General features: G+C 73.0%; 50 protein-coding genes, 1 tRNA gene and 1 pseudogene. 27 read left to right on the top strand and 25 right to left on the bottom strand.

Annotated features, from left to right (window positions below; genetic code table 11):
- The first annotated feature begins 1,029 nt into the window (after positions 1-1,029).
- The 6 genes from ACFWP3_RS24860 to ACFWP3_RS24835 all read left to right on the top strand — a co-directional run bounded on the left by ACFWP3_RS24860 (position 1,030) and on the right by ACFWP3_RS24835 (position 9,856).
- On the top strand, positions 1,030-2,406 hold the full coding sequence (locus ACFWP3_RS24860) for a hypothetical protein (protein ID WP_384224906.1): 1,377 nt from the start codon (positions 1,030-1,032) through the stop codon (positions 2,404-2,406).
- Between the two features lie 34 nt (positions 2,407-2,440).
- Entirely contained in the window at positions 2,441-3,061 is a 621-nt protein-coding gene (locus ACFWP3_RS24855; protein ID WP_384224912.1) for a TetR/AcrR family transcriptional regulator, read from the top strand.
- Positions 3,062-3,217: 156 nt separating this feature from the next.
- Positions 3,218-5,554, top strand: coding sequence for a molybdopterin oxidoreductase family protein (locus ACFWP3_RS24850; RefSeq protein WP_384224903.1), 2,337 nt, complete (start codon positions 3,218-3,220; stop codon positions 5,552-5,554).
- Positions 5,555-5,627: 73 nt separating this feature from the next.
- The gene (locus ACFWP3_RS24845) at positions 5,628-7,172 is read left to right on the top strand and encodes a CitMHS family transporter (RefSeq protein WP_384224900.1); all 1,545 of its coding nucleotides are present in this window, start codon (positions 5,628-5,630) and stop codon (positions 7,170-7,172) included.
- 98 nt (positions 7,173-7,270) lie between these two features.
- A complete protein-coding gene (locus ACFWP3_RS24840) occupies positions 7,271-8,683 on the top strand; it encodes an aldehyde dehydrogenase family protein (RefSeq protein ID WP_384224899.1) in 1,413 nt (470 codons plus the stop codon).
- Positions 8,684-8,776: 93 nt separating this feature from the next.
- Positions 8,777-9,856, top strand: coding sequence for a Zn-dependent alcohol dehydrogenase (locus ACFWP3_RS24835; protein ID WP_384224896.1), 1,080 nt, complete (start codon positions 8,777-8,779; stop codon positions 9,854-9,856).
- A 244-nt stretch (positions 9,857-10,100) separates the two neighbouring features.
- Here the strand turns inward: ACFWP3_RS24835 and ACFWP3_RS24830 are convergent, their stop codons facing one another.
- Complete coding sequence (locus ACFWP3_RS24830) at positions 10,101-10,748, bottom strand: TetR/AcrR family transcriptional regulator (protein WP_384224893.1); 648 nt, start codon at positions 10,746-10,748, stop codon at positions 10,101-10,103.
- Positions 10,749-10,826: 78 nt separating this feature from the next.
- Between ACFWP3_RS24830 and ACFWP3_RS24825 the strand changes: the two genes are divergently transcribed.
- Positions 10,827-11,978, top strand: coding sequence for an acyl-CoA dehydrogenase family protein (locus ACFWP3_RS24825; RefSeq protein WP_384224891.1), 1,152 nt, complete (start codon positions 10,827-10,829; stop codon positions 11,976-11,978).
- A gap of 87 nt (positions 11,979-12,065) precedes the next feature.
- Positions 12,066-12,695, top strand: a complete 630-nt coding sequence (locus tag ACFWP3_RS24820; RefSeq protein WP_384224889.1) for a TetR/AcrR family transcriptional regulator — start codon at positions 12,066-12,068, stop codon at positions 12,693-12,695.
- 61 nt (positions 12,696-12,756) lie between these two features.
- Here the strand turns inward: ACFWP3_RS24820 and ACFWP3_RS24815 are convergent, their stop codons facing one another.
- Entirely contained in the window at positions 12,757-13,218 is a 462-nt protein-coding gene (locus tag ACFWP3_RS24815) for a MaoC family dehydratase (protein ID WP_362306513.1), read from the bottom strand.
- Positions 13,219-13,326: 108 nt separating this feature from the next.
- Here ACFWP3_RS24815 and soxR point away from each other — a divergent pair, with 108 nt between their 5' ends.
- Complete coding sequence (gene soxR / locus ACFWP3_RS24810) at positions 13,327-13,770, top strand: redox-sensitive transcriptional activator SoxR (RefSeq protein ID WP_384224885.1); 444 nt, start codon at positions 13,327-13,329, stop codon at positions 13,768-13,770.
- Here the strand turns inward: soxR and ACFWP3_RS24805 are convergent.
- From ACFWP3_RS24805 to ACFWP3_RS24790, 4 genes are all read right to left on the bottom strand, one after another.
- Entirely contained in the window at positions 13,751-14,518 is a 768-nt protein-coding gene (locus ACFWP3_RS24805) for a 3-keto-5-aminohexanoate cleavage protein (RefSeq protein WP_384224883.1), read from the bottom strand. The two genes, soxR and ACFWP3_RS24805, sit on opposite strands and share 20 nt — an antisense overlap.
- A complete protein-coding gene (locus tag ACFWP3_RS24800) occupies positions 14,515-15,096 on the bottom strand; it encodes a hypothetical protein (RefSeq protein ID WP_384224882.1) in 582 nt (193 codons plus the stop codon). The genes ACFWP3_RS24805 and ACFWP3_RS24800 overlap by 4 nt, the downstream gene beginning before the upstream one ends.
- Positions 15,097-15,191: 95 nt before the next feature.
- Positions 15,192-16,637 carry a serine-threonine protein kinase gene (locus ACFWP3_RS24795; protein ID WP_384224880.1) on the bottom strand — a complete coding sequence of 482 codons (1,446 nt, stop codon included), beginning with the start codon at positions 16,635-16,637 and terminating at the stop codon, positions 15,192-15,194.
- An 85-nt stretch (positions 16,638-16,722) separates the two neighbouring features.
- Positions 16,723-18,078, bottom strand: coding sequence for an exo-beta-N-acetylmuramidase NamZ domain-containing protein (locus ACFWP3_RS24790; RefSeq protein WP_384224877.1), 1,356 nt, complete (start codon positions 18,076-18,078; stop codon positions 16,723-16,725).
- A gap of 159 nt (positions 18,079-18,237) precedes the next feature.
- Here ACFWP3_RS24790 and ACFWP3_RS24785 point away from each other — a divergent pair, with 159 nt between their 5' ends.
- The 3 genes from ACFWP3_RS24785 to ACFWP3_RS24775 are packed head-to-tail and all read left to right on the top strand — an operon-like array spanning position 18,238 to position 21,402.
- Positions 18,238-19,008 carry an SDR family oxidoreductase gene (locus tag ACFWP3_RS24785; protein WP_384224874.1) on the top strand — a complete coding sequence of 257 codons (771 nt, stop codon included), beginning with the start codon at positions 18,238-18,240 and terminating at the stop codon, positions 19,006-19,008.
- A complete protein-coding gene (locus tag ACFWP3_RS24780; RefSeq protein ID WP_384224868.1) occupies positions 19,005-20,747 on the top strand; it encodes a class I adenylate-forming enzyme family protein in 1,743 nt (580 codons plus the stop codon). Before ACFWP3_RS24785 ends, ACFWP3_RS24780 begins: the two co-directional genes overlap by 4 nt.
- A gap of 49 nt (positions 20,748-20,796) precedes the next feature.
- Positions 20,797-21,402: a TetR/AcrR family transcriptional regulator gene (locus ACFWP3_RS24775; RefSeq protein WP_384224864.1), complete on the top strand. Its 606-nt coding sequence runs from the start codon at positions 20,797-20,799 to the stop codon at positions 21,400-21,402.
- 2 nt (positions 21,403-21,404) lie between these two features.
- On the opposite strand, the gene ACFWP3_RS24770 is transcribed toward ACFWP3_RS24775, so the two are convergent.
- The 8 genes from ACFWP3_RS24770 to ACFWP3_RS24735 all read right to left on the bottom strand — a co-directional run bounded on the left by ACFWP3_RS24770 (position 21,405) and on the right by ACFWP3_RS24735 (position 27,357).
- Positions 21,405-22,040: an acetate uptake transporter gene (locus tag ACFWP3_RS24770; protein WP_384224861.1), complete on the bottom strand. Its 636-nt coding sequence runs from the start codon at positions 22,038-22,040 to the stop codon at positions 21,405-21,407.
- A 130-nt stretch (positions 22,041-22,170) separates the two neighbouring features.
- Positions 22,171-23,385, bottom strand: a complete 1,215-nt coding sequence (locus ACFWP3_RS24765; RefSeq protein ID WP_384224859.1) for an acyl-CoA dehydrogenase family protein — start codon at positions 23,383-23,385, stop codon at positions 22,171-22,173.
- Between the two features lie 12 nt (positions 23,386-23,397).
- On the bottom strand, positions 23,398-24,456 hold the full coding sequence (locus ACFWP3_RS24760; RefSeq protein WP_384224856.1) for a phosphotransferase family protein: 1,059 nt from the start codon (positions 24,454-24,456) through the stop codon (positions 23,398-23,400).
- Positions 24,457-24,605: 149 nt separating this feature from the next.
- Positions 24,606-25,523: an MBL fold metallo-hydrolase gene (locus ACFWP3_RS24755; RefSeq protein ID WP_384224854.1), complete on the bottom strand. Its 918-nt coding sequence runs from the start codon at positions 25,521-25,523 to the stop codon at positions 24,606-24,608.
- A gap of 204 nt (positions 25,524-25,727) precedes the next feature.
- Positions 25,728-26,024: a hypothetical protein gene (locus tag ACFWP3_RS24750; protein ID WP_384224851.1), complete on the bottom strand. Its 297-nt coding sequence runs from the start codon at positions 26,022-26,024 to the stop codon at positions 25,728-25,730.
- 93 nt (positions 26,025-26,117) lie between these two features.
- Positions 26,118-26,441 (bottom strand): DUF202 domain-containing protein, encoded by a 324-nt coding sequence (locus tag ACFWP3_RS24745; protein WP_384224849.1) that lies wholly within the window; start codon positions 26,439-26,441, stop codon positions 26,118-26,120.
- Positions 26,438-26,836 carry a YidH family protein gene (locus ACFWP3_RS24740; protein WP_384224847.1) on the bottom strand — a complete coding sequence of 133 codons (399 nt, stop codon included), beginning with the start codon at positions 26,834-26,836 and terminating at the stop codon, positions 26,438-26,440. The genes ACFWP3_RS24745 and ACFWP3_RS24740 overlap by 4 nt, the downstream gene beginning before the upstream one ends.
- A complete protein-coding gene (locus tag ACFWP3_RS24735) occupies positions 26,833-27,357 on the bottom strand; it encodes an NUDIX hydrolase (protein WP_384224844.1) in 525 nt (174 codons plus the stop codon). Before ACFWP3_RS24735 ends, ACFWP3_RS24740 begins: the two co-directional genes overlap by 4 nt.
- An 84-nt stretch (positions 27,358-27,441) precedes the next feature.
- Here ACFWP3_RS24735 and ACFWP3_RS24730 point away from each other — a divergent pair, with 84 nt between their 5' ends.
- The gene (locus tag ACFWP3_RS24730) at positions 27,442-29,097 is read left to right on the top strand and encodes an FAD-binding dehydrogenase (protein WP_384224842.1); all 1,656 of its coding nucleotides are present in this window, start codon (positions 27,442-27,444) and stop codon (positions 29,095-29,097) included.
- Between the two features lie 197 nt (positions 29,098-29,294).
- Here the strand turns inward: ACFWP3_RS24730 and ACFWP3_RS24725 are convergent, their stop codons facing one another.
- On the bottom strand, positions 29,295-29,720 hold the full coding sequence (locus ACFWP3_RS24725) for an ASCH domain-containing protein (RefSeq protein WP_384224840.1): 426 nt from the start codon (positions 29,718-29,720) through the stop codon (positions 29,295-29,297).
- Between the two features lie 298 nt (positions 29,721-30,018).
- Between ACFWP3_RS24725 and ACFWP3_RS24720 the strand changes: the two genes are divergently transcribed.
- The 3 genes from ACFWP3_RS24720 to ACFWP3_RS24710 all read left to right on the top strand — a co-directional run bounded on the left by ACFWP3_RS24720 (position 30,019) and on the right by ACFWP3_RS24710 (position 34,256).
- A complete protein-coding gene (locus tag ACFWP3_RS24720; RefSeq protein ID WP_384224838.1) occupies positions 30,019-30,966 on the top strand; it encodes a hypothetical protein in 948 nt (315 codons plus the stop codon).
- 87 nt (positions 30,967-31,053) lie between these two features.
- A complete protein-coding gene (locus ACFWP3_RS24715) occupies positions 31,054-32,598 on the top strand; it encodes an APC family permease (RefSeq protein ID WP_384224835.1) in 1,545 nt (514 codons plus the stop codon).
- A gap of 218 nt (positions 32,599-32,816) precedes the next feature.
- Entirely contained in the window at positions 32,817-34,256 is a 1,440-nt protein-coding gene (locus tag ACFWP3_RS24710) for an amino acid permease (protein ID WP_384224833.1), read from the top strand.
- Positions 34,257-34,371: 115 nt separating this feature from the next.
- Here the strand turns inward: ACFWP3_RS24710 and ACFWP3_RS24705 are convergent.
- Positions 34,372-34,456, bottom strand: a tRNA-Leu gene (locus tag ACFWP3_RS24705).
- 168 nt (positions 34,457-34,624) lie between these two features.
- On the opposite strand from ACFWP3_RS24705, the gene ACFWP3_RS24700 reads away from it, so the two are divergent.
- From ACFWP3_RS24700 to ACFWP3_RS24690, 3 genes are all read left to right on the top strand, one after another.
- Entirely contained in the window at positions 34,625-35,950 is a 1,326-nt protein-coding gene (locus ACFWP3_RS24700) for a M20/M25/M40 family metallo-hydrolase (RefSeq protein ID WP_361762124.1), read from the top strand.
- A gap of 130 nt (positions 35,951-36,080) precedes the next feature.
- Positions 36,081-36,314: a chaplin ChpH gene (gene chpH / locus ACFWP3_RS24695; protein WP_069919593.1), complete on the top strand. Its 234-nt coding sequence runs from the start codon at positions 36,081-36,083 to the stop codon at positions 36,312-36,314.
- A 172-nt stretch (positions 36,315-36,486) separates the two neighbouring features.
- Positions 36,487-37,323, top strand: a complete 837-nt coding sequence (locus ACFWP3_RS24690; protein ID WP_384224830.1) for a chaplin — start codon at positions 36,487-36,489, stop codon at positions 37,321-37,323.
- 42 nt (positions 37,324-37,365) lie between these two features.
- Here ACFWP3_RS24690 and ACFWP3_RS24685 read toward each other — a convergent pair.
- Positions 37,366-37,551 (bottom strand): annotated as a pseudogene (locus ACFWP3_RS24685) (DUF5703 family protein); the annotation flags it as partial.
- A 47-nt stretch (positions 37,552-37,598) separates the two neighbouring features.
- Between ACFWP3_RS24685 and ACFWP3_RS24680 the strand changes: the two are divergent.
- A complete protein-coding gene (locus ACFWP3_RS24680; RefSeq protein WP_384224827.1) occupies positions 37,599-38,291 on the top strand; it encodes a hypothetical protein in 693 nt (230 codons plus the stop codon).
- A gap of 66 nt (positions 38,292-38,357) precedes the next feature.
- Here ACFWP3_RS24680 and ACFWP3_RS24675 read toward each other — a convergent pair whose 3' ends face one another.
- Entirely contained in the window at positions 38,358-40,739 is a 2,382-nt protein-coding gene (locus tag ACFWP3_RS24675) for an ATP-binding domain-containing protein (RefSeq protein ID WP_384224825.1), read from the bottom strand.
- A complete protein-coding gene (locus ACFWP3_RS24670; protein WP_384224822.1) occupies positions 40,736-41,719 on the bottom strand; it encodes an aldo/keto reductase in 984 nt (327 codons plus the stop codon). Before ACFWP3_RS24670 ends, ACFWP3_RS24675 begins: the two co-directional genes overlap by 4 nt.
- Positions 41,720-41,820: 101 nt before the next feature.
- Here ACFWP3_RS24670 and ACFWP3_RS24665 point away from each other — a divergent pair, with 101 nt between their 5' ends.
- Positions 41,821-42,870 carry an LLM class F420-dependent oxidoreductase gene (locus tag ACFWP3_RS24665; RefSeq protein WP_384224820.1) on the top strand — a complete coding sequence of 350 codons (1,050 nt, stop codon included), beginning with the start codon at positions 41,821-41,823 and terminating at the stop codon, positions 42,868-42,870.
- A 237-nt stretch (positions 42,871-43,107) separates the two neighbouring features.
- On the top strand, positions 43,108-43,896 hold the full coding sequence (locus ACFWP3_RS24660) for a ferritin-like domain-containing protein (RefSeq protein WP_384224817.1): 789 nt from the start codon (positions 43,108-43,110) through the stop codon (positions 43,894-43,896).
- A gap of 9 nt (positions 43,897-43,905) precedes the next feature.
- Here ACFWP3_RS24660 and corA read toward each other — a convergent pair whose 3' ends face one another.
- Entirely contained in the window at positions 43,906-44,889 is a 984-nt protein-coding gene (corA, locus tag ACFWP3_RS24655) for a magnesium/cobalt transporter CorA (protein ID WP_384224815.1), read from the bottom strand.
- A 61-nt stretch (positions 44,890-44,950) separates the two neighbouring features.
- Between corA and ACFWP3_RS24650 the strand changes: the two genes are divergently transcribed.
- The 4 genes from ACFWP3_RS24650 (at position 44,951) to mshC (ending at position 48,467) form a co-directional block, all read left to right on the top strand.
- Positions 44,951-45,655, top strand: coding sequence for a histidine phosphatase family protein (locus tag ACFWP3_RS24650; RefSeq protein WP_384224814.1), 705 nt, complete (start codon positions 44,951-44,953; stop codon positions 45,653-45,655).
- A 66-nt stretch (positions 45,656-45,721) separates the two neighbouring features.
- On the top strand, positions 45,722-46,312 hold the full coding sequence (locus tag ACFWP3_RS24645; protein ID WP_150256714.1) for a DUF3090 domain-containing protein: 591 nt from the start codon (positions 45,722-45,724) through the stop codon (positions 46,310-46,312).
- Positions 46,276-47,127 (top strand): SCO1664 family protein, encoded by an 852-nt coding sequence (locus ACFWP3_RS24640; protein WP_384224909.1) that lies wholly within the window; start codon positions 46,276-46,278, stop codon positions 47,125-47,127. Before ACFWP3_RS24645 ends, ACFWP3_RS24640 begins: the two co-directional genes overlap by 37 nt.
- 110 nt (positions 47,128-47,237) lie before the next feature.
- Complete coding sequence (gene mshC, locus ACFWP3_RS24635; RefSeq protein WP_384224811.1) at positions 47,238-48,467, top strand: cysteine--1-D-myo-inosityl 2-amino-2-deoxy-alpha-D-glucopyranoside ligase; 1,230 nt, start codon at positions 47,238-47,240, stop codon at positions 48,465-48,467.
- Positions 48,468-48,645: 178 nt separating this feature from the next.
- Here the strand turns inward: mshC and ACFWP3_RS24630 are convergent, their stop codons facing one another.
- The 5 genes from ACFWP3_RS24630 to ACFWP3_RS24610 all read right to left on the bottom strand — a co-directional run bounded on the left by ACFWP3_RS24630 (position 48,646) and on the right by ACFWP3_RS24610 (position 54,859).
- Entirely contained in the window at positions 48,646-49,632 is a 987-nt protein-coding gene (locus ACFWP3_RS24630) for a PAC2 family protein (protein WP_384224809.1), read from the bottom strand.
- Between the two features lie 138 nt (positions 49,633-49,770).
- Positions 49,771-51,378, bottom strand: a complete 1,608-nt coding sequence (locus tag ACFWP3_RS24625; RefSeq protein WP_384224806.1) for an FAD-dependent oxidoreductase — start codon at positions 51,376-51,378, stop codon at positions 49,771-49,773.
- A 40-nt stretch (positions 51,379-51,418) separates the two neighbouring features.
- Complete coding sequence (gene glpK / locus ACFWP3_RS24620) at positions 51,419-52,945, bottom strand: glycerol kinase GlpK (RefSeq protein ID WP_384224803.1); 1,527 nt, start codon at positions 52,943-52,945, stop codon at positions 51,419-51,421.
- Positions 52,946-52,981: 36 nt separating this feature from the next.
- Entirely contained in the window at positions 52,982-53,770 is a 789-nt protein-coding gene (locus tag ACFWP3_RS24615; protein ID WP_384224801.1) for an MIP/aquaporin family protein, read from the bottom strand.
- Positions 53,771-54,091: 321 nt separating this feature from the next.
- The gene (locus tag ACFWP3_RS24610; protein ID WP_384224798.1) at positions 54,092-54,859 is read right to left on the bottom strand and encodes an IclR family transcriptional regulator; all 768 of its coding nucleotides are present in this window, start codon (positions 54,857-54,859) and stop codon (positions 54,092-54,094) included.
- Positions 54,860-55,124: 265 nt separating this feature from the next.
- Between ACFWP3_RS24610 and ACFWP3_RS24605 the strand changes: the two genes are divergently transcribed.
- The coding region (locus tag ACFWP3_RS24605) for a homocysteine S-methyltransferase family protein (RefSeq protein ID WP_384224796.1) at positions 55,125-56,365 on the top strand (1,241 nt) is incomplete at its 3' end.

The raw sequence follows: 56,365 nt of genomic DNA, 5'->3' as shown, positions 1-56,365 counted from the left end.
GGGCGTGAACCCACCTCCCGCACGCCCCCAGCACCCGCTCACTGGAGCCAAAAGAACTCGGAACTCTGGTCCCAAAAGAAGTGCTTACAAACATCCTGACCCAACTCCTCGTCCGATGACCCCGCCGATGCCGATGCCGATGCCGATGCCGATGCCGACGGCGCAAGCCGTGCCCTCCCCGGCGGCCCGAACCGCCCCCGGCGGGGGAGCGGCCCGCGGCGCCGGGGCACGCCGGGGCTGCGTCCGGCCACCCGGATGCGAGCCCGGCGTGCCTGGCCGGAGCACCGGCCAGGTCGGGCTCAGGCCGGGCCCCCGGACCAGCCCTCCGGCGAGGCTCCGACCAGCGCCCCAGCCGGGGCTCCGCCCGATGCTCCGGCCAGAGTTCCAGTCCGGGCCTTGGCCGAGGCCGCAGCCAAGACTCGGGCCAGTGCCCCAGCCATTGTTCCGGTCAGGGCTCCAGTCGGGGCGCCGGCTGAGGCCCGGGCCAGGCCCCCAGCCAGGGCTCCGGCCGAGGTTCGGGCCACTGCCCCAGCCGATGCCCAGGCCACGGCTCCGGCTGAGCTGCGGGCCGCTGCCCCAGTCGATGCCCGGGCCAGGGCCCCAGCTAGGGCTTCGGCTGAGCTGCGGGCCGCTGCCCCAGTCGATACCCGGGCCAGTGTTTCAGTCAGGGCTCGGGCCACCGCGTCAGCCATTGCTCGGGCCAGGGCTTCAGTCAAGGCTCCGGCCGCTGCCCCGGCCGTTGTTCGGGCCAGGGCCGCGGCAAGGGCCTCGACTGAGGTGCGGGCCGCTGCCTCAGTCGATACCCGGGCCAGGGTCCCAGCCAGTGCCTCAACCAAGGCTCGGGCCAGGGCCCCAGCCAGGGCTTGGGCCACTGCCCCAGCCAAGGCTCCGGCCGCTGCCTCAGCCGATGTCCGGGCCAAGGCTCCGGGTGGGGCGATGGTGACCCCCGGTGGTCCGGGGCCGGGGTTCGGGCCCGGGGCTGGGCTGGGGGCTGTCCCGGGCGCCGGCGGTGGCGGGGTCGGTTCGGGCGTGGTCCCGTACCGGGCCGACGACCCGCTCACCGCACTCGCGCACGGGATCGGGTCCCAGCACGATCTGCCGATCTCTCCCTTCTATGCCTTCGCCGGAGCCTTCGCCGCGCTCTTCGTCTCCTTCCTCGCGTTGGGCCTGCTCTGGTCCACCTCCCGATTCCGCGGCGACAGCTCGGGTCGCCCCCTGCCCGCCGCCCTCCAGCGGGCCGCAGACGCACCCGCCACCCGCACCGCGCTGCGCGGACTCGGCCTCGCCGCCGCCCTCGCCGTCCTCCTCCACCTCCTCCTCGGTCCCGACGACCCCGCACGCAACCCCGCTCCCGGCGCCGTCTACGTCCTCTTCTGGGTCGGACTCGTCCCCGCCTCCCTCCTCCTCGGCCCCGTCTGGCGCCTGCTCAACCCGCTCCGCACCCTGCACCGCCTGCTCACCCGGGCCCGCCACCATCGCCGCGACGCTCACCGCCGCGATGCCAACCATCGCGACACCCGCCGCCACGACCCCGACCGCCCCCTTCCCGATCACCCCCTCCCCGCTCTCCCCGCCAGGCTCGGCCAATGGCCAGCCGCCGCCGGGCTGTTCGCCTTCACCTGGCTCGAGCTCGTCTCGCCCGATCCCGCATCGACCACCACCCTCCTCATCGCCCTCGCCGCCTACGCCACCGCCCACCTGCTGCTCGCCGCCCGCTACGGCGAGCGCTGGTTCGACCAGGCGGACCCCTTCGAGGTGTACTCCGCCCTCCTCGCCCGGCTCTCCCCCCTCGGCCGTCGCAGCGACGGCCGGCTGGTTCTCCGAAACCCCTTCCACGGACTCGACGCGACGCCCGAGCGGCCCGGACTCGTCGCCACCGTCTGCGTCCTGCTCGGCTCCACCGCCTACGACGGCTTCTCCGACAACCCCTCCTGGATCAACGCCCTCCAGACCTCCCCCCTCGGCCGCACCCCCACGGCCACGCTCGGACTGCTCGCTTCCGTCGCCCTCGTCGCCACCCTGTACTGCCTGTGCGCGGCGGCCACCCGCCTGGTCAGCGGCCCGCACCCCGGCCCGCTCACCGCCTTCGCGCACTCACTCGTGCCGATCGCGCTCGGCTATCTCGTCGCCCATTACTTCTCCCTTCTCGTCACCGAAGGACCACGCACAGTGAGCATGGCACTCGGCACTGACAACGCCCCCGAACCGTCCTCACCCCTGGACCCCGGGGGCCTCGCCGCCCTCCAGGTCATCGCCGTGGTCACCGGCCACGTGCTCGGCGTCGTCGCAGCTCACGACCGGTCCGTACGGCTCTTCCCGCCCGCGAAAGCCGTGGCCGGACAGCTGCCGCTGCTCGCGCTGATGATCACGTACACCATCGGCGGGCTGAGCCTCCTGCTGAACTGAGCCCCCGCTCGACACCGAAGCGAGGACCGGCATGATGGACCCCGTGCCTCCCGCCCACTCCCTGCGCCGCACCCCGATCCAGCAGCGCAGCGCCGACCGGCTCGCCCGGATCCTCGACGCCTGCGCCGAGCTGCTCGACGAGACCGGGTACGAGAACCTCAGCACCCGCGCCGTCGCCCTGCGCGCCGGCGTGCCGATCGGCTCGGTCTACCGCTTCTTCGGCAACAAGCGGGCCATGGCCATCGCCCTCGCCCACCGCAACCTCGACCGCTACGCCGACGGCATCGCGGACCGGCTCACCGGCCTCCCCACCGCCCAGTGGCGGCCCGTGGTCGACGCGATCCTGGACGAGTACCTGGTCATGAAGCGGAGCGTTCCCGGCTTCGCCCTCGTCGACTTCGGCGTGCCCGCGCCGCCGTCCGAGGGCCCGGAGGCCGACCCCAACGACCTGGTCGCCGCCCGCCTCACCGAACTGCTCTGCGCACACCTCGGCCTGACCCCCGACGCCACGCTGCGACGGGCCGTCCTCGTCGCCGTCGAGGCCACGGACGCGCTGATCCAGCTGGCCTTCCGCGCCGACCCGGCCGGCGATCCCGGCATCGTCGCCGAGACCCGCGCGATGATGCACGCCTATCTGGCCCGGGTACTGGACTGATTCGCCCGGCCGGCCGCCTGGCCCGCGCCCGCGCCCGAGCCCGCGCCCGAGAGCACGCCGACCGGCCCCCGCAGACCCCTCCCGCCCGTCCCAACCGGTCGGTATGCTCGGTGCGCCCGCGTGCCCGTGCCGCAGCCTGCCGCCCCTGGAGGGCCCATGCCCCGCACCGCCCTGCGCATCTGCCCCCTGTGCGAAGCCACCTGCGGCCTCACCCTCACCATCGAGGGCACCGCGGTCACCGGCGCCCGCGGTGACCGCGAGGACGTCTTCAGCCGCGGCTTCATCTGCCCCAAGGGCGCCGCCTTCGGAGCGCTCGATTCCGACCCCGACCGGCTGCACGCCCCGCTGGTCCGGCGCGACGGCCGGCTCCAGGAGGCCACCTGGGAGGAGGCCTTCGACGCCATCGCCGCCGCGGTCCCCGCCCTGGTCCGGGAGTACGGGCCCCAGGCGGTCGGTGTCGTCCTCGGCAACCCGAACGTCCACACCATGGCGGGCGCCCTTTACCCGCCGCTGCTCCTCAAGGCCCTCGGGACCCGCAACCTCTTCACCGCCAGCACGCTCGACCAGATGCCCAAGCACGTCTCCAGCGGACTGCTCTTCGGCGACCCCTTCGCCATCCCGGTCCCCGACCTCGACCGCACCGACTTCCTGCTGCTCCTCGGCGCCAACCCGGTCGAGTCCAACGGTTCGCTGTGCACCGCCCCCGACTTCCCCGGCCGGCTCAAGGCCCTGCGCGCCCGCGGCGGCACCCTCGTCGTCGTCGACCCGCGCCGCACCCGTACGGCCAGGCTCGCCGACCGCCACCTCGCCCCGCGGCCCGGCAGCGACGCACTGCTGCTCGCCGCCCTCGCGCACACGCTGATCGAGGAGAAGCTCGCGGCCCCCGGCGCGCTCGAGGAACTCACCGAGGGAATCGGGGAACTCGCCGCCGCACTCGGGAGTTTCACTCCTGAGGCCGTAGCACCCGCCTGCGACCTCATGGCCGCCGAGATCCGCGTCCTCGCCCGCGAGCTCGCGGCCGCGCCCACCGCTGCCGTCTACGCACGGATCGGCAGCTGCACCGTCGAGTACGGCACGCTCGCCAGCTGGCTGGTCGACGTACTGAACATCCTCACCGGCAACCTCGACCGGCCGGGCGGAGCCCTCTTCCCGCTCTCCGCGACGGCCCCCGCACCGAGGCCCGCCGGCCCCGGCAAGGGGTTCGCCCTCGGGCGCTGGGCGAGCAGGGTCAGCGGTCACCCCGAGGCCAAGGGCGAACTCCCCACCGCCGCGCTCGCGGAGGAGATCGAGACCCCGGGGGACGGGCAGATCCGGGTGCTGCTCGCCATCGCCGCCAACCCCGTCCTGTCCGCACCCGACGGCGACCGGCTCGACCGGGCGCTGGCCGGGCTCGACTTCATGGTCTCCGTCGACCCCTACCTGAACGAGACCTCGCGCCACGCCCACGTCGTGCTGCCCCCGCCGCCGCCCTCCCAGAGCGTGCACTTCGACTTCGCCTTCAACGGGTTCGCCGTACGCAACCAGGCCCGCTTCTCCCCCGCCGCCGTGCCGCTGGAGGAGGGGCGGATGGACGAGTGCGAGATCCACGCGCGCCTGATCCTCGCCGTCTCCGGCCTGCACGGCACCGCCGACCCGGCGGGCGTCGACGAGCTGGCCATCCAGTCCGCCCTGGCCAGGGAGACCGCCGCTCCGCACTCCCCGCTGCACGGGCAGGACCCGGCCCATCTCGCAGGCCTGCTCACGGGAGGGAGCGGCCCCGAGCGGCGGCTCGACCTGATGCTCCGACTCGGGCCGTACGGAGACCGGTTCGGCGCCGCCGACACCGCTGCCGCCGACGCCGCTGCCGCCGACGCCGCTGCCGCCGACGCCGCTGCCGCCGGCCGTGCTGCGGCAGGTCCGGCCGCAGGCCCGGGCGCCGGCCCGGCCGCGCACGGGCTCAGTCTGGAGCGGCTGCTCGCGTACCCGCACGGGATCGACCTGGGGCCGCTGGGGCCCCGGCTCCCGGGCGTGCTGAAGACCCGCAGCGGCAGGATCGAGCTGCTCCCGGACCCGATCGCGGCCGAGCTCCCCAGGCTGCGGACGGCGCTCGCCGAACGCCCTGCCGCCCTGGTGCTCGTGGGCCGCCGCCATCTGCGGTCCAACAACAGCTGGTTGCACAACGTCCCGGCCCTCACCGGAGGTTCCAACCAGTGCACCCTCCAGGTCCACCCGCAGGACGCGGACCGGCTGGGGCTCACCGACGGGGGCCGGGCCCGGATCACCGCCGACGGCGGCAGCCTGGAGGTTCCCGTGGAGATCACGGACACCCTGCGCACCGGGGTGGTGAGCCTCCCGCACGGCTGGGGCCACGACCGTGCCGGGGCCCGGCTCTCGGTGGCCGCGGCCACCCCCGGGGCCAACGTCAACCAGCTGCTCGACGGCACCCGGCTCGACCCGCTCTCGGGCACGGCCGTGCTCAACGGCTTCCCCGTCGCGCTGACGCCCCTGCCCTGAGCTGGGCTTTTGCTCGTATTGCTCACGCGTTGACGTCTTGTTGACGTGACGCGGAGGCACCTACGTTCCCAGCATGCTGACCATCCTCGGCTTCGCCATGATCGCGACCTTCCTGGTCCTGATCATGCTGAAGAAAATGTCGCCCATCGCGGCGCTCGTCCTCATCCCCGCGCTCTTCTGCGTGTTCGCAGGCAAGGGCGCCCACCTCGGCGACTACGTCATCGACGGCGTCGGCAAACTCGCCCCGACCGCCGCCATGCTGATGTTCGCCATCGTCTACTTCGGCGTGATGATCGACGTCGGCCTGTTCGACCCGATCGTGCGCGCCATCCTGCGCTTCTGCAAGGCGGACCCGATGCGCGTGGTCGTCGGCACCGCCGTCCTGGCGGCGATCGTCTCGCTCGACGGCGACGGCTCGACCACCTTCATGATCACCGTCTCGGCGATGTACCCGCTGTACAAGCGGCTCGGCCTGAGCCTGGTGGTCATGACGGGCGTCGCGGCCACCGCCAACGGCGTCATGAACACCCTGCCCTGGGGCGGCCCCACGGCCCGCGCCGCGACCGCCCTCAAGCTCGACGCCGGCGACATCTTCGTCCCGATGATCCCGGCCCTCGCGACGGGCCTGGTCTTCGTGTTCCTCCTGGCCTACGTCCTCGGTGTGAAGGAGCGCCGCCGGGTCGGCCTCCTGGCCATGCCCGAGGACGAGGACAAGGACAAGGACAAGGACAAGGACAAGGACAAGGACAAGGCCGTCACCTCCACCACCACCGTCGTCGAGCACGCCCCGGAGACCGCCTCCGCCCTGGTCTCCGCCGGTGCGGGCGGCTCCGCCGGGGCCTCGGCGGACCCGGCCGCTCCGGTAGGCCGCGGCGGTACGAAGCCCACCGCGACCGGCGGCTCCGATCCCGCGGCCCCGACCCCGGCGGCAGCCCCCGCCCCGGGCCCGGCCGCTGCCGACGCCCCCGAGGACGGGTTCCAGGGCCTCGACCCGCACCGCGCCACCCTGCGCCCGCGCCTGTACTGGTTCAACGCCGGCCTGACCATCGCCCTGCTCACCGCGATGATCATGGAGCTGCTGCCCATCCCGGTGCTGTTCCTGCTCGGCGCGGCCCTCGCCCTCACCGTCAACTACCCGCACATGCCCGACCAGAAGGCGCGGATCGCCGCCCACGCCGAGAACGTCCTCAACGTCGCCGGCATGGTCTTCGCCGCCGCCGTCTTCACGGGCGTCCTCTCCGGCACCGGCATGGTCAAGCACATGGCCGACTGGCTCGTCGGCGCCATCCCCGAGGGCATGGGCCCGCACATGGCGCTGGTCACCGGCCTGCTCAGCCTGCCGCTCACCTACTTCATGTCCAACGACGGCTTCTATTTCGGCGTACTGCCCGTCCTCGCCGAGGCCGGCGCCGCCCACGGCGTCTCCCCGCTCGAGATCGCCCGCGCCTCCCTGGTCGGTCAGGCGCTGCACATGTCGAGCCCGCTGGTTCCGGCCGTCTACGTCCTCGTCGGCATGGCCAAGGTCGAGTTCGGCGACCACACCCGCTTCACCGTCAAATGGGCGGCCCTGACCTCCCTGGTGGTCCTCGCGGCAGGGATGCTTTTCGGCATCATCTGATCCCGGCCGCCCCTGGCGCGCCGAAAACTACCGACGCTAGTTTGTAGGGTGTCCGCGAGGTCAGTTCTACGCGCTCGTGCGTGCTCGGGAGGAATGCCATGAAGGCCCACGACGGGATGTACATCGGCGGCGCATGGCTGCCCGCCACCGGACGCGACCGCATCGAGGTCGTCAACCCGGCCGACGAGACGGTCATCGCCTCGGTTCCGGCCGGCACCGCGGAGGACGTGGACGCCGCCGTACGGGCGGCCCGCGCGGCCTTCCCGGGCTGGGCGGCCACGGCTCCGGCCGAGCGGGCGGCGCTGATCGGCGCCCTGCGCGACGTGCTGGCCGCCCGCAAGGGCGAGATCGCCGAGACCATCACCGCGGAACTCGGCTCCCCGCTCGGCTTCGCGGAGATGGTCCACGTCGGGGCGCCGCTCGCGGTGGCCTCCTCGTACGCCGAACTGGCGGCCTCGTACTCCTTCGAGGAGCGGCTCGGGAACTCCACCGTGCTGCTCGAACCGATCGGTGTGGTCGGGGCCATCACGCCCTGGAACTATCCCCTGCACCAAGTCGTTGCAAAGGTGGCGCCCGCTCTCGCCGCCGGCTGCACCCTCGTCCTCAAGCCGGCCGAGGACACCCCGCTGACCGCACAGCTCTTCGCCGAAGCCGTGCACGAGGCGGGCATCCCGGCCGGAGTCTTCAACCTGGTGACCGGGACCGGCCCGGTCGCCGGGCAGGCCCTCGCCGCGCACGAGGGAGTCGACCTCGTCTCCTTCACCGGCTCGACCGCTGTCGGCAGGCAGATCGGCGCCACCGCCGGGGCCGCCGTCAAGCGGGTCGCCCTCGAGCTGGGCGGAAAATCGGCCAATGTCATCCTGCCCGGGGCCGACCTCGCCAAGGCCGTCGCCGCTGGCGTGGGCCACGTCATGAACAACACCGGCCAGAGCTGCAACGCGCTCACCCGCATGCTCGTCCACCGGGACCAGTATGAGGAGGCCGTCTCGCTCGCGGCCGCCGCCGTCGCCACGTACCCCACCGGCGACCCGACCGACCCGGCCACCCGCCTGGGCCCGGTCATCAACGCCAAGCAGCACGCACGCGTACGCGGGTACATCGCCAAGGGTGTTGAGGAGGGGGCTCGCCTCGTCGCCGGCGGCGCCGAGGCCCCGCACGAGCGGGGGTACTTCGTCGCGCCCACCGTGTTCGCCGACGTCACCCCCGACATGACCATCGCCCAGGAGGAGATCTTCGGCCCCGTGCTGTCGATCATCGCCTACGAGGACGAGGAGGACGCCCTGCGCATCGCCAACGGCACCGTCTACGGGCTGGGCGGCGCGGTCTGGGCCGCGGACGAGGAGACGGCCGTGGCCTTCGCCCGCCGCATGGACACCGGCCAGGTGGACATCAACGGCGGCCGCTTCAACGTGCTCGCGCCCTTCGGCGGCTACAAGCAGTCGGGCGTCGGCCGCGAGTTGGGCCCGCACGGTCTGACGGAGTACCTCCAGACCAAGTCCCTGCAGTTCTAAGCCGACCCGCACCGGCTCCGCCCCGCACAGCCTGCCCCGCACTGTCCGCCTGTCCCGCCCGTTCCGAGCCGCCCCGATCCGGAGAAGACGATCATGGTCCGCGCCGCCATCCTGCCCGCCGTCGGAGCCCCGCTCGAGATAAGGGAGATCGTGCTGCCCGATCCCGGGCCCGGGCAGGTCAGGGTCCGGCTGACCGCGGCCGGGGTCTGCCACTCCGACCTGTCCCTCACCAACGGCACCATGCGCGTGCCCGTGCCCGCCGTCCTCGGCCACGAGGGCGCGGGTACGGTCCTCGCCGTCGGGGAGGGTGTGACCCATGTCGCCCCCGGCGACGGGGTGGTGCTCAACTGGGCCCCGTCCTGCGGGCAGTGCCACCACTGCTCGATCGGCGAGGTCTGGCTCTGCGCGCAGGCGCTGACGGGTGTCGGGGCCGTCTACGCGCACGACGCGCAGGGCGCCGAGCTGCACCCGGGGCTGAACGTGGCCGCGTTCGCCGAGGAGACCGTCGTCGCGGCCAACTGCGTGCTGCCCGCGCCCGCCGGGATCCCGCTCGCCGAGGCCGCCCTGCTCGGCTGCGCGGTCCTCACCGGCTACGGAGCCGTGCACCACAGCGCCCAGGTCCGCCCGGGCGAGTCGGTGGCCGTGTTCGGGGTGGGCGGGGTCGGCCTGGCCGCTCTGCAGGCCGCCCGGATCGCGCAGGCGGGCCCCATCGTGGCCGTCGACGTCTCCCCGGCCAAGGAGGAACTGGCGCGGGCGGCGGGAGCCACCGATTTCGTGCTCGCCTCCGACACCACCGCCAAGCAGATCCGCGCCCTGACCGGAGGCCAGGGCGCGGACGTCGCCGTCGAGTGCGTCGGCCGGGCGCAGAGCATCCGCGCGGCCTGGGAGTCCACCCGCCGGGGCGGCCGGACCACGGTGGTCGGGATCGGCGGGAAGGACCAGGAGGTCACGTTCCACGCGCTGGAGATCTTCCACTTCGCCCGCACCCTCACCGGCTGTGTCTACGGCAACAGCGACCCGGCCCGTGACCTCCCGGTCATCGCCGAACACGTCCGCGCGGGCCGGCTCGACCTCGGCGCCCTGGTCACCGACCGCATCACCCTCGACGGCATCCCGGCCGCGTTCGACGCCATGCTGGCGGGCAAGGGCGGCCGCTCCCTGGTCGTCTTCTAGGGGCCGCCCCGCCCTCGGTGGGCCGCGCCGGCCCGGCCCTGCCCGCGCCGGCCCGGCCCTGCCCGTGCCGGGCCCTGCCCGTGCCGGGCCCTGCCCGTGCCGGGCCCTGCCCGTGCCGGGCCCTGCCCGTGCCGGGCCCTGCCCACGCCGGCCCTGCCCACGCCGGCCCTGCCCACGCCGGCCCTGCCCACGCCGGCCCTGCCCGCGCCGGGCCGGGCCCTGCCCTGCCGTGCCGGGCCGTGCGTCACGCGGATGTGCGGATCGCCTCGTACTGGAGGGCAAGGCCGTCCAGCAGGGCCGCCAGGCCGGTTTCGAAGGCGCCCTCGTCCACCTCGTGCTGGCGCTCGGCCAGCAAGTGGGCCTGTCCCAGGTGCGGGTAGTCCGCCGGGTCGTATGCCGTCTCGTCGTCCACGAAACCCCGGGCGAAGGAGGCCATCGCCGAGCCCAGGATGAAGTACCGCATCAGCGCGCCGATCCGGGTCGCCTGCGCCGGGGGCCAGCCGGCCTCCGTCATCGCGCCGAAGACCGCGTCCGCCAGCCGCAGGCCCGCCGGCCGGCGCCCCGGGCCCCGCGCCAGCACCGGGACGATGTTGGGATGGTCGGACAGGGCGTCCCGGTACGAGTGGGCCCAGGCGTGCAGGGCGTCCCGCCAGTCCAGGCGCCGGCCGGGCTCGAACATCGACAAGTCGACCCGCGCGCTCACCGCGTCCGCGACCGCGTCCAGGATCTCGTCCTTGGTGCGGAAGTGGTTGTACAGGGACGGCCCGCTGACCCCCAGTGCGGCCGCCAGCCGCCGCGTCGACACCGCCTCCAGCCCCTCCGCGTCCACCAGCGCACCCGCCGCCTCGACGATGCGGGCTCTGCTGAGAAGGGGCTTGCGCGGTCTGGCCATGCGCCACATAGTAGGGCCTGCCCGCCATAAACTACCGGTGCTAGTTAAAGGCCGGGACGAGACGCCCGGAGGTGCCCGGTGGACCTGGAGCTGAGCGAGGAGCAGAGCGCCGTACGCCGGCTCGCCCGAGAGTTCACCGAGCGCGAGGTGGTCCCGTACGCCGCCGCCTGGGACCGCGCCGAGAGCGTCGACCGGGGCATCGTGAAGAAGCTCGGGGCGCTCGGCTTCCTCGGCCTGACCGTCCCCGAGGAGTACGGCGGCTCCGGCGGCGACCACCTCGCGTACGTGCTGGTCACGGAGGAGCTCGGGCGCGGCGACTCCGCCGTGCGCGGCATCGTCTCCGTCTCCCTCGGCCTGGTCGCCAAGACCGTCGCGGCCTGGGGGACCGAGGAGCAGAAGCACGCCTGGCTGCCCCGCCTGTGCTCCGGGGACGCGCTCGGCTGCTTCGGCCTGACCGAGCCCGGCACCGGCTCCGACGCCGGGAGCCTCACCACCCGTGCCGTGCGCGAGGGGGACTCGTACCGCCTGAGCGGCAGCAAGATGTTCATCACCAACGGCACCTGGGCCGACGTCGTACTGCTCTTCGCCCGCACCGGTGACGAGCCCGGCCACCGCGGGGTCTCCGCCTTCCTCGTCCCCACCGACACCCCCGGCCTCACCCGCCACGAGATCCACGGCAAGCTCGGCCTGCGCGGCCAGGCCACCGCCGAGCTCACCCTCGACGGGGTCCGCGTCCCGGCCTCGGCCATGCTCGGCCCCGAGGGCAAGGGCTTCTCGGTCGCCATGTCCGCGCTGGCCAAGGGGCGGATGTCGGTCGCCGCCGGCTGCGTCGGCATCGCCCAGGCCGCCCTGGACGCGGCCGTCTCGTACGCCGCCCAGCGCGAGCAGTTCGGCAAGCCGATCGCCCACCACCAGCTGGTCCAGGAGCTGATCGCCGACATCTCGGTCGACGTGGACGCCGCCCGCCTGCTGACCTGGCGGGTCGCCGACCTGATCGACCGCGGGCAGCCCTTCGCCACCGAGTCCTCCACCGCGAAGCTCTTCGCCTCCGAGGCCGCCGTCCGCGCCGCGAGCAACGCCCTCCAGGTGCACGGCGGTTACGGGTACATCGACGAGTACCCGGCAGGGAAGCTGCTCCGCGACGCCCGGGTGATGACCCTCTACGAGGGCACCAGCCAGATCCAGAAGCTGCTCATCGGTCGCGCGCGCACCGGGGTTTCCGCCTTCTGAACGGATCCGCCGCGCGCGGGCTCGCTAAGCGCTTGCTCACCCTCCGGTAAGGTGTCACTCCCATACGGCGAAGAGGGTGAGTGAGCGATGGACAGCGCGGCGGAGACGGCCGACGGCTACCAGCCGTGGTCCGAGGTCAGTCCCGACGCGGCGCGGCGGCTGCTCATCGCGGCGGTCGAGGCCTTCGCGGAGCGCGGCTACCACGCGACCACCACACGTGACATCGCGGGCCGCGCCGGGATGAGCCCGGCCGCCCTCTACATCCACTACAAGACCAAGGAAGAGCTGCTCCACCGGATCAGCCGGATCGGCCACGACAAGGCCCTGGAGATCCTCACCATCGCGGCCGACGGCCCCGGGGGCGCCTCCGAGCGGCTCGACGCGGCCGTGCGCTCCTTCGTACGGTGGCACGCCGCGCACCACACCACCGCGCGCGTGGTCCAGTACGAGCTCGATGCTCTCGCTCCGGAGCACCGCTCCGAAATCGTGGCACTGCGCCGCCAGAGCGACGCCGCGGTGCGCCGCATCCTCGCCGACGGAGTCGAGGCGGGGGAGTTCGCCGTCCCCGACGTGCCCGGCACCACCCTCGCCGTACTGTCGCTCTGCATCGACGTGGCCCGCTGGTTCAGCGTCTCCGGATCCCGCACGCCCGACGAGGTCGGCGCGCTCTACGCCGACCTCGTACTCCGCATGGTGGGCGCGCGGCCCCGCGGCTAGCCCCGGCCCCCAGGCCGGCGGCGGAAGCCGTCCGGCAGCGGCAGCGGCGGCCGGACGCCGGTCAGAAGTAGTAGCGCGACACCGACTCCGCCACGCACACCGGCTTGTCGCCGCCCTCGCGCTCCACGGTGACGGTGGCCGCGACCTGTACGCCGCCCCCCGCCTCCGTGACCTCGGTGATCACGGCGGTCGCGCGGAGCCGCGAGCCGACCGGCACCGGCGCCGGGAAGCGCACCTTGTTCACCCCGTAGTTGATGCCCATCTTCATGCCCTCGACCCGCATGATCTGCGGCACCAGGCTCGGCAGCAAGGACAGGGTCAGATAGCCGTGCGCGATCGTGGTGCCGAAGGGTCCGGCCGCCGCCCGCTCCGGGTCCACGTGGATCCACTGGTGGTCGCCCGTGGCGTCCGCGAAGAGGTCGATCCGCTTCTGGTCCACCTCCAGCCACCCGCTGGGCCCGAGCGGTTCGCCCGTCCCGGCGTGCAGCTCCTCGGCGGACGTGAAGATCCTCGGCTCGGCCATGCCCTGCTCCTGCCTCTCACTCACGGATGCGCCGGGGCGAACAAGCGCTTGCTCAGCATGCTGGGACCGTATGTGTATGTCAACGGACCGCCGACTACCCTCGACCGCGTGCCGCAGATTCCCGAGAAGGTCCACGAACTCACCGTCGGCCAGCTGTCCGCCCGCAGCGGGGCCGCCGTCTCAGCACTCCACTTCTACGAGGCCAAGGGCCTGATCAGCAGCCGCCGCACCTCCGGCAACCAGCGCCGCTACACCCGTGAGGCGCTGCGCCGGGTCGCCTTCGTACGCGCCGCCCAGCGCGTGGGCATCCCGCTCGCCAGCATCCGCGACGCCCTGGCCCAGCTCCCCGAGGAGCGCACCCCCACCCGCGAGGACTGGGCCCGCCTCTCCGCGGCCTGGCGCACCGAGCTCGACCAGCGGATCAGCCAACTCGGGCGGCTGCGCGACCACCTGACCGACTGCATCGGCTGCGGCTGCCTCTCCCTGGAGACCTGCGCGCTGTCCAACCCGGACGACGTCTTCGGCGAACGGATCACCGGCTCGCGGCTGTAGCCGGCGCGTGCCGCGCCAGCAGCTCCCGGGCCGCCGCCACCAGTTCGGCGTTCGACCGCGCCGGCCGCCCGTCCGGCAGGCGCAGCACCTCGCCCACGCCGGTCCGCGTGCCCGTCCCGCAGCGCGCGGCCAGCCGCAGCACCGGCCAGGCGGCGGCCTCCCGCCCGAACAGCACCACCGCCACCGGCGGCAGCCCGCGCAACCCGGCCACCAGCGCCGGATCGGCCGAGGCGAGCTCCGCCACCAGCCGCACCCGCCCGGGCGTCCGCACCGGCCAGGCCAGGAACCGGGCCATCGGCTCAGGCCCGGCCGGTCCGCCCAGCGGAACCAGCGCGTCCACCGCGACCCCCCGGTCCAGCAGCGCCTGCGCCAACTCCGCTGCCCCCGGCTCCGCGAAGCCCACCTCCGCCCGGTCCGGCAGCACGGCCCAGGACCGGACCCGCTCCAGCCGCCCCGCCGGATCGGGCTCGGCCGCCACGCTCACCGGCACCGACAGCGGTACGGAGACCCCCGTGCCCCGCAGCGCCTCCAGCACCGGCCCGACCACCCGCGGCGACAGGCTCTGGCGCCCGCACGGCGTCCGCGGGCTCACCAGCACCTCCCCGGCCCCCGCAGCGACCGCCGCCGCGGCGGCCTCCGCCAGATCCTGCGGCGACATCGGAACGGCCGCCCCCTCGGCGGCGCTCCGGGCCCCGTTCAGCGACACCGCCGGAGCCGCGGACGCGTGCCGCGCTGCCCCGGGTCTCATGCGGCCCCCGCGGTCGGCGTGTCCGCGAGCGCCGGTCTCGGCACCACGATTCCGCAGCCCGCGCACACCGGACCTTCCCCGGCCCACGCCTGCTCCCAGGCACCGACCGCGGGCACGGCCGGCCAGCGCAGCTCCTCGTCGCCGCAGACCGGGCAGGCCTTCCCCGGCTCCGACTCCAGCGCCTTCACCAGCCGTCGCAGCACCTCGCCCAGCGCCCCCTCCGGCCGCACCCCCGGATCCGCGCACCGCACCACCGCGTCCCCGCTCCCGCCCCACGTCCACCCCGGCCGGCGCAGCCCGTCGTGCTTCTCCCGCCGGCGCCGCTCCGCGAACTGGCGCTCGTACTCCAGCCAGACCGCCCGCGCGTCCTCCAGCTCCTCCAGCGCGGCGACCAGCCGCAGGGGGTCGGCCCCCCGGTCCTCCGGGGCGATCCCGTGCCGGTCGCACAGGTGCCACCACGTGGCCCGGTGCCCGTAGGGAGCGAACCGCTCCAGACAGCGGCGCAGGGAATGGCGCCGCAAGGCCCGGTCGTTGCGTGCGTCACGCACCTGGTATGCCAGACTCCGGAATCCCGCCATCGCACCTTCACCTCCGCCGATGTGCCCAACATGCCCTGCGGGTGCCGGGCGCATGCGGGGGCGGTCGAGGCGTGCGGGTGGCACATGGCCGGAATTCAGCGCCCCATGCGCCCCGCCGCAACCACCAGCCGGGCCAGTTCCGCATGGCAGATGTCGCTGTGCGCCCCCGAGGGGGCGCCGCCGCGCCGCACCACCGAGCCCGCGTCCACGCTGACGCAGCCCGCCGCCGGAACCCCCTCGCGCAGGGCGGTGTCCAGCGTCAGCCGGGGCGCGCCCGCCACGGCACGCACCCCGTCGTGCCCGATCGCGCCCCAGCGTTCGTCGAGGCCCAGCAGTCCGGCCGAATCGCCCGCCATCCGGGAGGCCAGCGGATAGAACACCCGCAGGGAGGTGTCGTGCGGGGAATGGCAGGCCACCACCGGTCCGTCGACCTTGCGCTGGAGGCCGCCCAGGGCGCCGGCGCGGTTCCTGTCGTGCGGCAGCCGGTCCGAGAACACGTAGTGGGAGAAGGCTCCCTGGAGCAGGGTCAGGGAGCCGATGTGCCGGGCGCCGTCCGGCACGGCGCGCAGGGAGAACGACACCAGCCGCGCCCCGAAGCTGTGCCCGATCAGATGGATCCGCAGGCCCGGACGCCGGTGCGCGAGCTCCGTCAGCACCGGGCCGAGGCCGCGCTCGCCGACCACGCCCGCCCGCTTCTTCATCTTGTAGTACGTAGCCTGCCGCAGCAGCTCCTTCGCGCCGTTCCACAGCGGTCGCAGCCCGCCGCCGAACGCCAGAGGCCGCTCACCGGCGCCCCCGGCCGGCCCGCCCGCCTCGCCCAGCGCTTCGGCCAGCGCCCGGCAGACCTCCAGGACGTCCTCCGCGAAAACGGCCGGTACGGGCGCCGCCGAAGGCATGAGGACCGCGGCGTCGACCGTGCCCGCCGCGCCCGCCGTGCCCGCCGGGTCCGCCCCACCCGCCGCATCCGCCGTATCGGTCGTGTCCGTCACCTCGGCCACGTCGACGACGTCCACACCGGCGAGCTCCCGTACGAGCGCCCCGAACTCGATGAAGGCCGCCTCCGACTCCGGCCGCTCCTCCAGCAGTTCGGCCACCCGGTCCAGCTCCGCCTCCCGCCCGGGCCAGAACTCCCCGAGCGCCCGCCGGGTCCCGGGGTCCAGCGCCGTCCCGAAGCCGGGCTCCGCGAGTGCGCCCCGCTCCTCGAAGTCCGGTATCGGCTCGTCGGAGAAGCGCATCGAGGGCCATACGACGCCCACGTACCCCAGCCGTACCCCCGGCCCCACCAGCCCCGGGAACGGGGCGAAGAACCGTTCGTACAGCCGGGTCGCCGTGGAGCGGTCGCTGTTCCAGCCGTGCGCGAAGACCAGCAGGTCCGTGGCTTCGATCCGGGCCACCGCCGCCAGTGAGCCCCGGTCCACATCGCCCTCGGAGTCGAAGGTCAGCTCCGCATACGGCCCCACCCCGATCCCGGCCCCGACCCCGGCCCCGGCCGCGACCCCGACCCCGACCCCAGTCCCGGCCCCGACCCCGCTGTCCGCCATGACCCGTCCCCCTCCACGCCGCGCGCCCGGTGGATCCAGCATCCTGCGGGTACGCCCGCCCGGCCAGACCCCCGACGCCGCCGGCTCACCCGTAGAGCAGGTACTCCGCGCGCACCGCCTCGAACCGGGCCAGCCCCGCCGCCCAGTCACCCGCGATCTCCTCCACCCCGGCCCCCGCGTCCACCAGCTTCCGCACCCGGTCCGATCCCGTCAGCCGGTCGATCCAGTGGTCCGTGCGCCAGGCGAAGCCGCTCCACGACCGCCGGGCCGTGACCAGCAGCCCGATCCCGGCCCGTACCGGATCGAAGGCCTCGCGGTCGTGCACGATCAGCCGGACCCCGCCGCACACCTTCCCCACGTGCTTGGAGAACGACGGCGTGAAGTACGCCTCCCGGAACCACACGCCGGGCAGGTCCAGCGCGTTCGCGGCCTCCGCCCACCGCCGGTCCACGCCCTCCGCGCCCAGCACCTCGAAGGGGGTGGTCGTCCCGCGCCCCTCGGACAGGTTCGTCCCCTCGAACAGGCAGGTGCCGGCGTACGCGAGAGCCGTGTCCGGGGTCGGCATGTTCGGGCTGGGCGGCACCCAGGGCAGCCCCGTCTCCCCGAAGAACGACCCCCGCCGCCAGCCGGTCATCTCCACCGTCCGCAGCCTGACCGACTTCTCGGGCAGCCGGGACAGGAACTCGCCGTTGAACAGCAGGGCCAGCTCGGCCGCCGTCATCCCGTGCGCGAGCGCGATCGGCTCCCGGCCCACGAAGCTCGCGTACGGAGCCTCCAGCACCGGCCCCGCGGCCCGCCGGCCGCCCACCGGGTTGGGCCGGTCCAGCACCACCACCGCCTTGCCGGCGAGGGCGGCCGCGCGCATGCAGTCGTAGAGCGTCCAGATGTAGGTGTAGAAACGCGCCCCGACGTCCTGGATGTCGAAGACGACGGTGTCGACACCGGCGGCCGTGAACACGTCCGCGAGCCGTTGCCCGCTCTTGTCGTACGTGTCGTACACGGGCAGCCCCGTCGCCGGATCCCGGGACGCCCCCTCGGAGCCGCCCGCCTGCGCCGTCCCGCGGAACCCGTGCTCCGGGCCGAACACCGCGACCAGGTCCACCCGTTCGTCCGCGTGCAGTACGTCGACCAGGTGGCGGGCGTCGGCGGTGATCCCGGTGGGGTTGGTGACCACCCCGACCTTCTGCCCGGCGAGTACGGCGTACCCGTCCGCGGCCAGGCACTCGAAGCCGGTCCGCACCTGCCCCGCCCGTGCGGCGGCCGCACCGCCCACCGCCGGAGCCGAGCCCACCGCCCCGGCAGCCCCCACCGCCCCGGCAGCCCCCACCGCCCCGGCAGCCCCCACCGCCCCGGCAGCCCCCACCGCCCCGGCAGCCCCCACGGCCCCCGCCGCCCCCATGGCCCCCGCCAGTCCCAGCACCCCGCGTCGCGAGAGAGTCATCCCGCCACGCTAGGGCGCAGCCCCCTTCCGTCCCGACATACCGACTGGTTAGTCTGCCCACGGTTCCACAGCCACCGCCCGCCTCCGCCCGCGACAGCCCGCAGCCCGCCGCCGGCCACCACCGTCACCCCCTGCCGTCCCTCCCGAAAGGTGATTCCCGTGAGCACGAACGCGTTCCAGGACCAGCGAGTCGTCGTCACCGGCGCGGGCGGCGGGATCGGCGCCGCCCTCGCCCACCGCTTCGCCGCCGAGGGCGCCACGGTGGTCGTCAACGACCTCGACGCGGCCAAGTCGGCCGCGGTGGCGGACGCGATCGGTGCCCGCGCGATCTCCGTCCCCGGTGACGCGTCGGCGATCGTCACCGAGGCCCTGGAGGCCCTCGGCGGCGGGATCGACGTCTACTGCGCCAACGCCGGACTGGCCTCCGGCGGCGACGCCTTCGCCGACGAGGCCGTCTGGGAGGCGGCCTGGGACACCAACGTCATGGCCCACGTCCGCGCGGCCCGGCTGCTCCTGCCGGACTGGCTGGAGCGGGGGAGCGGCCGCTTCGTGTCCACCGTCTCCGCCGCCGGACTGCTGACCATGATCGGGGCGGCGCCGTACAGTGTCACCAAGCACGGTGCGCTCGCCTTCGCCGAATGGCTCTCGCTGACCTACCGCCACCGCGGTGTCCAGGTCCACGCCATCTGCCCGCAGGGGGTGCGCACCGACATGCTGACGGCCGCGGGATCGGCGGGTGAGCTCGTCCTCGCACCGACCGCGATCGAGCCGGCGGCGGTCGCTGACGCACTGTTCGACGGCATGGAGAAGGGCCGGTTCTTGATCCTCCCGCACCCCGAGGTCGCGGACTTCTACGCCGCCCGCGCCACCGACCCGGACCGCTGGCTGAGCGGTATGAACCACCTCCAGCGCAAGTGGGAGACACCGTGACCCCCGTGGCCTCCCCGTACGCCGCCAAGCCGTGGCTCGGCCTGCTCAGCCCGGCCCAGCGGGCGCCCGTCTCCCCGCCGCCGACCGTGCTGCACGCCTTCCGCGCGGCCGTGGCCCGGGCCCCCGAACGCACCGCGCTCGCCTACTTCGACGGGAGCACCGGCTACGCCGAGGCCGACGCGCTCTCCGACTCGGTGGCCGGCCACCTCGCGGCGCGCGGCATCGGCCGCGGTGACCGGGTCGCGGTCATGCTGCAGAACACCCCGCACTTCGTGCTGGCCGTCCTCGCCGCCTGGAAGGCCGGGGCGGTCGTGGTCCCGCTCAACCCCATGTACAAGGCCGGCGAGGTCGGGCACATCCTGCGCGACTCCGGGGCCGCCGCGCTGGTCTGCGACGGCCGCGCCTGGTCGGCGTACCTGCGCGAGGCCGCGGAGGACACGGCCGTACGGACCGTCCTGACCGCCTCCGACCTGGACTTCCAGACCCGCAACGACCCGCGCGTCCTCGGCCCCGCGCCCGCCCCGCATCCCCTGCCCCGGCAGGCGGCCCCGCCCGCCCCGGGGGATGGCGCGGCCGGGCGGAGCGACCGCGTCGCCCCGCCGGCGGCGGCCCTGAACGTCAGCGACCTCCACACCGTGGCCCACGGCAGGCGGCCCGCGCCGCCGGACCCGCGGCTCACCGCCGACGACACCGCACTCATCAGCTACACCTCCGGCACCAGCGGCACCCCCAAGGGCGCGATGAACCCGCACGGCGCCCTCACGTACAACGCCGTCCGCCAGGTCACCGCCCACCCGCTCCCCGAGGGCGCCACCTACTTCGCCCTCGCGCCGCTCTTCCACATCACCGGCATGGTGTGCGAGCTCGCCGCCTGCTTCGTCAACGCCGGCACCCTCGTCCTCGCCCACCGGTTCGACGCCGCGGTCGTGCTCGACGCCTTCCTGGAGCACCGGCCCGCCTACACCGTCGGCCCGGCCACCGCCTTCATGGCCCTGGCCGCCCATCCGGAGGCGACCCGGGAGCACTTCGCCTCGTTCCGGGTGATCTCCTCGGGCGGCGCCCCGCTGCCGCCCGCGCTCGTCGAACGGCTGCGCGGAGCCTTCGGCTTCTACCTGCGCAACGGCTACGGCCTCACCGAGTGCACCGCTCCCTGCGCCAGCGTCCCGCCGCACCTCGAAGCCCCCGTCGACCCGGCCTCCGGCACCCTCTCCGTGGGAGTCCCCGGCGCCGACACCGTCGTACGGATCCTCGACGAGCGGGGCGCGGAGGTGCCCTTCGGCGAGACCGGCGAGATTGCCGTCCGCGGCCCGCAGGTCGTGCCCGGCTACTGGGGCCTGCCCGACGACACCGCCAAGGCCTTCCCGGACGGCGAACTGCGCACCGGAGACGTCGGTTTCATGGACCCGGACGGCTGGCTCTACGTCGTCGACCGCAAGAAGGACATGATCAACGCCTCCGGCTTCAAGGTGTGGCCGCGCGAGGTCGAGGACGTGCTCTACACCCACCCGGCGGTGCGCGAGGCGGCCGTGGTCGGCGTCCCGGACCCCTACCGGGGGGAGAGCGTGAAGGCGTACGTCAGCCTCCGGCCCGGCGCCCGCGCGGAACCGGCCGAACTGTCCGCCTACTGCGCCGAACGCATCGCGGCCTACAAGTACCCGCGCCAGGTGGAGATCCTGCCTGTTCTGCCGAAGACCACCAGTGGCAAGATCCTTCGACGGGAACTGCGCGACCGCGGCTGAAAACAGTCGGATGGTCGTACAGCTGGAATGGGAAGGGAAGGTCGGAGCCATGGCTGCCAGGACCACGGAACCCGAAGGCACGCACGAGGCCCCGGTACCGCAGCGGCTGCTGGCCGTCGCCACCCGGCTGTTCGCCGAACGCGGCTACGACCGCACCTCCGTACAGGAGATCGTCGAGGCGGCCGGGGTCACCAAGGGCGCGCTCTACCACTACTTCGGGTCCAAGGACGACCTGCTGCACGAGGTGTACGCGCGCATGCTGCGCCGCCAGCAGCAGCGGCTCGACGCGGTGGCCGGATCCGACGCGCCGGTCGAGGACCGGCTGCGGGCGGCCGCCGCCGACGTGGTGGTCACGACCATCGAGAACCTCGACGACGCGATGATCTTCTTCCGCTCGATGCACCAGCTCAGCCCGGAGAAGTTCAAGCAGGTGCGCGCGGAGCGCCGGCGCTACCACGAGCGCTTCCGGGCGCTGATCGAGGAGGGCCAGCGCAGCGGCGTGTTCTCCACGGCCACCCCCGCCGACCTGGTGGTGGACTACCACTTCGGGTCCGTGCACCACCTGTCGACCTGGTACCGCGCGGACGGGCCGCTCACCCCGCAGCAGGTCGCCGATCACCTCGCCGACCTGCTGCTGCGCGCACTGCGTCCCTGAGCTCAGCCCAGCGGGAGGACCTTGCGGCCCCAGGTCTCCTCGGTCACCACGGCGAACGAGATGTACCAGGCGATCCCAGCGCAGAGCAGGCCGAGGTAGCCGCCGACGTGGCCGAGGGCGGTGACCTGGGACAGGTCGCCCAGGGCCAGGAACAGGAAGGTCAGCGCCAGCACGCCGAACAGCAGCCGGTGCGCCAGGTCGAGCTTCATGGCGGCGACGGACATGTAGGCCGTGAAGACGAACCAGGCGACGAGGAACCAGCCGGTGGCGATGTGCGCCTGGCCGGCCGGCAGCGTAGGCACGACGAACTTCACGTAGCCCGCGAAGGCCATCCAGAAGGCGCCGTACGAGACGAAGGCCGTGGTCGCGAAGGTGTTGCCGCGCCGGAACTCCATCACGCCGGCCGCGAACTGGGCGATGCCGCCGTAGAAGAGCGCGAGCGGCAGCACGACGGCGCTGAGGGCCGCGTTCGCGATCAGCCCCGAGTTGAAGAGGCTGAGCACGAAGGTGGTCAGGGCGAACGCGGCCAGGCCGAGCGGCCCGGGGTTCGCGACCGAAGCCTGCGGCGCGGGGGCAGGGGAGGCCTCGGCGTGGTGGGCCGGGGCCTGCGGCGCGGGGGCCAGGGTGGAGCTGGGCATGGCGAAGGGCACTTTCGGTGGGGGGAGAACTCGAATATATCGGACTCCCCGACTGGTCTGGACCACCGAAGGTCCACCCGCCGGGGGCAGAGGTCCCAACCCCTGTCCCCGTCCGGGCCCCCGCCCGCCGCTACATGTACCGCTTCAGCTCGCGCCGGGCCAGCGAGCGCTGGTGCACCTCGTCCGGGCCGTCCGCCAGCCGCAGCGTCCGCGCCGCCGCCCACAGCTCCGCGAGCGGGAAGTCCTGGCTCACCCCGCCCGCGCCGTACAGCTGCACCGCGTCGTCCAGGATCCCCACCACCGCCCGCGGGGTCGCGATCTTGATGGACTGGATCTCGGTGTGCGCGCCCCGGTTGCCGGCCGTGTCCATCAGCCAGGCCGTCTTCAGGACCAGCAGCCGCAACTGCTCCACCGTGACCCGGGCGTCCGCGATCCAGTTCTGTACGACGCCCTGCGCGGCCAGCGGCTTGCCGAAGGCCGTACGGTCCACGGCGCGCCGGCACATCAGCTCGATCGCCCGCTCCGCCATGCCGATCAGCCGCATGCAGTGGTGGATGCGGCCCGGCCCGAGCCGCGCCTGGGCGATGGCGAAGCCGGTGCCCTCCTCGCCGATCAGGTTCGCCGCCGGGACCCGCGCCCCGTCGAAGACCACCTCGGCGTGCCCGCCGTGGTCGTGGTCCTCGTACCCGTACACCGTCATCGCCCGGCGCACCTCGACCCCCGGGGTGTCGCGCGGCACCAGGATCATCGACTGCTGGCGGCGCGGATCGGAGCCCTGCGGATCGGTCTTGCCCATCACGATGAAGATCTTGCAGTCCGGGTTCATCGCCCCCGAGATGAACCACTTGCGGCCCGTGACCACATACGTGTCACCCGCGCGCTCGATCCGCGTCTCGATGTTGGTCGCGTCCGAGGACGCCACCTCCGGCTCGGTCATCGCGAACGCGGAGCGGATCTCCCCGGCCAGCAGGGGCTCCAGCCACTGCTTCTTGTGCTCCTCGGAGCCGAACTGCGCGAGCAGCTCCATGTTCCCGGTGTCCGGGGCTGCGCAGTTGGTCGCCATCGGGGCCAGGTGCGGGCTGCGGCCGGTGATCTCGGCGAGCGGGGCGTACTGGAGGTTGGTCAGCCCGGCGCCGTACGCGGCGTCCGGCAGGAAGAGGTTCCACAGTCCCTGGCGGCGCGCCTCGGCCTTCAGTTCACCGAAGACGGCCGGGGTGTCCCAGGGCGAGGCCAGCCGTGCGCGCTGCCCGGCGGCGACGGCCTCCGCCGGGTAGACGTACTCCTCCATGAACGCGAGCAGCCGCTCGCGGAGTTCCTCGGTCCGGGCGTCGAATGCGAAGTCCATCGGTTGTGTGCCTCAGCCTTCGTGGCGGTTTCGAGGTGTGCGGGGGGCCTGGAGCGTGGTGAGACCGTGCTCGATGAAGACCGGGACCAGCTCGCCGATCCGGTCGAAGCCCGCGCCGACGGTCTGCCCGAGCGTGTAGCGGTAGTGGATCCCCTCGAGGATCACCGCGAGCTTGAACCAGGCGAACGCCGTGTACCAGGCGATCGCACCGGTGTCCCGCCCGGAACGGGCCGCGTACCGCTCGACCAGCTCGGCGGGGGACGGATGGCCCGGAGCCCCGCTGGTCGTGCTGACCGGGGACTCGGTCAGGCCCAGGTCCGAGCTGTACATCACCAGCAGCCCGAGGTCGGTGAGCGGATCGCCCAGCGTGGACATCTCCCAGTCCAGCACCGCCCGGATCCGGTCGTCCGGACCACCGATCAGTACGTTGTCCAGCCGGAAGTCCCCGTGCACCACGGTCGGCGCGGGGGAGACGGGCAGCGACCGGCCGAGCGCGCCGTGCAGTTCGTCGATCCCGGAGAGCTCCCGGCCCCGGGAGGCCGCGAGCTGCTTGCCCCAGCGGCGCAGCTGCCGGTCCAGGAAGCCCGCGGGACGGCCGAAATCGCCCAGGCCGACGGCCTCGGGGTCCACCGCGTGCAGGTCGACCAGGGTGTCGACCAGGCCGAGCACCGCCCGCCGGGTGCGTTCGGGGCCGATCGCGGCGAGCTCGCCCGCCGTCCGGTAGGGAACCCCCTCCACGTACTCCATGACGTAGAACGGCGCGCCCATCACGGACTCGTCCTCGCACAGCAGCACCGGCTCCGGAACCGGTACGGCCGTCCCGTGCAGGGCGGCGATGACCCGGTGCTCGCGCCGCATGTCGTGCGCCGTGTCCAGGACGTGGCCGAGCGGGGGACGGCGTACGACCCAGCGGCCGGCACCGTCGGTGACCTCGTACGTGAGGTTCGACCGGCCCCCTTCGATCAGGCGGGCGCTCAGCGCCCCGGCCACGAGCCCGGGCCGCGCCGTGTCGAGATGGCCGCGCAGCCGTTCCAGATCGAGGCCTCGCGGACCGTCCGGGGCTGGGGTCATGGGTGGGCACCTCCGTACGCAGTTCGACGGTGACTGTTCACTCGGAGGTAATCATGCCGACCAGTCGGTATGCCGTCCAGGGTGCGGGCCGAAAACTCCTCCGGCCCGCACCTCACCCCGCCCCGCCGCGCGGGCGTGCTCGGCTGCGCTCAGGCATGGCAGAGGATCGGCGTCCCGCCGTTCATCACCGTCATGTCCTTCAGCACCGCCAGGATGTCCAGCGGAGCGCCTTCCGGCTCCCCGGCCAGTTCCGCGTACGCCCGGTGCAGGTTCGCCACCAGCCGCTCGCTCTCCCGCCACGCCGCGAACTCGCCGAGATCGGCCCGCCGGGCCGTCTCCAGCGGACTAAGCCCCTCCGCCCGCCCCTCCCGGGCCAGTTCGGCCACGTACCGCAGGTAGCGCTCGGTGGCGTCGTAGGCCGACGCGTCGGTCAGCGGCCCGTGGCCCGGTACGACGGTCTCCGCGTCCAGCGAGCGCAGCAGCTCCAGCGCCCGCAGCGAGCCGGCCAGGGAGCCCATCGCGAGGAAGGGAGTGCCCTCGGCGAAGACCAGGTCGCCGGTGAACACGACCCGCTGCCGGGGCAGCCACACGATCGAGTCCCCGGTGGTGTGCGCGACGCCCGGGTGGATGACCCGCACCTCCGTCCCGCCGACGTGCAGGGTCATCCGGTCGCTGTAGGTCAGGTCGGGCGCGGTGATCTCTATCGAGCCGAAGTCGGTCGCGGGCCAGATCATCTCGAGCTGGTGCCCGGCGGCGAGCTGCTCGGCCCGCGCGTTGTCGTGCCCGAGGACCAGCGCCTCGGGCGTGAACACGCCGTTGCCGTAGGTGTGGTCGCCGTGGTGGTGGGTGTTCACGACCGTGCGGGGTAGCGGTACGCCGGTGGCCGTGACGGCCTCGCGCAGGGCCAGCGCGCGCCGCTCGGTGGCGGCGGTGTCGACGAGCAGGGTCCGGCCGCCGTCGCTGACGAACCCCGCGTTGTTGAGGCACCAGCCGCCGTCCGGCTGGACGTAGGCGTACACCCCCGGTGCGGGCTGGACGAGGTACGGCTTGTCGACGGTCGCGGTCATCTGCGCTCTCCCCGGGTCGCTTTGACGGGCGGTCGGCATCCTGCCAGCCGTCGCGGCGCCGGGGGAGGGCGGGTGGTGCTCCTGGGCGGACTTTCGGCCGTCGCGGCCGTCGAGGCCGCGTGCCTCGGCGGTCGCCGGCAGTCGCCGGCGGCCGCCGGCGGTCGTCAGCAGCTGTCGGCAGAGGTCAGCGGTCGCCGGCAGCCGTCAGTGGTCGTCGTAGTGCCCGTCGTGCTCGGCGTGCCGGTGTCCGTCGTGCACGTAGTCCACGTGGTCCCCGTGCCGGACCGACTCGTGCCCGCAGTCCGAGCCGTGCACGTGCGTGTGGCCGTCGTGCGTGGTGTGGCCCTGGCTCTCGCACTCGTCCCAGTGCCCGGAGTGCTCCCGGTGCAGGTGGCCGTCGTGCGCGTAGTCGAGGTGGTCGCCGTGCGAGACGGCCTGGTGCCCGCAGTCGGGGCCGTGGGTGTGGGTGTGGGTGGGGTGTTCCATGTGCTGGATGCTCATGGGGCCGAGGCTAGTGCGGATCGTCCTGAATCGCCCGTTCTGTCCGATGAGTCTGCGGATGGTACGGGAAAGGCGGATCAGCCGATCATCGCCTCAGATGATCACGATCACCGCGAACACCGCCAGCGCCAGGGTGCAGGCCACCACGCCCAGGGCCGCGCGCGGCGCCAGCCCCGGCGGCCGGCCGGCGGCCAGCGCCCGGATCCGCCGGTGCGCCACCCCCAGGAACGCCAGCCAGACCAGCGCGGTCACCGCCGCCCCGGCCACCTCAAGCGGCCGGCCGGACCCGCGCACCGCCTGCCGCAGCGCCAGCACCGCGACCACCGACGAGGCCAGCGTCGTACGCCGCCACGCGAGCCGGGTCCGTTCCGGCTGCAGCCCCGCGTCGCGCACCTCGCCGTCCAGGGTCGGGCTCACCGGCCCGACGTCCAGCCCAGCGCCACGACCACCACCATCGCCACCGCGACCAGTCCGACCCCCAGGCTCAGCACCACCGGGAACCGCGACACCGGCAGGTCCTCGCCCCGCCGCATGGCCCGCTCGCACCGCACCCAGTGGTTCACCGCGCGCAGCGCGCACGCCGCGCCCACCGCCAGCAGCGCGAAGGCCATCCCGACCCGAATCCCCCACCGCAGGTCGGGCAGGAACTGGTCGACGGCGAAACCGCCGCCCACCAGCGCCAGCGCGGTCCGGATCCAGGCGAGGAAGGTCCGCTCGTTGGCCAGCGAGAAGCGGTAGTCGGGGGTCTCGCCCTCGTCCTGGAGGCCCTGCGGCGCGAACCAGAGGCGGACGTCTTTGACGAAGTCGATCACACAGGCAATCTACGGCGGAACTCCCGCAGCCGCCGGTGCGCCTCCAGCCCGTCCGGCACCCAGGGCCACTCCCCGTCGGCGACGCGCCGCTCAAGCTCCTCCGGCGAGAGGTAGGTGTGCCAGTCGACCTCCGACTCCTGCGGGGCCACCGGCAGCTCGCACCGCACCTCGTGCACATACGACCACCAGGCCCCGCCCGGCCCCTCGTACAGGAACTTGAACAGCGGCGCAGGCTGGGGCAGCCCGGTCACCCCGAGCTCCTCCTCGGCCTCGCGCAGCGCGGCCGACGCGTAGCTCTCCCCGGCGCCCAGCACGCCGCCCACGAACATGTCGTAGTACGAGGGGAACACCAGCTTCGAGGCGGTGCGCCGGTGCACGAAGATCCGCCCCCGCGCGTCCACGGCCTGGACGAACACGCAGCGGTGGATCAGCCCCCGCGCGTACACCTCGCCCCGCGGGGCCTGCCCGACGACCCGGTCGTCCCGGTCCACCACGTCCAGTACTTCATCAGCGGCACTCACGGGTTCATCCAACCACCGCTGTTGACTGGTTACCGCTCCGTAGCCAAGGATCTGCCCCACCACCGACGGAGGACGGGTATACGCATGACGTACGACGCAGACGTGATCGTGATCGGCGCCGGGCTGGCCGGGCTCGCGGCCACCGCCGAGCTCGTCGACGCGGGCCGCAAGGTCATCCTGCTCGACCAGGAGCCCGAGCAGTCCATCGGCGGCCAGGCCCACTGGTCCTTCGGCGGGCTGTTCCTCGTGGACTCGCCCGAGCAGCGCCGGATGCGGATCAAGGACAGCCGCGACCTCGCCCTCCAGGACTGGCTGGGCACCGCCGGCTTCGACCGCGCGGAGGACGGCTGGCCGCGCCGCTGGGCCGAGGCCTACGTGGACTTCGCCGCCGGCGAGAAGCGGCCCTGGCTGCACGCGCAGGGCGTCCGCTTCTTCCCGGTGGTCGGCTGGGCCGAGCGCGGCGGCTACGACGCCGAGGGCCACGGCAACTCCGTCCCCCGCTTCCACATCACCTGGGGCACCGGCCCCGGCCTGGTCGAACCTTTCGAGCGCCGGGTCCGGGCCGGAGTGGCCCGCGGCCTGGTCCAGCTGCGCTTCCGCCACCGGGTGACCGGGCTCTCCCGCACCGCGGGCGCGGTGGACACGGTGACCGGCGAGGTCCTGGAGCCCTCCGACGCCGTACGGGGCGCCGCGAGCGGCCGCGAGACCACCGGGGCCTTCTCGCTGCGGGCCCAGGCCGTGATCGTCACCAGCGGCGGCATCGGCGGCAACCACGAGCTCGTACGCGATCAGTGGCCCGCGCGGCTCGGCACCCCGCCCGAGCGGCTGCTGTCCGGGGTCCCCGCGCACGTGGACGGCCTGATGCTCGGGATCGCCGAGAAGGCGGGCGCCAGCCACATCAACAAGGACCGGATGTGGCACTACACCGAGGGCATCGGGAACTGGGACCCGATCTGGTCCCGGCACGGCATCCGCATCCTGCCCGGCCCCTCCTCGCTCTGGCTGGACGCGACGGGCCGGCGGCTGCCCGTACCGCTCTTCCCGGGCTTCGACACCCTCGGCACCCTCGACCACATCATGAAGACCGGCCACGACCACACCTGGTTCGTCCTCAACCAGCGCATCATCGGCAAGGAGTTCGCCCTCTCCGGCTCCGAGCAGAATCCCGACCTCACCGGCAAGTCGGTCCGCGACGTCATCAACCGGGCCAGGCAGGCGGTCCCGGGGCCGGTGAAGGCGTTCATGGACAACGGCGCCGACTTCGTCGTCGAGCGGGACCTGTCCGCCCTGGTGCGCGGGATGAACGCCGTCACCAAGGAGGGCCTGATCGACGAGGCCGAACTGCGCCGGGTGATCACCGCCCGGGACCGGGAGATCGCCAACCCGTTCAGCAAGGACCTCCAGGTCACGGCCATCCACGGGGCCCGCAAGTACCTCGGCGACAAGCTGATCCGCACGGCCGCGCCGCACCGGATCCTGGACCCCGCGGCCGGGCCGCTGATCGCCGTACGGCTGTCGATCCTGACCCGCAAGTCCCTGGGCGGCCTGGAGACCGACCTCTCCTCGCGCGTCCTGGCGGCCGACGGCGAGCCGCTGCCCGGCGTCTACGCGGCGGGCGAGGCGGCCGGCTTCGGCGGCGGCGGGGTGCACGGCTACCGGGCCCTGGAGGGCACCTTCCTGGGCGGCTGCATCTTCTCGGGCCGGGCGGCGGGCCGGGCGGCGGCCAAGGCGGTCGGCTGACCGCGACGGCCCAGGCCCGGCCGGCCGCCCGGCCAGTCGCCCGACGCCCGACGCCCGACGGAGGCCCGGTCGCTGGCCCGACGGAGGCCCCGGCCGCTGGCCCCGGTCGGCCCCAGCCCGCGGCCCCAGCCCCAGGCCCGCGGCCCCAGCCCCAGGCCCGCGGCCCCAGCCCCAGGCCCGCGGTCCCAGCCCGCGGCTCAGCCCAGCCGCTCGACGATCCGGAACCGCTCCGTCACCACCGGAGTGTCATCGTCCACGGTGAACCCCGGATCGCCGAGCAGCTCGCGCAGCTCCGGCGCGTGCCAGAACTCCTCGTGGGAGGAGCGCCATTCGGCCACGGTCGCGTACCCCTCGCCCTCGGCCACCGCGTGCTCCAGATCCACCTCCCCGAGCCGCAGGACGCGTACGTCCGTCATCTCCAGGACGGCCACCGGACACTCGGCGGAATCCAGCAGCGCCGCCCGCTGCCCCGCCACGGGCAGCGCCTCGCCCTCCGCCTCGTACCCCGCGAGCAACCCCGTCGTCGAGGTCTTCTCCCCGCTCAGCACGGCCGCGACCAGCCGGTCGCGCAGTGGTCCGGGGAAGCCCAGCAGGTACGGAGGAAGATCGTCGTCGGTCGTCATGTCCCGAGCCTAGACGATGGGCCGAACCTGTCCCCGAACCGGCACAACCACCCCAACTCACACCATCGTCACACCAGTTGAAACCCGCCACGCAGTGGACTGGACCTTGACTCGGAGCTGTGCGTACCGCTTTGCTGTCAGTGATCACCGGTTCGCTCACCGGCACGATCCGCACACCCCACGGCCGCACCACCCACATGCATCATGCATGTTTTCCGGCCACCGCTCGTCAGCACCCCTCGTCAGCACCGCTCGTCAGCACCCCTCGTCCGCCCGCGTCCTGGAGGGAAACCCGCGGATGTCCCCGCCTCCGCCGCCCCTCGGCCGCGCCCGCAAGCGGGACGCCCAGCTCTTCGATCCGGCCCTCTGCGACGCCGAACTCGTCGACGTGCGCACCCAGTTCACCCAGGGCCGGTGGTCCAAGGCCCGCTCCCTGCTCGTCGGCACCGGCGACGACTGGGACCGCCGCGGCCACCGCGTCGTCGTGCTCGCCGAGACCCCGGCGGCCACCGCCTGGGCCCGCGAATGGCTGCTCGCCGAACCCGAGAGCGCCGACGCCGCCACCCTCCTCGCCTGCGCCGCCGTCTTCACCGCCCTGCGCCGCAAGGGCACCCCGGCCGCGGCCGAGGAGGCCTGCCGCCGGGCCGCCGCCCTGCTGCCCGCCGACCCCACCCCCTGGCTCGGCCTGCTCCTGCTGTCCCGGGCCTTCGGCACCGAAGAGGAGTTCAGCCGCCACTTCGACCAGGTCCGGGCCCGGCACCGCGAGCACCACCACGCCCACCACCTGATGGTCGCCAGGCTGGCCGAGCGCACTCCCGCCTCCGGGCACGACCCGCTCCACGAGGTGTACGACTTCGCGGCCTGGGCCGCCGAGGAGTCCCCGGCCGACTCCCCGCTCGCCGTGCTCCCCGTCATCGCCCACGCCGAGCGCTACCGCGTGCTCGCCGCCACGCACGGGCACACCTTCGGCAACGCCGCCCAGCACTGGTCCGGCCGCCGCGCCCGCCAGGTGCTGCGCTCCGCCTTCGACTGGTGGCTGGAGTGGGAGCGCGAGGACCACCCCCGCAACCGCGTCGACCTCAACTTCCTCGCCCACGCCAAGCTCTGCGAGGGCCGCCCCGCCGAGGCCGCCGCCCTGTTCCAGCGGATCGGCAGCCACGCCACCCCCGCCCCGTGGTCCTACCCGGACCTCGACCCGCACAAGGCCTTCCTCGCCGCGCGCCGCGCCGCGCTCGGCACCGCATGACCGCGGCCTGACCCGCCGCCCGACCAGCCACGGGCCCCGGGACCACCCCCGAACCAGCCCCAGCCCACACGAAAGGACGGACCCGCCATGCCGACGGGCAGATCCACCACGCTCCAGGACCCGGCCGAGATCAGCACGTACAAGGGCCAGGACCGGGCCCTGCGCGCCGACCGCCTCGGCACGGCCGGCCTGCTGCTCTCCGTACTCGCCGCCAGCGCGCCCCTGATGGTCGTCGCCGGTGTGATGCCCACCACCTTCGGCGTCATGGGCATCGTGGGCCAGCCGCTGCTCTTCGTCATCCTCGGCATCGTCCTCGCGCTCTTCAGCATCGGCTACGCCGAGATGAGCCGGCACGTCCACAACGCCGGCGCCTTCTACGCCTACATCGCCCGCGGCCTCGGCCCCACCGCCGGCGCCGGGGCCTCCCTGGTCGCCCTCGTCGCGTACAGCGCCATGCAGGTCGGCGTCTACGGCATCCTCGGCTTCGAGATATCCGGCCTCTTCGCCACCTACCTCGGGATCGAACTCGCCTGGTGGATCCCGGCCCTGCTCGCCGTCGCCGCCACCGGCGCCCTCGGCTGGCTGAAGATCGACCTCAACGCCAAGGTCCTCGGCGTCCTGCTCCTCATCGAGTGCGCCCTCGTCGTCGTCTTCGACCTCGCCGCCCTCGGCAAGCCCGGAGCCGAAGGCCTCTCACTGAGCGCCTTCAACCCGGAGGCCCTCAGCGGCCCCGGCCTCGGCACCGCCCTGTGCTTCTGCATCGCCGCCTTCGTCGGCTTCGAGCAGTCCCCGGTGTACGCCGAGGAGACCAGCAAGCCGCACATCGTCGTCTCCCGGGTGATGTTCCTCGCCGTCGGCTTCGTCGCCCTCTTCTTCGCCCTGAGCGCCTGGGCCCTCACCGTCGCCACCGGCCCCTCCGAGGTCGTCAAGACCTCCGCCGAAGCCGGCCCCGGCCTGCTCTTCCAGCTCACCGAGGCCCGCCTCGGCACCGCCTTCACCGACGTCCTGCACGTGCTCTTCGTGACCGGCATGTTCGCGGCCATGCTCAGCTTCCACAACGTGGTCGCCCGCTACGCCTTCGCGATGGGCCGCGAGGGCCTGCTCCCGGCCGCCTTCGGCCGCACCAACAGCGGCACCGGAGCCCCCGCCACCGGCTCCCTCCTGCAAACCGGCATCGCCACCCTCGTCGTGATCGCCTTCGCCGTCACCGACGACATGCCCACCGGCGACCCGACCGCCCCCGTGCTCCACCTGTTCACCTGGATGGGCAGCGTCGGCGCCCTGGGCGTGACCCTCCTCATGGCCGCCGCCTCCTTCGCCGTCATCGCCTTCTTCGTCCGCCGCGGCACCGCCGGCGCCCAGGTCTGGCGGCTCGTCGCGGCCGGCGCCGCCGGGCTCGCGCTGCTCGCCATCGCCCTCTACACCGTCAAGGACTTCGGCGTCCTGGTCGGCGCCGCGGAGGGCTCCGTACTGAGCTGGATCCTGCCCGGCATCATCGGCGCGGCCGTCGTGACCGGCCTGCTCTACGGGGCCTTCCTGCGCCGCAACCGCCCCGAGGTGCACGCCCGCATCGGCCTGGGCAACGAGGCCTTCCGCCTCGACCAGGCGGCGGAGGCCACCTCCAGAGACTGACCCAGAACCTGGCTTTCCAGCCTCCACGAAGCCCCCGACGCCCCTTTCCAAGGTCGTCGGGGGCTTCGATGCGCTGGGCCGATTTTGGCGGGTGGCGGACCCCCATGGTCTCCTGGGGCGATCAAAACGACCGAACCGCAGCACAGGGGACACCACCCAGCTCCCCTGCGCGGCCGTCCGGGCCTGCCTGTCCGACCCCCATGAAGGCGAAGTCATTTATGAGTGACCGCACCTTGACCGAGGCTCCCGCCCCGGCGTCTTCCCGCCACGTCGACGCCGGTGACGAGGGCTACAGCAAGGACCTCAAGTCCCGCCACATCAACATGATCGCGATCGGCGGGGCGATAGGCACCGGCCTGTTCCTCGGCGCCGGCGGCCGCCTCGCCGGGGCCGGCCCCTCGCTGGCGATCGCCTACGCGGTGTGCGGTGTCTTCGCCTTCTTCGTCGTCCGGGCCCTCGGCGAGCTCGTGCTCTACCGCCCCTCCTCCGGCGCCTTCGTCTCGTACGCGCGCGAGTTCATGGGAGAGAAGGGCGCCTACACGGCCGGCTGGCTCTACTTCCTCAACTGGTCCACGACCACTGTGGCCGACATCACCGCCGCCGCGACCTACGCCCACTTCTGGTCGCTGTTCACCGACATCCCCCAGTGGGTCCTCGCCTTCATCGCCCTCGCCGTCGTCCTCACCGCGAACCTGATCTCGGTGAAGTACTTCGGCGAGATGGAGTTCTGGTTCTCCCTGGTCAAGGTCGCCGCCCTGGTCATCTTCCTGATCGTCGGCATCTGGCTCGTGGCCACCAGCCACGAGATCGGCGGCCACACTCCGGGCCTGGCCACCATCACCGACAACGGCGGCATCTTCCCGTCCGGCGTCCTGCCGATGCTCCTGGTGATCCAGGGCGTGGTCTTCGCATACGCCTCCGTCGAGCTCTGCGGCGTCGCCGCCGGTGAGACCGAGAACCCCGAGAAGATCATGCCGAAGGCGATCAACTCGATCATGTGGCGCGTGGGCCTCTTCTACGTCGGCTCCGTGGTCCTGCTCGCCCTGCTGCTCCCGTACACGGCGTACACCTCCGACCAGAGCCCCTTCGTGACCGTCTTCGACAAGCTCGGCGTCCCCGGCGCCGCGGGCATCATGAACCTGGTCGTGCTGACGGCGGCGCTCTCCAGCCTGAACTCGGGCCTCTACTCCACCGGCCGCATCCTGCGCTCCATGTCCCTGGCCGGCTCCGCCCCCAAGTTCACCGGCGTCATGAACAAGGGCAAGGTCCCCTACGGCGGGGTCCTCTTCACCGCGGCCTTCGGCGTCGCGGGCGTCGGCCTGAACTACTTCATGGCGGAGGAGGCCTTCGAGATCGTCCTGAACTTCGCCTCGCTGGGCATCCTCGGCACCTGGGCGATGGTCATGATCTGCTCGCTGCACTTCTGGCGCCGCGCGAAGCAGGGCCGCGTCGAACGCCCCGCCTACCGCCTGCCCTGGGCCCCGTACACCCAGCTCGTGACGCTGGTCTTCCTGCTCACGGTCCTGGTCCTGATGTGGTGCGACGGGGGCGTGGGCCGCACCACGGTCATGTTCGTCCCGGCCATCGGCGCCGCGCTCGTCGGCGGCTGGTTCCTGGTCCGCCGCCGGGTCGCCGAGATCGCCGCCGCCCGCGACTGACCTCCCGGCCCGCCGCCGCTCGCGGGGCCCCCTCACCGGGGCCCCGCGAGCGGTTTCCGCCGTCCGCGGGCCCGGGACAACGAAAAGGACCCCGCCGAAGCGGGGTCCTTCTTTGTGTCCGAGGGGGGACTTGAACCCCCACGCCCGATAAAGGGCACTAGCACCTCAAGCTAGCGCGTCTGCCATTCCGCCACCCGGACAAGGTGTCTGTCTCGCGTCCCTCGCGGGCCGTTCCGACGTGGAAAACATTACCAAACATTCCGGGGTCCTCGATCACACCCCCCTGTGGCCAGGGAGTGCCCTTGGGGAGAACGGTTCCGAGCGGGAGGATGGGGGCAGTTCGGTACCGATCAGTGGGAGGAAGCAGCGTGAGCGAGTCGAGCGCGGGCAGGACCGTTTCCGGCGAGGACGAGGTCGTCGACCTCTGCCGGGATCTCATCCGGATCGACACCAGCAACTACGGAGACCACTCGGGCCCCGGCGAGCGCAAGGCCGCCGAGTGGGTGGCCGAGAAGCTCGCCGAGGTCGGGCTGGAGCCGCAGATCTTCGAATCGCACAAGGGGCGGGCCTCGACCGTGGCGCGCATCGAGGGGGAGGACCCCTCGCGGCCGGCGCTGCTGATCCACGGGCACACCGACGTGGTTCCGGCCAACGCGGCCGACTGGACGTACGACCCCTTCGCGGGCGAGATCGCCGACGGCTGCGTGTGGGGCCGCGGCGCCGTCGACATGAAGGACATGGACGCGATGACGCTGGCCGTCGTACGCGACCGTATGCGCAGCGGCCGCAAGCCCCCGCGAGACATCGTGCTCGCCTTCCTCGCCGACGAGGAGGCCGGCGGCGTGTACGGGGCGCGGCACCTGGTCGACAAGCACCCGGGGCTCTTCGAGGGCGTCACCGAGGCGATCGGCGAGGTCGGCGGCTTCTCCTTCACGGTGAACGAGAACCTGCGGCTCTACCTCGTGGAGACCGCCCAGAAGGGCATGCACTGGATGCGGCTCACGGTCGAGGGCACCGCGGGCCACGGCTCCATGACCAACAACGACAACGCCATCACGGAGCTCTGCGAGGCCGTGGGGCGGCTCGGGCGCCACCAGTGGCCGGTGCGGGTGACCAAGACCGTACGGAGCTTCCTGGACGAGCTCTCGGACGCGCTCGGAACCCCGCTCGACCCGGACAACATGGACGCCACCCTCGCCAAGCTCGGCGGCATCGCCAAGATGGTCGGCGCGACCCTGCGCAACTCCGCCGCCCCGACGATGCTCGGCGCCGGCTACAAGGTCAACGTCATCCCCGGCCAGGCCACGGCCCACGTCGACGGCCGATTCCTGCCGGGCTACGAGGACGAGTTCTTCGCCGACCTGGACCGCATCCTCGGGCCCCGGGTCAAGCGGGAGGACGTGCACGGGGACAAGGCCCTGGAGACCGACTTCGACGGCCGTCTGGTCGACGCGATGCAGGGTGCCCTGAAGGCCGAGGACCCGATCGCGCGGGCCGTCCCGTACATGCTCTCGGGCGGCACGGACGCCAAGTCCTTCGACGACCTCGGCATCCGCTGCTTCGGCTTCGCGCCGCTGCAGCTGCCGCCTGAGCTGGACTTCGCCGGGATGTTCCACGGCGTGGACGAGCGGGTGCCGGTCGACGGGCTGAAGTTCGGCGTGCGCGTCCTCGACCGATTCATCGACAACGCCTGAGAATCGCAGAGGTGTGCGCATTCCACTGAGAAGAGTGAATGCACTCATACGCTCGTAGCCCTGGTGATCCCTCCTCGTTACAGGTGGTGCGGTCCGCGGCTGGGACCGCAATTGCCTACTAGGAGGAACAATGATCAAGAAGGTTGTCGCCGCTGCGGCTGCCACCGGTGGCCTGGTTCTCGCGGGTGCGGGTCTGGCTGTCGCCGACGCGGGTGCCCAGGGTGCGGCCATCGGCTCCCCGGGTGTCCTGTCCGGCAACGTCGTCCAGGTGCCGGTTCACATCCCCGTGAACGTCTGCGGCAACACGGTCAACGTGATCGGCCTGCTGAACCCGGCCTTCGGCAACACCTGCGTCAACGCCTGACGCGTCTGAAGTCTTTGGCCCCGGAGCGCATTCCAGCGCTCCGGGGCCACCGGGCTTTTCCGGCCCGGTTTCTCACTTTCGGCGGTCCAGGCGGGGGAGCCTGGACGTACACACCAGGGGACGAATACAGATGCGACGACCGGCACAGGCCAGCAGGAAGACCCTGATCACCATGGCTGCCGCGGGGGGTGTCCTCGCGATGGGCGGGGGGTACGCGCAAGCGGACTCCGGGGCCTCGGGGCATGCCGCGCACTCTCCGGGACTGCTGTCCGGGAACAGCGCGCAGGTGCCCGTGGACGCGCCCGTGAACGCCTGCGGGAACACGGTGAACGTGGTGGGAGGCCTCAATCCGGCCTTCGGCAACCACTGCTTCAACGGCTCGGGCCACCAGGGCCACCCGAACCACCCCGACACACCTGACCACCCGGGCCACCCGGGCGGCCCCGGCCACCCGGGACACGACGACGACGAACCGTGCGACGACCACCCGGGCAACCCGGGGAACGGGAACCCGGGGAACGGGAACCCGGGCAATGGGAACCCCGGCAATGGGAACCCCGGCAACGGCAACCCGGGCAACGGGAACCCGGGCAACGGGAACCCGGGCAACGGCAACCCCGGCAACGGCAACCCCGGCAACGGGAACCCCGGGAACGGGAACCCTGGCAACGGCAACGGCAACCCCGGCACTGGCAACCCGGGCACCGGGAATCCTGGCAACGGGAACCCGGGCACCGGCAACCCGGGCAACGGGAACCCCGGCACCGGCACCCCCGGCGGCCAGACCCCGGGCACGCCCGGTACGCCCGGCACCCCCGGCACCGGCACCGGACCGGCCTCCGGGCCCGTCACGCCGGTCACCCCGGGCACGGAGACGGGCACCCCGGGTACGGACACCGGCCTCGCCGCCACCGGCTCCGGTGACGTCCTGACCGCCGGCCTCCCGCTCGCCGGCGGCCTGCTGCTGGGCGGCGCCCTGCTCTACCGGCGCGCCCGCTCGGCCGCCTGACGGCCGTTCACGACGCGGGCCCCGGATCCGGGGCCCGCGTCGCCAGGTCGCGCGGACCTGGCGGATGATCCGGCGGCGCAATCGCACACGGCGGCTGCCGTCCCGGTGCAGGGACAGGCGGTCGAGCTCCCAGTTCCCGTACTCGGCATGATCGGTCAGCAGGCGGGTCGCCTCCTTGCGGGGAACCCCGCGAGGCACGTACACGTCGACAAATTCGTATTCCGGCATCGCATCTATTGTGCGGGCAGAGCCCTGCTACGGATAGCGTCTGCTCTATGTCTGATGCCGCTCTGCCCACTGCTGCCGAGGTACGCGCCGCCGCCGAGGCGGTCAAGGAAGCGCTCGACCGGCACCTCGCCGCGGTCGAGCGCAGGACCGGGGACGAGGACCCCGACGTCTACGCCGCCTTCAACGAACTCGCCGCCGCGGCCGAGGAGTACGACGAACTCCTCTACGACCGCTACGACGAGGTCACCCCCTTCGAGATCCCCACCCCCGAGGACGGCGTCCCGTACACCGGTCCCGCCGAGCCCGCCGCGTTCAGCGTGTTCATCCGCCGCGACTACGCCGTGGTCGAGCCGCCGAGGCTGATCGCCCAGGCCGAGCGGGTCGCCGCGCACGACCGGGACGCGGAGCTGGTCCACGACGGGGGCACCGCGGGCGCGCTGGGTGTCCTCTTCGGGGAGTACGAGCCCGACGAGATCGCCTCCCGCTACAAGGAGTTCGGGCTGGAGGAGGGCGACTCCACGCTGTGGATCGCGGCCTCGGAGGAGATGGCCGAGCCGGGGGAGTGGCTCAACTCGCCCTTCGGGCACACCGATCCCGAGGACGTCATGCACCGGTTCGACGTCAGCTCCGTCTTCGACGAGGAGACCGACGAGTTCGGCGAGGACGTGGACACGGACGTGGACGAGGAAGAGCACGCGGACGAGGACGAGCCCGCGCGGCCGGGGCTGACCCCCGCCTGAGCGGCACGCACCGGACCTGAACGGATGAGAAGCGGCCCCCGCACCCACAGCGGGGGCCGCTTCGTGTCACTCCGGCTGCTCGCCCGCCGCCGCGAGGGCGGCCAGCAGGCCCGTCAGCCGGGTCGTACGCGGCTTCGGCAGCACCTCGGCCACCGCACGCGGCAGCGCCTGGTCCACGCCGTGCACCACGGACAGGTGCCGCTCGGCCCGGCCGAACGCCGTGTACACCCAGTCCCGGGACAGGGCCTGCGCCGCGTCCCCCGGCAGTACGACGACCACCGCCGGCCAGCGGGCGCCCACCGCCTGGTGCGCGGTCACCGCCCAGCCGTGCCGCACCTGGGACTCCACCAGCTCCTTCGGTACGACGACCGGCACGCCGCCCGCGCGCTCCAGGTGCAGCCCCTGCGCGTCGGCCGACACCACCCGCGCCGGCAGGGCCCGCCCGGGGGAGGGCACGTGGACCACGCGGTCGGCGGGGTCGAAGCCGCCGAACCGGCCGGGACCGGGGTTCAGCCGCTCCTTGAGGGCGGCGTTCAGCGCCCGGGTGCCCGCCGGGCCGCCGTGGCCCGGGGTGATCACCTGCACGCTGTCCGCCGGGATCCCGAAGGCCCGCGGCACCGACTCGGCCACCAGCTGCACGGTCCGGTGCACGGCCTCCCCGGCGTCGCGCACCGGGACGATGACGACCTCCTTGCCGGGCGCGTCCACCTGGTTCAGCTCCCCGATGCCCACCCCCGAGACGAGCTCGCCGAGCGGGCCGGGGTCCGGGACGCGGGAGACCACCTGGGGGCAGGTACGGGCGGCCAGCAGATCGGCGAAGACCCTGCCGGCCCCGGCGGACCCGAGCACCAAGGGGTCCCCGGAGAGCACCAGGCGGGCCCCGTCGGGGACGGACTCCACCAGCGCGGCCGCGGTGTCCACGTCCAGCTGGGGCGCGTCCAGGACCACCAGCAGGTCCAGCGCGAACTGCCCGTCGGCGTCCCGGCCCGGCCCCTGCGCCCCCGCGAGGAGCCCGGCGACGGTGACCCCGTCGGCCGGGGGCACGTGCGCGGCCAGGCAGGCCCGCAGGCCGAACTCCCGGGCGGCGGCGAGCAGGGCGAGCGGTTCGGCGCGGGCGGCCTCGCCGCCGGTGTGGGCGACCAGGCCGTGTCCCGCGACGGCACGGATCAGCTCGGCGCCCGGCCCGGTGGCGGCCTTCTCCCAGTCCGCCGGGGCGTCGAAGGTGCTGGCGATCCGGGCCAGGCCGTCGGCCAGGCTCTCCTCGGCCATCGCCGCGCCCTCCAGGCCCACCAGCACCCGCACCGGCTGCTCCTCGTCCTCCGCGACCGGCGGGCCCAGCGGCTCGTGGAAGACCAGCACCGAGCCCTCGCCGATGGCGGCTTCGAGGGCCCCGTCGGGGTCCGGCACGCCGTACTGGGCGAGCGCCGACCGCAGGACCGGGGCCTCCAGCGCGGTGTGCCCCTTGAGCCCGGCCTGCACCAGCAGCCAGCCGACCAGGGCGGAGCTGCGGCGCTCGTCGCCCGGCCCGGCCTCGGCGCCCAGCAGGGCCCGGGCGAAGCCGTCGGCCTGCGTCGGGCGGACGGAGGGGGCCGAGAGCAGCAGCCACGGGTTCTCGGCGAGCCGCTCGGCGGCGCCGTCGCCGAGGGCCGCGGCGGCCGGGGCGGCCAGCGCCTCGGGGGCGCCGCCGCGGGCCAGGACGGCCCGTACGGCCTCGGTGTCGGCGGGGGCGGCCGCGGCGGCCGGAGCCTGGGGCGCCGTGCGGGGCGGCGGCGGGGGAGCGGGGGCCGCCTTGCGCGGCGCGGCCGGGGCCTCGTCGAAGTACACGGACGGGGGCTTCGCCCCGCCCTCCACGGCCCGTACGGCGGCCAGCAGGTCGGCGGCCTTCCCGCTGAGCTTGGCCCCGGCCTCGACGGGCGCCTCCCGCTCGGCCTTGCGCCGGGCGATGCGCTCCCGCTCGATCTTCTGCGCGGCCAGCTCGGCCTGGGCCTCGGACAGCGCGGGCGCCGCCTGGGCCCCGCCGGCCGGCTCGGCTGCGCCGCCGGCGGCCTCGGACCCGGCGGTCGCGGCCTCGGGCCCGGCCCCGTCGGTCCCGGCCTCGTCGGCCTCCGGCTCGGCCCCGTCGGCGGCGGTCTCGGACCCGGCCCCGTCGGCGGCGGCCTCCGGCCCGGTCCCCGCGGGGCTCTCCTCCTCCGCGCCCGTTCCCGAAACCGGCTGCTCCGCCTCCGGGTCCTCGTCCCCGCTTCCGTCGGCGGGCTCCGCGTCCGGCTCGTCCTCGGCTCCGCCGGATCCGGATCCGGACCCGTGCCCGCTCTCCGCAGCGGGCTCCGCGCCGGCCGCGGCCTCGTCCGACCCGGGCTCGTGCGGGTCTTGCGCGGCTGCGGACGGCTCGGCCTGCGGGGCGGCCGGGTCCTGCGCGGCAGCGGTATCGGCCTGAGGGTCCGTGCTCACAGCGTGCTCCAGTCCTGATCGGGATAGCGGTGCACGGGCGCCGACACATCGTCCAGCGCCCGGCAGATCTCCTCGGGAAGACTAAGGGCCTCCACTGACAGGGCCGCCTCGAGCTGCGCCGCCGTCCGCGCGCCGACGATCGGCGCGACCACCCCGGGCCGGTCCCGGATCCACGCCAGGGCCACCTGGAGCGGGGTCACCGCCAGCCCCTGGGCCGCCGTCACCACCGCGTCCACGATCCGGCCCGCGGCCTCGTCCAGGTACGGGTCCACCAGCGCGGCCAGCGACTCCGAAGCGCCCCGCGAGTCCGCCGGGGTGCCGCCCCGGTACTTGGCCGTCAGCACCCCGCGCCCCAGCGGGGACGAGGGGAGCAGGCCGACGCCCAGGTCCAGGGCGGCCGGCAGCACCTCGCGCTCCACCCCGCGCTGGAGCAGCGAGTACTCCATCTGCGTCGAGGCCAGCCGGGTCCGCACTCCGGGGGCCGCGAGCTGCCAGGTCGCCGCCTTCGCCAACTGCCAGCCGCAGAAGCCCGCCACCCCGGCGTACCGGGCGCGGCCGCTGCTCACGGCCAGGTCCAACGCCTGGAGGGTCTCCTCCAGCGGGGTCACCGGGTCGAAGGCGTGCAGCTGCCAGAGGTCGACGTAGTCGGTGCCGAGCCGGTCGAGCGAGTCGTCGAGCGCGGCCAGCAGGTGCCCGCGCGAGCCGTCGAACCGCCGGTCCGGATCGGGCACGCTGCCCGCCTTCGTCGCGATCACCAGGTCCCGGCGCGGGACGAGCCCCGCCAGCAGCCGGCCGAGGAGGTACTCCGCCTCCCCGCCCCCGTACACGTCGGCCGTGTCGACGAGGGTGCCGCCCGCCTCCCAGAACGTCTTCACCTGCTCGGCGGCGGCTTCCTCGCCGGTGTCGCGGCCCCAGGTGAGGGTGCCGAGGCCGATCCGGGATACGCGCAGTCCGGTGCGGCCGAGATGCCTCTGCTCCATGAGCGCTGAGACTACTGGGGCACTGACGGAAGGGCTCCGGGCGCGCTAGAGTCCCCGCACACGCACGTTACTGATCGGTAAATTCGGTAAGGGGACGACACATGCGGCTCGGCATCAATCTCGGCTACTGGGGTGCGGGCATGGACGCCGACAACCTCGCCGTCGCACAGGAGGCCGACCGCCTCGGCTACGACGTCTGCTGGGCCGCCGAGGCCTACGGCTCCGATGCCCCGACCGTCCTCGCCTGGGTCGCCGCCCAGACCGAGCGGATCGACGTCGGCTCGGCGATCCTCCAGATCCCGGCCCGCCAGCCCGCCATGACGGCGATGACCGCCGCCACCCTGGACTCCCTGACCAAGGGCCGCTTCCGGCTCGGCCTGGGCGTCTCCGGCCCGCAGGTCTCCGAGGGCTGGTACGGCGTCAAGTTCGACAAGCCGCTCGCACGGACCCGCGAGTACGTGGAGATCGTCCGCAAGGCCATGAGCCGCGAGCGCCTCTCGTACGAGGGCGAGCACTGGACCCTGCCGCTGCCCGACGGCCCCGGCAAGCCCATCAAGCTGACCGTGCACCCCGAGCGCGAGCACATCCCGCTCTACATCGCCGCGATCGGCCCCAAGAACCTGGAGCAGACCGGCGAGATCGCCGACGGCGCCCTGCTGATCTTCCCGGCCGCCGAGCACCTGGAGGCCACCGCGCTCACCCACATCCGGGCGGGCCGCGAGAAGGCCGGACTCACCATGGACGGCTTCGACGTCTGCCCGACCGTGCCGCTGGCCCTCGGCGCGGACGTGACCGCGCTCGCCGACATGTTCCGCCCGTACACCGCCCTGTACGTGGGCGGCATGGGCAGCCGCAAGCAGAACTTCTACAACCAGCTGGCCCAGCGCATGGGATACGAGAAGGAAGCCGCCGAGATCCAGGACAAGTACCTGGCCGGCGACAAGACCGGCGCGGCCGCCGCCGTCCCGCACTCCCTGATCGACTCCACCACGCTGCTCGGCCCGGTCGAGCGCATCGCGGACGGCATGAAGGCCTACGCGGAGGCCGGGGTCACCACCCTCACGCTGGCCCCGGCCGGCTTCACGCTCGACGAGCGGATCGCCGCCCTGCGGGCCGGCACCGAGGCCATGGAGCGCGCGGGCCTGGCCTGACCCTCGCCCGCCGGGGGCCGCCCGAGCACGCTGAGCGGTGCCAGGGGCGGCCCCGGGAGGGAGCCTGCGGCCGTGGTGGGGGCTCGGGGGGTCTTCCCCGCCACGGCCGACACAGCCAACAACGCGCGGGGCGCCCGCCGGGTTACGCACTCCCGCCCAACCTCCGGTTTCGTTCATTCGGGCGAGTAGCCCCGCGCTTCGGTTGCCGCCCCCGGCGACCGGCGTTTGACTCGGTGCATGCTCTCTGCCCGCAGCCTGTTCCAGGAGATCGTCGACCACGACGACTCCTTCCAGCTGTTCTGCTCCATCGCCGCCAGCGGGGAGACCCAGGGCGGCTGGGAGAACGCCCGCATCGCGGCCCTGGTGCCGGACGGCATGCGCGACCTCGCACCGAAGATCACCCGGCACGGCGCCGACGAGGACAAGCACGGGCGGATCTTCAACGCCCTGCTCCGCAAGCGCGGTCTGCCGCCCGTCCCGGTACCCCCCGAGACCGACTACACGATGCTGCTGGAGCGGCGCGGCATCGGCCTCGCGCACGAGAAGCTGCGCCGCGAGGAGCCGCTGACTGAGCGCGACATCGTCGTCTACCTCGCGCACAGCCGGATCACCGAACAGCGGGCCGCCGACCAGATGGACATGCTCGTCGGCCACTTCGGCGACCATCCCGAGCTCGGCAAGGCCATCCGCATGATCAGCCACGACGAGGACAACCACCTCGCCTACTGCCACGAGGAGTTGCTGCGCCTCGCCCGCGAAGGGCACGGCCGCACCATCCACCGGGTGCTGCGCGAGAGCGCGCTCGCCGAGATCGGCATCTACCGCGACGTCAGCCTCGCCGTCATGGACCACATGGGACGCCTGCTGCACTGGCCCGCGCCGAAGGCGGCCGCGCTCGCCGCCGGGATCCGCGGGATGTACGCGTACGAGCGGTTCAGCGGCTGGCACCGGATGGTGAGCCTGCGCATGCCGCAGCGGCGCGACGCCCTGGGCGGCGCTCCGGTCACCGCGCCCGAGTTCGCCTGACCGCCCCGGCTACAGCCAGCCCCGTCGCTTGAACAGCCGGTGCAGGCCCAGGCACGCGCCCACCATGACCAGCACCACGGCCGGATACCCCAGGCCCCACTTCAGCTCGGGCATGTGATCGAAGTTCATCCCGTAGATCCCCGCCACCATCGTGGGCACGGCCGCCATCGCCGCCCAGGCCGAGATCTTGCGCATGTCGTCGTTCTGCCGCACCCCCATCTGCGCCAGGTGCGCGGCCAGGGCGTCCGACAGCAGCCGGTCCAGACCCTCGACGTACTCGTTCGCCTTGGTCAGGTGGTCGGCCACGTCGCGGAAGAACGGCTGGGCGTGCTCGTGGACGAAGGGCACCCGCCCGAAGGCGAGCCGCTCCATCGGCTGGAGGAGCGGGCTCGTCGCCCGGCGGAACTCCAGCACCTGCCGCTTGAAGCCGTAGATCCGGGAGGCGGTGTTCTTGGAGGCCGACGCGTCCGGGGCGAAGACCTCGGCCTCCAGCTCCTCCAGGTCCGCCTGGAGTTCGGCCGCCACCTCGATGTAGTGGTCCACCACCGCGTCGGAGACCGCGTACAGCACGGCGGTCGGGCCGTGCCTCAGCACGTTCGGCTCGTGCTCCAGCCGGCGCCGTACGGCGGCCAGCGCGGCCCCCTCGCCGTGCCGGACGGTGACCACGAACGAGTCCCCGATGAACACCATCAGCTCGCCGGTGGTCACGATGTCGGTGTGGTCGTCGTACAGCACCGGCTTGAGGACCACGAACAGCGAGTCGTCGTACACCTCCAGCTTCGGCCGCTGGTGCGCGGTCAGGGCGTCCTCCACCGCCAGCGGGTGCAGACCGAACTCGGTCCGGACGCGCTCGAATTCCTTCTCGGTCGGCTCGTACATGCCGATCCAGAGAAAGGCGTCCCCCGCCGCGCGTGCGGCGGCCAGGGCGTCCGAGAAGTCCGCCGGACCCTCGGTGCGGCGGCCGTTCCGGTAAAGCGCGCAGTCCACGATCACGCGCGTATTCTCCTCCGCCCCGGCCCGGCCCGCACCTCGCGGCACCGCTTAGGCTGGCGGCATGGCCACGCTGATCCTCGTACGACACGGGCGGTCCACCGCCAACACCGCTGGGCTGCTCGCCGGATGGACCCCGGGAGTGGCCCTCGACGAGCGCGGCGCCGAGCAGGCCGCCGCGCTCCCCGGCAGGCTGGCGGGCGTACCGCTCGCCGCCGTCGTCAGCAGCCCGCTGCAGCGCTGCCGGGAGACCCTGGCCCCGCTGCTGGCCGCCCGGCCGGAGCTCGAGCCGCACACCGACGAGCGGATCGGCGAGTGCCACTACGGCGACTGGTCGGGCCGCAAACTCGCCGAACTGGCCGACGAACCCCTGATGAAGATCGTCCAGCAGCACCCCTCGGCCGCCGCCTTCCCCGGCGGCGAGTCCCTGCGCGCCATGCAGGCCCGCGCCGTGGAGGCCGTACGGGACTGGAACGCGCGGGTCGAGGAGGAACACGGCCCCGACGCCGTCTTCCTGATGTGTTCCCACGGCGACATCATCAAGTCCCTCGTCGCGGACGCCCTGGGCATGCACCTCGACCTCTTCCAGCGCATCCACGTCGACCCCTGCTCGGTCACCGCCGTCCGCTACACGCCGACCCGCCCGTTCGTGTTCCGGCTCGGCGACACCGGGGACCTCGGCTCGCTCGTACCGCGCGCGGCCGCACCGGACAAAGCCGTGGAAGACGGCGGGAACGCCGTCGTCGGGGGCGGTGCGGGCGCGGTGTGATCGAACGGCGCAGTAGGGTGGACTGGCCCGTTAATGAGCGCTGCCACCGAGACTTGGAGACTGGACGTGCCCCGTCAGGTGTTCCTCTACGACCCGCCGGACCGCTTCGTCGCCGGCACGGTCGGTCTGCCGGGACGCCGTACGTTCTTCCTGCAGGCCTCGTCCGGCCCCCGCGTCACCAGCGTCTCCCTGGAGAAGACCCAGGTCGCGGCGCTGGCCGAGCGGATGGACGAGCTGCTGGACGAGGTCGTACGGCGCACCGGGGGAAACGCCCCGGTCCCGGCCGTGGCCCCTGCCGAGGCCGCCGACACGGCACCGCTGGACGTCCCGGTCGACGAGGAGTTCCGCGTCGGCACCATGGCCCTCGCCTGGGACGGCGAGGAACAGCGCATGATCGTCGAGGCGCAGGCCCTGGTCGAACTCGACGCCGACTCGGACGAGGATCTCGCCGAGGCCGAGGAACGGCTGCTCCAGGACGAGGAGAACGGCCCGCCCATGCTGCGGGTCCGCCTCACCGGCGCCCAGGCCCGGGCCTTCGCCAAGCGGGCCCTGGACGTGGTCAACGCGGGCCGGCCGCCGTGCCCGCTGTGCAGTCTGCCGCTGGACCCGGAGGGGCACGTCTGCCCCCGCCAGAACGGCTACCGGCGCCAGGTGTGACCGTCATGGGGGAGCGGGAGAAGTACGAGGAACTCCTCACCAAGGGGGAGCTGACCGTCGTCGGCCGGATCCGCGAGGCGTCCAACGCCGTGCTGCTCTGCACGGTCACGTACGGAGACGCGAGCGCCGACTGCGTGTACAAGCCGGTCAAGGGCGAGCGCCCGCTGTGGGACTTCCCCGACGGGAACCTCGCCCAGCGCGAGGTCGCCTCCTACCTGGTCTCCGAGGCCACCGGCTGGAGCCTGGTGCCCACCACCGTGCTGCGCGACGGACCGTACGGCGAGGGCATGGTCCAGCGGTGGATCGAGGCCCCCGGGGGCGAGACCCCCGGCGCCGAACTCCTCGCCCTGGTGGAGGGCGAGGACGCGGGGGACGGCTGGAAGCCGGTCGCCTTCGCCGACGTGGGCGAGGGCCGCACCGCCCTGCTCGTGCACGCGGACGACCCCCGGCTGCGCCGGCTCGCCGTCCTCGACGCCGTGATCAACAACGGTGACCGCAAGGGCGGCCACCTGCTGCCCGCGCCCGACGGGCGGCTCTACGGGATCGACCACGGCGTGACCTTCCACGCCGAGGACAAACTGCGCACCCTCCTGTGGGGGTGGGCCGGGGAGCCGCTGACGGACGAGGCGCGCGCGGTGCTCACCGCGCTGGCCGCCGATCTCGCGGACGGGGCCCCGCTGGCCACCCGGCTGGCCGAACTGATCACTGCGGCCGAGCTGGCCGCCGTACGGGGCAGGGTGGCGCAGCTGCTGCGCACCGGGACCCACCCGGAGCCCTCCGGCCAGTGGCCGTCGATCCCGTGGCCGCCGGTCTGAACCGGCCACTCGGCACACGCACAGTTTCGGCCAGACCGCAAGAGTGCCGATCAAGACAACACTGCAGGTCCGGTTCGTTTCAGGAACATCCGTCCGGTTAGGCTCGAGACATGCATGCCTGGCCCGCTTCCGAGGTCCCCGCCCTTCCTGGCAAGGGCCGCGACCTCGAGATCCACGACACCGCGACCCAGGGGACGATCACCCTCGCCCCCGGTCCCGTCGCCCGTATCTACGTCTGCGGCATCACCCCGTACGACGCGACCCACATCGGACACGCGGCGACCTACAACGCGTTCGACCTCGTGCAGCGCGTGTGGCTCGACACCAAGCGGCAGGTCCACTACGTCCAGAACGTCACGGACGTGGATGATCCGCTCCTGGAGCGGGCCCTGCGCGACGGCCAGGACTGGACGGCGCTCGCAGAGCGCGAGACCGCCCTCTTCCGTGAGGACATGACCGCCCTGCGCATGCTGCCCCCGCAGCACTACATCGGCGCCGTCGAGGCCATACCCGGCATCGTGCCGCTGGTCGAGCGGCTGCGGGACGCGGGCGCGGCGTACGAGCTGGACGGCGACGTCTACTTCTCGGTCGAGTCCGACCCGCACTTCGGCGGGGTCTCGAACCTCGACGCCGAGGCGATGCGGCTGCTGTCGGCGGAGCGGGGCGGTGACCCGGACCGGCCGGGCAAGAAGAACCCGCTCGACCCGATGCTGTGGATGGCCGCGCGTCCGGGCGAGCCGAGCTGGGACGGCGGCTCGCTGGGCCGCGGCCGGCCGGGCTGGCACATCGAGTGCGTGGCCATCGCCCTGGACCACCTGGGCATGGGCTTCGACATCCAGGGCGGCGGATCCGACCTGGCCTTCCCGCACCACGAGATGGGCGCCTCCCACGCGCAGGCCCTGACGGGCGAGTTCCCGATGGCCAAGGCGTACGTACACGCCGGCATGGTCGCCCTGAACGGCGAGAAGATGTCGAAGTCGAAGGGCAACCTCGTCTTCGTGTCCGCGCTGCGGCGGGCCGGGGTCGACCCGGCGGCGATCCGCCTGGCGCTGCTGTCGCACCACTACCGGGCCGACTGGGAGTGGACGGACGAGGTCCTCGCCGAGGCGGAGGCCCGGCTGGAGCGGTGGCGTGCGGCCGTGTCCCGGCCGGACGGGCTGCCGGCGGACGCGCTGGTCGAGGAGGTCCGCGAGGCCCTCTCCCGCGACCTGGACGCGCCCGCGGCGCTGGCGGCGGTGGACCGGTGGGTCGACGCGCAGAACGCCTCGGACGGCGACGACGAGTCGGCCCCGGGCCTGGTCTCCCGCACGGTGGACGCCCTCCTGGGCGTCGCCCTGTAGCCGTCCGAGGAACGCCGGCGGGGCTGGGTTGCGCGGAGCGCAATTCCAGCCCCTCCGGCGTTTGAGGAGCGGGGTGTGGGGCGGAGCCCCACGGGCCTGGGCGGAGCCCGGGTCACGCTCGCACGGCGGAGCCCGGGTCACGCTCGCGCGGCGGAGCCCCACGGCCCGGCCCGGCCGGTCAGGGATCCGGGGGCGTGTCCTCGTCCGGCGGAGCCGCGGCCGGGGGCTGCGGGTCCTCCCCGGAGGGGTCCGGCTTGCGCTTCGGGGGGCGCGGGAGCCCGCTGGACGGGTCCCGCAGGTACGAGCTGTCGCCCGGCTCCGCCGCGGGGTCACGCCGGCGCAGGTACCGCTCGAACTCCCGGGCGATGGCGTCCCCCGACGCCTCCGGCAGGTCGGCCGTGTCCCGCGCCTCCTCCAGCGTCTGGACGTACTCCGCCACCTCGCTGTCCTCCGCGGCGAGTTGGTCCACGCCCAGCTGCCACGCCCGCGCGTCCTCCGGGAGTTCGCCCAGCGGGATCCGGATGTCGATCAGATCCTCGAGCCGGTTCAGCAGGGCCAGCGTGGCCTTGGGGTTCGGCGGCTGGGAGACGTAGTGGGGGACCGCCGCCCACAGCGAGACCGCCGGGACGCCCGCGTGCGTACAGGCCTCCTGGAGGATGCCCACGATGCCGGTCGGGCCCTCGTACTTCGTCTCCTCCAGGTCCATCGTCCGCGCCAGGTCCGCGTCCGAGGTGACCCCGCTCACCGGAACCGGCCGCGTGTGCGGAGTGTCCCCCAGCAGCGCCCCCAGGATGACCACCATCTCCACGCCCAGTTCGTGCGCGAAGCCGAGGATCTCGTTGCAGAACGACCGCCACCGCATGGACGGTTCGATCCCGCGCACCAGGACCAGGTCCCGCGGCTTCGCGCCGCCGATCCGGACCACCGACAGCCGCGTCGTCGGCCAGGTGATCTTCCGTACCCCGTTGTCCAGCCACACCGTCGGCCGGTTGACCTGGAAGTCGTAGTAGTCCTCGGCGTCGAGCGCCGCGAACACCTCGCCCTTCCACTCCCGGTCCAGGTGTGCGACCGCACCGGATGCCGCGTCACCCGCGTCGTTCCAGCCCTCGAACGCGGCCACCATGACCGGGTCGATCAGCTCGGGCACGCCCTCAAGCTCGATCACCCAGGTCTCCTTCCGAAGTTCCCTTGTGTACGTGGGTCAGCCTAAGCCTTGATGAGGCACGGGCCACAGCCCACGACAGAGGGGCGGTTCCCCTCGGAACCGCCCCTCTTCCCCACCTGCGGGACAGCTATGCCTCGGCTATGCCTTGTGGCTCAGCATCTCCTCGACGCGGGCGCGCACGGAGGCGTCGTCCAGGCCGCGGATCGTGACCGTCGTGCGCCGGCGCAGCACGTCGTCGGCGGTCTGCGCCCACTCGTTGTCGCGGGCGTAGGCGACCTGTGCCCAGATCTCCGGACCGTCCGGGTGGATGCGCTCGGCCAGCGCCGGGTCCTCGTTCGCCAGGCGCGCGATGTCGAAGGCCAGCGAACCGTAGTGCGAGGCCAGGTGGCGCGCGGTGAGCGGGTCCATCCGCGTGCCGGGCTCGCGGTCCACCAGCAGCCGGTGCGCGACCGCGTTCGGGTTGGCGACACCGGGCAGCGGCACCCGGCGCACGAGGGACTTCACGGGCTCCATGTCCTCGGTCAGCGGGCTGCCCGGGAGCTTGGCCAGCTTGTCCATGACCACGCGGCCGATGTGGCGGTACGTGGTCCACTTGCCGCCGGCCACCGACAGCATGCCGCCCGCGCCCTCGGAGACGACCGTCTCGCGCTTGGCCTTCTCGACCCCGCCGGGGCCGCCGGGCAGCACCCGCAGGCCCGCGAAGGCGTAGGTCATCAGAGAGCGGTCCAGGTCCGCGTCCTTCACTGAGAAGGCCGCCTCGTCCAGGATCTGCTGGATGTCGGACTCGGTGGCGCGCACGTCGCCCGGGTCGCCCTCGTACACCTCGTCGGTCGTGCCGAGGAGCAGCTGGTCCTCCCACGGGAGGGCGAAGGTGATGCGGTACTTGTCGATCGGGGTGGCCATGGCGGCCTTCCACGGCGACTTGCGCTTCATCACGATGTGGGCGCCCTTGGACAGGCGGATGGACGGCATCGCGTGCTTGTCTTCCATGCGCCGCAGGTGGTCCACCCACGGGCCGGTGGCGTTGAGCACGACGCGTGCGTCCACCCCGAACTCGGTCCCGTCCAGACGGTCCTTGAGCTCGGCACCGGTGACCCGGCCGCGCGTCATGCGCAGCCCGGTGACCTCGGCGTGGTTGAGGACGACCGCGCCCGACTCGACGGCCGCGCGGACCGTCATGACGGCGACGCGGGAGTCGTTCATCTGGTGGTCGTAGTAGACCGCGACGGCCTTGAGGTTGTCCGTCTTCAGGCCCGGGTTGTCGGCGGCGGCACGGGCCGGCGAGATGACCTTGCCGATGCCGTCGCCGAAGGCCGAGAGCGCCGAGTACGCGAACACGCCCGCGCCCAGCTTCGCCGCGCCGACCGGCCCGCCCTTGTACACGGGCAGGTAGAAGGTGAGCGGGTTGACCAGGTGCGGGGCCACGTCCTTGGCCAGCACCCGGCGCTCGTGGTGGTTCTCGGCGACCAGCTTGACCGCGCCGGTCTGCAGGTAGCGCAGACCGCCGTGGACGAGCTTGGAGGAGGCGGAGGAGGTGGCGCCGGCGAAGTCGCCGGCGTCCACCATGGCGACCCGCAGACCCGACTGCGCGGCGTGCCAGGCCACCGAGGTGCCCAGGATTCCACCGCCGATGACCAGCAGGTCGTACGTGGCCTTGGCCAGCTGCTCACGGGTCTCGGCGCGGCTCGGGTTCGAGCCGGCGGTCGGGTGCGTACCCAGGGTGGGGACGCTCTGCAGGGTGCTCATATCTCTCATCGCTCCTCGTCGATTGACTCAGCTGGTGAGGTCAGCTGGCGTCTTCGTCGTCGACCCAGCCCATGGACCGCTCCACGGCCTTGAGCCAGCTCTTGTACTCGCGCTCCCGCTGCTCGGCGGGCATCCGCGGGGTCCACTCCGCCGCGCGGCGCCAGTTGGCGCGCAGGGCGTCGGTGTCGGGCCAGAAGCCGACGGCCAGGCCGGCGGCGTAGGCGGCGCCGAGGCAGGTGGTCTCGGCGACCATCGGACGGACCACGGGGGCGTCCAGGAAGTCCGAGAGCGTCTGCATCAGCAGGTTGTTGGAGGTCATGCCGCCGTCGACCTTGAGGGCCGCGAGCTCGACGCCCGAGTCCTTGGTCATGGCGTCGGTGATCTCGCGGGTCTGCCAGGCGGTGGCCTCCAGGACGGCACGGGCGATGTGCGCCTTGGTGACGTACCGGGTGAGTCCGGCGATCACACCGCGGGCGTCGGAGCGCCAGTACGGGGCGAACAGGCCGGAGAAGGCCGGTACGAAGTAGGCGCCGCCGTTGTCCTCGACTGAGGAGGCCAGGGTCTCGATCTCGGCCGCGGACTTGATCAGGCCCATCTGGTCGCGCATCCACTGGACGAGCGAGCCGGTGACGGCGATGGAGCCCTCCAGCGCGTAGACCGGCTTCTGCTCGCCGATCTGGTAGCCGACCGTGGTCAGCAGGCCGCTGTAGGAGTTGATGATCTTGTCGCCGGTGTTCATCAGCATGAACGTGCCGGTGCCGTACGTGGACTTCGCCTCGCCCTCGGCGAAACAGGTCTGGCCGAACAGGGCGGCCTGCTGGTCACCGAGCGCCGAGGCGACCGGGACGCCGGCGAGGACGCCGTCCTTGACGTGGCCGTAGACCTCGGCGGAGGACTTGATCTCCGGGAGGACGTTGAGCGGGACGCCCATGGACTCGGCGATCTTCTCGTCCCAGGCCAGGGTGTGCAGGTTCATCAGCATGGTGCGCGAGGCGTTGGTGACGTCGGTGACGTGCACGCCGCCCTGGGCGCCTCCCGTGAGGTTCCAGATGACCCACGAGTCCATGGTGCCGAAGAGGATGTCGCCGGCCTCGGCGCGCTCGCGCAGGCCCTCGACGTTGTCGAGCAGCCAGCGGACCTTCGGGCCGGCGAAGTAGCTGGCCAGCGGCAGACCGGTCTCGCGGCGAAAGCGGTCCTGGCCGACGTTGCGGCCGAGTTCCTTGCACAGGGCGTCGGTGCGGGTGTCCTGCCAGACCAGCGCGTTGTGCACCGGCTCGCCGGTGTTCTTGTCCCACAGGAGCGTGGTCTCGCGCTGGTTGGTGATGCCGACGGCCTTGACGTCGGCGGCGGTGATCTCGGCCTTGGCGATGGCCCCGGCGACGACCTCCTGGACGTTGGTCCAGATCTCGGTGGCGTCGTGCTCGACCCAGCCCGGCTTCGGGAAGATCTGCTCGTGCTCCTTCTGGTCGACGGCGACGATGCGGCCGTCGCGGTCGAAGACGATGCAGCGGGAGGAGGTGGTGCCCTGGTCGATCGCGGCGATGAAGGGGCCGGTGCTGGTGGTCATGGTGGCTGCTCCTGGGAAGTCCGGTGGGCGAACGACTTAGACGAACGCGAGGTTGTAGATACCCGCGGCGAGGGCGCCGCCGATCAGCGGGCCGACGACGGGGATCCAGGCGTACCCCCAGTCGGAGCCGCCCTTGTTCGGCAGCGGCAGCAGTGCGTGGACGATGCGCGGGCCCAGGTCGCGGGCCGGGTTGATGGCGTAACCGGTCGGACCGCCGAGCGAGAGGCCGATGCTGACCACGGTCAGGGCGACGATGAGGCCGCCGAGGGTGCCGAGGCCCTTGCCCGAGTCGTTCAGGCCGTACGCGAGGACGGCGAGCACGAGCACCAGGGTGCCGATGATCTCGGTCGCGAGGTTCTGCCAGACGTTGCGGACCTCGGGGCCGGTGGAGAAGACGCCGAGCACCGGGCCGGCGTTCGGCTCCGTCTTCTGGTCGACCATGCCCGCGTGCTCGGACTTGGCGGCGACGATCTCAGGATCGGTGAGGTGGGCCTGGAACTGGCCGTAGTACGCCACCCAGGCGAGCGTGGCACCGATCATGGCGCCGAGCAGCTGGCCGGCGAAGTAGACCGGGACGTTGCCCCATTCGCCGTCCTTGATCGCGATACCGAGCGTCACGGCGGGGTTGAGGTGGGCACCGGACAGGGTGCCGGTCAGGTAGACCGCGGTCATGACCGCGAAACCCCACCCGAAGGTGATCGCCAGCCAGCCCGCGTTCTGCGCCTTCGAGCGCTTGAGCACGACCGCGGCGACCACGCCGGCGCCGAGCAGGATGAGGACGGCGGTCCCGATGGTCTCGCCGATGAAGATGTCGGAGCTGGACACCCGCGACTCCTTACGTACGTCCAGGGGTGGGCGGACACCGGTCCCGCCGGTGGTTCCGCGCACTCGGTGAGTGCTGCACCGGTCCTTGGCCTTGCCACACCCTAACGCGTATTGCCGGTAGGTGTTCGACATTGCCGACCGATGAACGGCAGTTTTCCGCCTGTGTGAAGAACCCGTCAAGGCCTGGCCAGGTCAAAGAACCGGATCGTTACCACTCGGTACGATCGACCAAATCCGGCCAATCCATGATCAGTAAATGACAAAACCCACCCAAACGCAGCTCGAAGCCGCCCTGGGTGGGTGGGATGCGTCAGGTCAAGCTCAGAACCGGCCCGCTCCGAGGTCGCGTGAAACCGACCGGGCGCAGTCCCGTACGGAGGCCACCAGGGCCGCCCGGGGCTCGCCGGACTCCCCGCAGACCCGCTCCACGGCCCCCGCCACGGCGACCGCGCCGACCGGCATCCTGCGCCGGTCGTGGATGGGCGCGGCGACCGAGGCGATGCCCTCCCAGGTCTCCTCGACATCGGCGGCCCAGCCGCGCGCCCGCGTCAGCCCGAGAACCTCCTCGAACCCGGCCGCGTCCGTGACCGTACGCGGGGTGAACGCCTCGCGCTCCACTTCCACCACCTGGGTGTGCGCCACCGGGTCGTACGCGGACAGCACCTTGCCCAGAGCGGTGGAATGCAGCGGCTGCATGGCCCCCACCTCCAGCACCTGGCGGCTGTCGTCGGGCCGGAACACGTGGTGCATGATCAGCACCCCGCTCTTGTGCAGCACGCCCACGTACACGCTCTCGCCGCTCGCCCGGGCCAGGTCGTCCGTCCACACCAGGGCGCGGGCGCGCAGCTCGTGCACGTCCAGATAGCTGTTGCCCAGGCGCAGCAGCTCCGCGCCCAGCTGGTAGCGGCCCGAAGCCGGGTCCTGCTCGACGAAGCCCTCCGCCTGAAGGGTGCGCAGGATGCCGTGCGCCGTCCCCTTCGCCAGGCCCAGGGAGGACGCCACGTCCGACAGCCCCAGCCGGCGCTCGCCACCCGCCAGGAGTCGCAGCATCGCAGCGGCTCGTTCGAGCGACTGGATGTTCCGTGCCATGGCGCAGCCTCCTGCTGACGTAGTTCGACAATGCTGAACACTATCGGTCGATGCCGACTTTTTGCATGGTGAGGGGTTCCGTACGCACGTTTGCATCGCCACACTCGCGCCGACACACCCGAGCGGACGTACCGCGCACAGAATGCAGTCCGCCACGTGGGACACCCTCACCGGGTCCGGTGCCACGCGGTTACCCTGGCCGCGTGCACCCTTGACACAGAGGGGGTGCAAAGCCGACAGCCGTCGCATCCCAGGGAGCTCAACCATGGCCTCGTTGCCGAACCCGCCCGCAGACACCCAGACCCGGGCCGATGCCCTCCGAGAGGCGCTCGCGACCCGCGTGGTCGTCGCCGACGGAGCCATGGGAACGATGCTCCAGGCGCAGGACCCCTCCATGGAGGACTTCCAGCAGCTCGAAGGATGCAACGAGGTCCTCAACGTCACCCGCCCCGACATCGTGCGCACCGTCCACGAGGCGTACTTCGGGGTGGGCGTGGACTGCGTGGAGACGAACACCTTCGGTACGAACCTCGCCGCCCTCGCCGAGTACGACATCGCGGAGCGCAACTTCGAGCTGTCGGAGGCGGGTGCGCGCATCGCCCGCGAGGTCGCCGACGAGTTCACCGCGTCCACCGGGCAGCAGCGCTGGGTGCTGGGCTCGATCGGCCCCGGCACCAAGCTCCCCACCCTGGGCCACATCACCTACGCCCAGATCCGCGACGCCTACCAGATCAACGCGGAGGGGCTGCTCTCCGGCGGCGCCGACGCGCTGCTCGTGGAGACGACGCAGGACCTGCTCCAGACGAAGTCCTCGATCATCGGCGCCCGGCGGGCGATGGAGGCGCTGGGCGTTTCCGTGCCGCTGATCTGCTCGGTGACGGTGGAGACGACCGGCACGATGCTGCTGGGTTCGGAGATCGGTGCGGCGCTGACGGCGCTGGAGCCGCTGGGCATCGACATGATCGGCCTGAACTGCGCGACCGGCCCCGCCGAGATGAGCGAGCACCTGCGCTACCTCGCCCGCAACGCCCGCATCCCGCTCTCCTGCATGCCCAACGCCGGCCTGCCCGTCCTCACCAAGGAGGGCGCGCACTACCCGCTCAGCGCGGCGGAGCTCGCGGACGCCCAGGAGACCTTCGTCCGCGAGTACGGCCTCTCCCTGGTCGGCGGCTGCTGCGGCACCACCCCCGAGCACCTGCGGCAGGTGGTCGAGCGGGTCCGCGGCACGGCCATCACCCAGCGCACCCCCCAGCCGGAGCCCGGCGCGGCCTCGCTCTACCAGACGGTGCCGTTCCGGCAGGACACCTCGTACATGGCGATCGGTGAGCGGACGAACGCGAACGGGTCGAAGAAGTTCCGCGAGGCGATGCTGGAGGCCCGTTGGGACGACTGTGTGGAGATGGCGCGGGATCAGATCCGTGAGGGCGCGCACATGCTGGACCTGTGCGTGGACTACGTGGGCCGTGACGGTGTCGCGGACATGCAGGAGCTGGCGGGGCGGTTCGC

It is taken from the genome of Streptomyces sp. NPDC058525 (assembly GCF_042719495.1).
Taxonomy (GTDB): domain Bacteria; phylum Actinomycetota; class Actinomycetes; order Streptomycetales; family Streptomycetaceae; genus Streptomyces.
This window is presented reverse-complemented; position numbering and strand designations above follow the sequence as displayed.

Coding starts and splice junctions, on each gene's coding strand:
- ACFWP3_RS24855 (WP_384224912.1), top strand. CDS start 2,441: ATGGACCCCGTGCCTCCCGCCCACTCCCTGCGCCGCACCCCGATCCAG.
- ACFWP3_RS24850 (WP_384224903.1), top strand. CDS start 3,218: ATGCCCCGCACCGCCCTGCGCATCTGCCCCCTGTGCGAAGCCACCTGC.
- ACFWP3_RS24845 (WP_384224900.1), top strand. CDS start 5,628: ATGCTGACCATCCTCGGCTTCGCCATGATCGCGACCTTCCTGGTCCTG.
- ACFWP3_RS24840 (WP_384224899.1), top strand. CDS start 7,271: ATGAAGGCCCACGACGGGATGTACATCGGCGGCGCATGGCTGCCCGCC.
- ACFWP3_RS24835 (WP_384224896.1), top strand. CDS start 8,777: ATGGTCCGCGCCGCCATCCTGCCCGCCGTCGGAGCCCCGCTCGAGATA.
- ACFWP3_RS24830 (WP_384224893.1), bottom strand. CDS start 10,748: ATGGCCAGACCGCGCAAGCCCCTTCTCAGCAGAGCCCGCATCGTCGAG.
- ACFWP3_RS24820 (WP_384224889.1), top strand. CDS start 12,066: ATGGACAGCGCGGCGGAGACGGCCGACGGCTACCAGCCGTGGTCCGAG.
- ACFWP3_RS24815 (WP_362306513.1), bottom strand. CDS start 13,218: ATGGCCGAGCCGAGGATCTTCACGTCCGCCGAGGAGCTGCACGCCGGG.
- ACFWP3_RS24805 (WP_384224883.1), bottom strand. CDS start 14,518: ATGAGACCCGGGGCAGCGCGGCACGCGTCCGCGGCTCCGGCGGTGTCG.
- ACFWP3_RS24800 (WP_384224882.1), bottom strand. CDS start 15,096: ATGGCGGGATTCCGGAGTCTGGCATACCAGGTGCGTGACGCACGCAAC.
- ACFWP3_RS24795 (WP_384224880.1), bottom strand. CDS start 16,637: ATGGCGGACAGCGGGGTCGGGGCCGGGACTGGGGTCGGGGTCGGGGTC.
- ACFWP3_RS24790 (WP_384224877.1), bottom strand. CDS start 18,078: ATGACTCTCTCGCGACGCGGGGTGCTGGGACTGGCGGGGGCCATGGGG.
- ACFWP3_RS24775 (WP_384224864.1), top strand. CDS start 20,797: ATGGCTGCCAGGACCACGGAACCCGAAGGCACGCACGAGGCCCCGGTA.
- ACFWP3_RS24770 (WP_384224861.1), bottom strand. CDS start 22,040: ATGCCCAGCTCCACCCTGGCCCCCGCGCCGCAGGCCCCGGCCCACCAC.
- ACFWP3_RS24765 (WP_384224859.1), bottom strand. CDS start 23,385: ATGGACTTCGCATTCGACGCCCGGACCGAGGAACTCCGCGAGCGGCTG.
- ACFWP3_RS24760 (WP_384224856.1), bottom strand. CDS start 24,456: ATGACCCCAGCCCCGGACGGTCCGCGAGGCCTCGATCTGGAACGGCTG.
- ACFWP3_RS24755 (WP_384224854.1), bottom strand. CDS start 25,523: ATGACCGCGACCGTCGACAAGCCGTACCTCGTCCAGCCCGCACCGGGG.
- ACFWP3_RS24750 (WP_384224851.1), bottom strand. CDS start 26,024: ATGAGCATCCAGCACATGGAACACCCCACCCACACCCACACCCACGGC.
- ACFWP3_RS24730 (WP_384224842.1), top strand. CDS start 27,442: ATGACGTACGACGCAGACGTGATCGTGATCGGCGCCGGGCTGGCCGGG.
- ACFWP3_RS24725 (WP_384224840.1), bottom strand. CDS start 29,720: ATGACGACCGACGACGATCTTCCTCCGTACCTGCTGGGCTTCCCCGGA.
- ACFWP3_RS24720 (WP_384224838.1), top strand. CDS start 30,019: ATGTCCCCGCCTCCGCCGCCCCTCGGCCGCGCCCGCAAGCGGGACGCC.
- ACFWP3_RS24715 (WP_384224835.1), top strand. CDS start 31,054: ATGCCGACGGGCAGATCCACCACGCTCCAGGACCCGGCCGAGATCAGC.
- ACFWP3_RS24710 (WP_384224833.1), top strand. CDS start 32,817: ATGAGTGACCGCACCTTGACCGAGGCTCCCGCCCCGGCGTCTTCCCGC.
- chpH (WP_069919593.1), top strand. CDS start 36,081: ATGATCAAGAAGGTTGTCGCCGCTGCGGCTGCCACCGGTGGCCTGGTT.
- ACFWP3_RS24690 (WP_384224830.1), top strand. CDS start 36,487: ATGGCTGCCGCGGGGGGTGTCCTCGCGATGGGCGGGGGGTACGCGCAA.
- ACFWP3_RS24680 (WP_384224827.1), top strand. CDS start 37,599: ATGTCTGATGCCGCTCTGCCCACTGCTGCCGAGGTACGCGCCGCCGCC.
- ACFWP3_RS24670 (WP_384224822.1), bottom strand. CDS start 41,719: ATGGAGCAGAGGCATCTCGGCCGCACCGGACTGCGCGTATCCCGGATC.
- ACFWP3_RS24665 (WP_384224820.1), top strand. CDS start 41,821: ATGCGGCTCGGCATCAATCTCGGCTACTGGGGTGCGGGCATGGACGCC.
- ACFWP3_RS24660 (WP_384224817.1), top strand. CDS start 43,108: ATGCTCTCTGCCCGCAGCCTGTTCCAGGAGATCGTCGACCACGACGAC.
- ACFWP3_RS24650 (WP_384224814.1), top strand. CDS start 44,951: ATGGCCACGCTGATCCTCGTACGACACGGGCGGTCCACCGCCAACACC.
- mshC (WP_384224811.1), top strand. CDS start 47,238: ATGCATGCCTGGCCCGCTTCCGAGGTCCCCGCCCTTCCTGGCAAGGGC.
- ACFWP3_RS24625 (WP_384224806.1), bottom strand. CDS start 51,378: ATGAGCACCCTGCAGAGCGTCCCCACCCTGGGTACGCACCCGACCGCC.
- glpK (WP_384224803.1), bottom strand. CDS start 52,945: ATGACCACCAGCACCGGCCCCTTCATCGCCGCGATCGACCAGGGCACC.
- ACFWP3_RS24610 (WP_384224798.1), bottom strand. CDS start 54,859: ATGGCACGGAACATCCAGTCGCTCGAACGAGCCGCTGCGATGCTGCGA.